General features: G+C 72.0%; 26 protein-coding genes (1 of these 26 cut by a window edge). 12 read left to right on the top strand and 14 right to left on the bottom strand.

All coding sequences use genetic code 11. The features are described 5' to 3' along the window. Positions 1–440 precede the first annotated feature (440 nt). The gene (locus tag ACWD6P_RS04585) at positions 441–2,219 is read left to right on the top strand and encodes a TlrC/CarA/OleB/SrmB family ABC-F type ribosomal protection protein (RefSeq protein WP_451442532.1); all 1,779 of its coding nucleotides are present in this window, start codon (positions 441–443) and stop codon (positions 2,217–2,219) included. A gap of 236 nt (positions 2,220–2,455) precedes the next feature. On the opposite strand, the gene ACWD6P_RS04580 is transcribed toward ACWD6P_RS04585, so the two are convergent. After that, entirely contained in the window at positions 2,456–2,941 is a 486-nt protein-coding gene (locus ACWD6P_RS04580) for a DUF402 domain-containing protein (RefSeq protein WP_451442531.1), read from the bottom strand. Between the two features lie 337 nt (positions 2,942–3,278). Continuing rightward, positions 3,279–3,467, bottom strand: a complete 189-nt coding sequence (locus ACWD6P_RS04575) for a hypothetical protein (protein ID WP_451442530.1) — start codon at positions 3,465–3,467, stop codon at positions 3,279–3,281. Positions 3,468–3,760: 293 nt separating this feature from the next. On the opposite strand from ACWD6P_RS04575, the gene ACWD6P_RS04570 reads away from it, so the two are divergent. Further along, on the top strand, positions 3,761–5,662 hold the full coding sequence (locus tag ACWD6P_RS04570; protein WP_451442529.1) for a hypothetical protein: 1,902 nt from the start codon (positions 3,761–3,763) through the stop codon (positions 5,660–5,662). A gap of 287 nt (positions 5,663–5,949) precedes the next feature. On the opposite strand, the gene ACWD6P_RS04565 is transcribed toward ACWD6P_RS04570, so the two are convergent. Continuing rightward, positions 5,950–6,837, bottom strand: coding sequence for a TauD/TfdA family dioxygenase (locus tag ACWD6P_RS04565; RefSeq protein ID WP_451442528.1), 888 nt, complete (start codon positions 6,835–6,837; stop codon positions 5,950–5,952). 167 nt (positions 6,838–7,004) lie between these two features. Here ACWD6P_RS04565 and ACWD6P_RS04560 point away from each other — a divergent pair, with 167 nt between their 5' ends. Continuing rightward, positions 7,005–7,982, top strand: a complete 978-nt coding sequence (locus ACWD6P_RS04560) for an aldo/keto reductase (protein ID WP_451442527.1) — start codon at positions 7,005–7,007, stop codon at positions 7,980–7,982. A 634-nt stretch (positions 7,983–8,616) separates the two neighbouring features. Here the strand turns inward: ACWD6P_RS04560 and ACWD6P_RS04555 are convergent. Both ACWD6P_RS04555 and ACWD6P_RS04550 read right to left on the bottom strand, forming a co-directional pair. Next, the gene (locus ACWD6P_RS04555) at positions 8,617–9,246 is read right to left on the bottom strand and encodes a hypothetical protein (RefSeq protein ID WP_451442526.1); all 630 of its coding nucleotides are present in this window, start codon (positions 9,244–9,246) and stop codon (positions 8,617–8,619) included. Positions 9,247–9,314: 68 nt separating this feature from the next. Beyond that, positions 9,315–11,057, bottom strand: a complete 1,743-nt coding sequence (locus ACWD6P_RS04550) for an HrpF/NolX family T3SS translocon protein (protein WP_451442525.1) — start codon at positions 11,055–11,057, stop codon at positions 9,315–9,317. Positions 11,058–11,715: 658 nt separating this feature from the next. Between ACWD6P_RS04550 and ACWD6P_RS04545 the strand changes: the two genes are divergently transcribed. From ACWD6P_RS04545 to ACWD6P_RS04525, 5 genes are all read left to right on the top strand, one after another. Beyond that, positions 11,716–13,230 carry a hypothetical protein gene (locus ACWD6P_RS04545; protein ID WP_451442524.1) on the top strand — a complete coding sequence of 505 codons (1,515 nt, stop codon included), beginning with the start codon at positions 11,716–11,718 and terminating at the stop codon, positions 13,228–13,230. 255 nt (positions 13,231–13,485) lie between these two features. Then, positions 13,486–14,103, top strand: coding sequence for a hypothetical protein (locus ACWD6P_RS04540; RefSeq protein ID WP_451442523.1), 618 nt, complete (start codon positions 13,486–13,488; stop codon positions 14,101–14,103). A gap of 30 nt (positions 14,104–14,133) precedes the next feature. Next, positions 14,134–15,477 (top strand): hypothetical protein, encoded by a 1,344-nt coding sequence (locus ACWD6P_RS04535; RefSeq protein WP_451442522.1) that lies wholly within the window; start codon positions 14,134–14,136, stop codon positions 15,475–15,477. 141 nt (positions 15,478–15,618) lie between these two features. Beyond that, positions 15,619–16,086, top strand: coding sequence for an I66 family serine proteinase inhibitor (locus tag ACWD6P_RS04530; RefSeq protein ID WP_451442521.1), 468 nt, complete (start codon positions 15,619–15,621; stop codon positions 16,084–16,086). A 590-nt stretch (positions 16,087–16,676) separates the two neighbouring features. Continuing rightward, positions 16,677–17,219 (top strand): GNAT family N-acetyltransferase, encoded by a 543-nt coding sequence (locus ACWD6P_RS04525; RefSeq protein ID WP_451442520.1) that lies wholly within the window; start codon positions 16,677–16,679, stop codon positions 17,217–17,219. Positions 17,220–17,333: 114 nt separating this feature from the next. On the opposite strand, the gene ACWD6P_RS04520 is transcribed toward ACWD6P_RS04525, so the two are convergent. Continuing rightward, a complete protein-coding gene (locus ACWD6P_RS04520; protein ID WP_451442519.1) occupies positions 17,334–17,990 on the bottom strand; it encodes a TetR/AcrR family transcriptional regulator in 657 nt (218 codons plus the stop codon). Between the two features lie 76 nt (positions 17,991–18,066). Here ACWD6P_RS04520 and ACWD6P_RS04515 point away from each other — a divergent pair, with 76 nt between their 5' ends. From ACWD6P_RS04515 to ACWD6P_RS04505, 3 genes are all read left to right on the top strand, one after another. Then, positions 18,067–18,759, top strand: a complete 693-nt coding sequence (locus tag ACWD6P_RS04515) for an NAD(P)-dependent oxidoreductase (protein WP_451442518.1) — start codon at positions 18,067–18,069, stop codon at positions 18,757–18,759. After that, positions 18,756–19,160, top strand: a complete 405-nt coding sequence (locus ACWD6P_RS04510; protein ID WP_451442517.1) for a pyridoxamine 5'-phosphate oxidase family protein — start codon at positions 18,756–18,758, stop codon at positions 19,158–19,160. Before ACWD6P_RS04515 ends, ACWD6P_RS04510 begins: the two co-directional genes overlap by 4 nt. 107 nt (positions 19,161–19,267) lie before the next feature. After that, positions 19,268–20,140 (top strand): haloalkane dehalogenase, encoded by an 873-nt coding sequence (locus ACWD6P_RS04505; protein WP_451442516.1) that lies wholly within the window; start codon positions 19,268–19,270, stop codon positions 20,138–20,140. Between the two features lie 77 nt (positions 20,141–20,217). Here the strand turns inward: ACWD6P_RS04505 and ACWD6P_RS04500 are convergent, their stop codons facing one another. Further along, entirely contained in the window at positions 20,218–20,883 is a 666-nt protein-coding gene (locus tag ACWD6P_RS04500) for a dihydrofolate reductase family protein (protein WP_451442550.1), read from the bottom strand. 330 nt (positions 20,884–21,213) lie between these two features. After that, complete coding sequence (locus ACWD6P_RS04495) at positions 21,214–21,981, bottom strand: DUF4232 domain-containing protein (protein ID WP_451442515.1); 768 nt, start codon at positions 21,979–21,981, stop codon at positions 21,214–21,216. A gap of 378 nt (positions 21,982–22,359) precedes the next feature. On the opposite strand from ACWD6P_RS04495, the gene ACWD6P_RS04490 reads away from it, so the two are divergent. Then, the gene (locus ACWD6P_RS04490) at positions 22,360–23,904 is read left to right on the top strand and encodes a helix-turn-helix domain-containing protein (RefSeq protein WP_451442514.1); all 1,545 of its coding nucleotides are present in this window, start codon (positions 22,360–22,362) and stop codon (positions 23,902–23,904) included. Positions 23,905–23,953: 49 nt separating this feature from the next. Here the strand turns inward: ACWD6P_RS04490 and ACWD6P_RS04485 are convergent, their stop codons facing one another. The 6 genes from ACWD6P_RS04485 to ACWD6P_RS04460 all read right to left on the bottom strand — a co-directional run. Further along, positions 23,954–25,165, bottom strand: coding sequence for a cytochrome P450 (locus ACWD6P_RS04485; protein ID WP_451442513.1), 1,212 nt, complete (start codon positions 25,163–25,165; stop codon positions 23,954–23,956). A 115-nt stretch (positions 25,166–25,280) separates the two neighbouring features. Continuing rightward, positions 25,281–26,168 carry an SAM-dependent methyltransferase gene (locus ACWD6P_RS04480; RefSeq protein ID WP_451442512.1) on the bottom strand — a complete coding sequence of 296 codons (888 nt, stop codon included), beginning with the start codon at positions 26,166–26,168 and terminating at the stop codon, positions 25,281–25,283. Between the two features lie 358 nt (positions 26,169–26,526). Next, the gene (locus tag ACWD6P_RS04475; RefSeq protein WP_451442549.1) at positions 26,527–27,546 is read right to left on the bottom strand and encodes an NADP-dependent oxidoreductase; all 1,020 of its coding nucleotides are present in this window, start codon (positions 27,544–27,546) and stop codon (positions 26,527–26,529) included. Between the two features lie 28 nt (positions 27,547–27,574). Further along, positions 27,575–29,872, bottom strand: coding sequence for an ACP S-malonyltransferase (fabD, locus tag ACWD6P_RS04470; RefSeq protein ID WP_451442511.1), 2,298 nt, complete (start codon positions 29,870–29,872; stop codon positions 27,575–27,577). 1 nt (position 29,873) lies between these two features. Then, entirely contained in the window at positions 29,874–35,774 is a 5,901-nt protein-coding gene (locus ACWD6P_RS04465) for an SDR family NAD(P)-dependent oxidoreductase (RefSeq protein WP_451442510.1), read from the bottom strand. Further along, on the bottom strand, positions 35,771–57,671 hold the 3' portion of the coding sequence (locus tag ACWD6P_RS04460) for an SDR family NAD(P)-dependent oxidoreductase (protein WP_451442509.1). The gene runs 2,303 nt beyond the window's last position; only the last 21,901 of its 24,204 coding nucleotides appear in the window; its start codon lies off the right edge, out of view — the gene reads right to left on this strand; the stop codon is at positions 35,771–35,773. Before ACWD6P_RS04460 ends, ACWD6P_RS04465 begins: the two co-directional genes overlap by 4 nt.

Raw genomic sequence — 57,671 nt, 5'->3', positions numbered from 1 at the left:
GCGGCGTGTATCTCTTGCAAGTCCTCTGTAAGTCCTCGCGTGTCTTGGGCGAGTTGTCGACCAGTTCTGCGAAGCGTGCCACGCCCCGGTCAGCTCTGAAGCAGCCGCCGCCACTTCACGTGGCGCGACCAGGCTGACGAGAGACGAGACGCGAGACGCGAGATGAAAGATAGAGAGACGAGACGATCCGTCTTGCCAAGATGATTCCCGGCGCGTAAGGTGCTGCGCATGGGTTCCCTGTTCCTGTGATCGCCAAGCGAGTGTCCGCGTCGAGCTGAGCTCCGCCGTCACCGCCACCCTTCCCGTGTGTGCCTCCGCCGCCCCATCGGCGCCCGACTCCGCTTGCCGGACGTCGCGCCGTACGGGCCCGCCCACACGCGGACGCCTCATCGACCTCATCCGACCCGCCCGGCTCAGCCGCCGAGAGCAGGAGCATCTCCATGCACACCCCTTCCTCCACATCGTCACCCGCATCCACCACCGCCACCTCCTCCGCCACCCGGACCGCGCAGCTGGCGTTCCACGACGTCGCCAGGCGCTACGCGGACCGTCTCGTCCTCGATGGGGTCTCCTTCTCCGTCAAGCCGGGCGAGAGGGTCGGCGTCGTCGGCGACAACGGGTCGGGGAAATCCACCCTTCTGAAGCTCATGTCGGGTCAACTTGACGCCGACAACGGCGAGTTGACCATCTACACCCCCGGCGGCACCGGCTACCTCGCGCAGACCCTGGAGCTGCCGCCCCACGCCACCGTCCAGGACGCCATCGATCTCGCCCTGGCCGACCTGCGGGACCTCGAAGCGCGGATGCGCCGGGCCGAGGCCGAGCTGAGCCACCGGACCGCGGGAGCCGAACTCGACGCCGCCTTGATGGCGTACGCGGAGCTGGTCGAGCGCTACGAGGTGCGCGGCGGATACGCGGCCGAGGCGCGGGTGGACAGTGCCCTGCACGGCCTCGGACTGCCGGACCTGGCGCGCGACAGACGGCTGGGCACCCTTTCCGGCGGCGAACGGTCCCGTCTGGCACTGGCCGCCACGCTCGCCTCGCAGCCGGAGCTGCTCCTGCTGGACGAGCCGACCAACGATCTGGATGACCAGGCCGTGAGCTGGCTGGAGGCGCACCTGCGCGCGCACCGCGGCACCGTGGTCGCAGTCACCCATGACCGTGTGTTCCTCGAAAGGCTCACCACCACCGTCCTGGAAGTCGCCTCCGGCACGGTCTCGCGGTACGGGGACGGCTACGACGGCTATCTCGCGGCCAAGGAAGCCGACCGCCGCCGCCGGCTGCAGGAGTACGAGGACTGGCGCGCCGAACTGGCCCGTAACCGGCGGCTGGTGGAATCCAACGCGTCGCGGCTGTACGACATGCCGCGCAAGCTGCCCTTCGCCGTCTTCGGCCATGGTGCCTTCCGGTCGCGCAGCCGCGGGCACGGCGCGATGAGCCGTATCCGCAACGCCAAGGCACGCCTTGAACGTCTGACCGGCGACCCTGTCACCCCGCCCGCCACCCCGCTCGTCTTCACCGCCCGCCTTGCCACCTCGGCCGGGCCCGAGAAGGCCCCGGGCGAAGCACGGGAAGGGCCGGCGGCGCGGGAGCAATCGCACCCGACGACGGCGGCGGAAGTCTGCAACCTGCGGGTGGGGAATCGACTGCACCTGCCGGCACTGCACCTGGGAGCCGCCCAACGGCTGCTGGTGACCGGCCCCAACGGAGCGGGCAAGAGCACACTGCTGCGGGTGCTGGCAGGGGAGCTCCGGCCGGATGCCGGTTCGGTACGCGTACCCGGCCGCGTCGGACACTTGCGGCAGGAGGGGACGCCCTGGGCCCCGGAACTGTCCGTGCTGCAGGCATTCGCCCAGGGACGCGTGGGCACGGAGGACGAACATGCGCAGGCGCTGCTCTCACTCGGCCTGTTCGGCCCCGCAGAGCTGCGGCTACGGGTGGGGAGCCTGTCGTACGGGCAGCGGCGCCGCATCGAACTGGCCCGGCTCGTCAGCGAGCCGACGGACCTGTTGTTGCTCGACGAGCCGACCAACCATCTCTCCCCCGCACTCGTCGAGGAACTGGAACAGGCCCTGGCGGACTACCAGGGCGCCCTGGTGGTCGTCACCCACGACCGCCGCATGCGTTCCCGGTTCACCGGCTCCCACCTCGCGCTGCGCGCTGGCCAGGTCGCCCATTTCCGGGCAGAGCCAAGTGAGTGCCACGTGAGTGCCAATTGAGCACCAAGCGAGCACCAAGTGAGTCTCCCTTGACGGAAGTCCCACAATGATCGATTGATCCATGCCCCGGTCTGCGGACAGGCGGCGGTCAGAAGGGATTCGGGGACGTGGCAGCGGAGCCTTCCGGATTGCGCAAAAGGGCGCCCGTGTACGCGAATACCGTTCCCCGCCACACCATTTCCCCACACGGAAAGCTCACCGAGCCGAACTCTTCGCCATAACCCGCCGGACAGGCCCTAGTCGACGAGGAGCGTGAGCAAGCCGCCCTCCTTCGCGCGCCGCTCCAGCTCATCAAGGGCGGCTACGGCCTGCCGGGCGGCCTCCGAATCTCTCTCGGTGAGACCGCTCGCCGCGAATTCATCCTCGTCCAGCCGCAGTATCTGGGCGCCGTCCGCGGAAACCCAGAGATCGAGGTCGAGGTCCTCGACGACGAGCTCAGCCGGGCCCGAGGACCTGTCGCGGACCGCCACGGGGCGGGTGATATCGCAGTACCAGCCCTTGAGTTCCCCCTCGCGGTCGCGGACCTCCTTGACTGCATACCAGCGGTCTCGCCAGTAATGCTCGGTGAACTCGTCGCCCGGCTCGAACCGGACGAAGCCGAAGTCCCGGACGTCAGGCGCCGCCCACGGCGCCGAAACCGAAATCCGGGCGCCGTCGTCCGCCAGCAGCCTGGCCTGGTAGCGGATCTTGACGCAACCGGCCTTGGTCAGCACCACGTCCATCAGTTGCCGCATCGTATTCCCCCGTTGCTTGAGCGAAGCGCATCTCGGTCGAACAAATAGCCTATCGAGGCAAGGTGTTGACGCGCGTCACAAGGCACCTTCGTGTCATCTCAGTGGAGGCGCCCTCGGGGTTGAACACTCGGCTTCACACCCGGCCGTGAAACCAGCGACGCATGCAAGCACGGGGACGGCCCTTGGACACCGGCCCGGAGTCCAGCCGATCGACAACTGCTTCACATGGCTGCCCTTACTTACCTGACGCGGAGATCTCGGCGCATTCGGCGCATTCGGCGCAGCCGTGACGGCGGCAGGGGCCGTGGGTGGCCTGCGGGCGGCCCTAGCGCCTAACCCCCTGCTTGGCTGAAGCGACGCCGCCTCCACCGCCTCCACCGCCCGCACCGATGACTTCCACGGTGAGCTCATGAACATCAGCCGGCACGATAAACAGTTGTACGCCCGGCTGGCTGAACGTCTCGATAACCGGTGCGGCCTTTGCTTGTCGAACGTCGAGGCGCAGCATCGACACTGCCAGACGCCAGGCAACTGCTCATGTGCGACGGGCCGCCGTCACTCGCCCCGGACGAGCCGGCCACGGAACTCGGACACTGACGCTTGACTGTCTGTAAAGAAGCTTTTGCTCTGGGCGAGAGCTCCTCAAGCATGGCGCCGCGCACCGTGGCGTATGCAGCCCCACGGTCGTCCTGGCCTCAGGAGGAGCCCGTGTCACCCGTTCTCCATTCCCGCAGTGAGCGTCTTGAGCGGCTTGAACGGCTGCGTGCGCAGTTGCAGGGCGGGCCCCTGTCCGGGTCTGGAGAGCGGATGGGGTCCTCGACGCGGGGGGTGTGGCTGCTGTACGGGGTGATGCTGCGCGGTGCGGCCCGGCTGGACGCGGGCCTGGAGCTGCCGGACCTGGAGGCGCGCCTGGTGCAGACGCTGCGGTCGAGGATGTCGGAGGAGGAGGTGCACGAGATCGGGCGAGTGTTTATCGAGGAGGCATCGGTGAGGAACGCGCCGCACCTGTTTCCGTACACGCTGACCTCCCGCGACCTCGCCGCGGGGTACTCGGTTGCAGACCTGTTCGCGGACCTGCCCGCCCTGCAGTCGGAGATCTTGGGGCAGCCCAACATCAGCCTCGTGGACCTTGATGCCCCCATCGGTGACCGTCGCGACAGCGAGGAGGTCGCTGCGGCCGTCGATGCCTACGGGTACGGGGCGACGATGGTGACCGCTTCCGGTCAGCAGCCCGAGACCACCGCGGCCCCGTCACGGCTACATGCCCGGGTGGCACTGTCGAGCTTCTCCTGCGCGAGGAAATCCAACAAGGAGGGCGACGGCGAGGTCTACTGGGCAGTGAGTGCGTCGGGGGGCGTCGGTGATACGGAGCGGGCGAGCTTCACGCGGGAGTACGGCGCCATGCGGGCGGGCCACGGGGCGGACTTCGACCCGGAAGACGTGTTGTTCGACGGCCCCGTCTCGCATGTGTTCACATCCCACATCGAGGTGTGGGAGGCCGACCACAGCAACTCGGCGTGGTGCGACGAGCTCATGCAGGACCTGTGGGAGATCGCCGGCTTCCTGTCGCAGGTGTCCGCCTACCTCGGGCTCCAACCGGACACCGCGTCTCAGACCACCTCCGAGGCCCTGGAGATCCTGGGGCTCATCTCCGCGCTCATCTCCGCGACGATGCACTTGTGGCGCAACGAGGACGACTTGGTCGTCAGGCGGACCATCGGCTTCGACCGCGGCGCAATCCGGCATCTGGCCGGCCAACCCGGTCGGGTCGACACCTGGTGGTTCGACGGCGGATCCCGCGGCACATACGAGCTGAGTCTGCAGTGGACCGGCCCCGGTGACACCCGCCTGCTGACCACCACCGCCATCGCCATCGCCGGCACCTGGAGCGCCAGCACACCGGTCCCCTCGGTCACCGCCCTGGGCACACCAGCCCTGGCCGCCTACGACGGCAAGCTCCACTGCATGGTCCGCACCCACAACATCCGCTTCGACTCCACCGCACGACCGAACCTGAAGTGGGCCGGCTTCGACGGCACCACCTGGAGCGACTTCACCGAGATCCCCGGAGCCTTAAGTCCCTCCAACCCGGCGATGGCGGTCTACGACGGGAAGCTCTACAGCACCCACCGCTCCCCCGACGGGGAGCTGCGCTGGAACCGCCTCAACGGCACTACCTGGAGCGCCTTCAGCACGGTCCCCTCGGGCGTGACCCTCAACGCGCCGGCCCTGGCCGCCTACAAGGGCAAGCTTTATTGCATGATCCGCAACCCCAGCGGCTTCAGCTCCAACGACGGCACCATCTCCTTGGCCACCTTCGACGGCACAACCTGGAGCAGCTTCACCACACTCGACGGGGCCAGTACCCCCTCCGCACCGGCGTTAGCGGTCTTCGACAGCAAGCTGTACGCGGTCTACCGCAGCGCCGACAGCTCGGTGAACTGGACGACCTTCGACGGCACTACCTGGACCCCAGCCCGCAAGTTCCCCTCAGGCTCCACCGCCGCCGCGCCCACCCTGGCAGCCCACGACGGCACACTGCATTGCCTGGTCCGCGGCGCCGGCTCCAACGAATCCCTGTTCTGGACAACCCTGAACGGCAGCACCTGGAACCCGTTCACCAAGCTCACCGCCACCAGCTGCGCGGCACCGGCCCTGGCCGCCTTCGACAACAAGCTGTACGGCATCCACCGCGGCGGCACCGCCTGACCGAGATCCCGCCGACATGACCAACGGCGGCAAGCCCGAACTCCTCTCCGGCAAGTACCAGATCCGCGAGCGGGCCCCGGCGGCGGTTTCAGGTTCCTCGGAAGCCAGGCACCCGGAGCTGGGTTTCGCGGACAGCTTCGATGAAGAGGACCTCCCACCTGGCCAATATCTCGATCGGCCTCGGCCTCGGCCCCCAAATCCCCTGCCACACCACGCGGCCCCCTCGGACGCGTGCACCGCCCGCCACCGCACCGCCAACGGACACGGCACCTCAACGGACACGGACCTCAGCCGCCGGCGTCCAAGCAGTCGGCGAGCATGACGCGGACCAGGCAGCGGCGAAGTGCGGCATGGGCGTGGTCCTCGTAGGCCGTGCGGCCGTGCAGTACCCGACGGTCGTCAGTGATCAGACAGTCCCCTTCCTCCAGGAGGATCGAGACCCTGAGCTCCGGCCGGCTGACCACTTCCTTCAGGACGTTGAGCGCCGCGCGCTTGCGGGGCGACAGTGCTTCCCCAGTCAGCTCGTCTGCGGTCTCGTTGCGTCTGACGTTGCACCGGACGTGTACGCGCCCCTCGCGTTCTTCGAAGACCGGTGCCCACACCACCGGCGGCGCACCCAGGGGCGCGACATGACGCCGGTCGAAGGGGAACGAGGTGTGGAGCACGTCCAGCTCACGAGGGAACTCCTGCTGGAGGATCTGATGGACCGTCCAGCCATTCACCAGGACAGAGTCACCACCGTGCCGCGCTCGTCGGTGTGCGAGCAGGGCGACATAGTCCGGCTCGTGGCCGAAGGGCTGCACGGCCCCGTCGTTGTGCAGGTGCAAGTAGCCGCGTGACTTGGACGTATAGGCGTTTTCGTGGAAGCGACGGTCGTCGGTGTACGCGGAGACACCCTCGTCCCGTACCAACCAGGCGCGCGCGGTGTCCGTACCGCGCCCTTGAGCGAGCGGCACCCCAAGGTGGCCGAGCATCGACTCGCTGAACCGCTGGAGGTCCGGGGTGGTCATCGACGTGACGGGGACGCCGGTCACCACAGCGAAGCCGGGGCCGTCGAGCAGCGCCTCGCGTGTTCGACGAGCGAGTTCCGCGTGATCGCCGACATACGGGAGCAGAAAGGCCGCCGGTGAGGCGAAGGAATGACGGTTCCAGCCGGTCACGGTGCCCCGCAGCACGATCTCCGCCTCCTCTCGCCAGGCATGACAGAGCCGGGCATGACAAGGGTAGAAACGACCCGGTCCGCGCGAGGAGGCGGAATTCAGCCCTCCATGCGCCATGCGCCATCCGGCCGGAACTAGGCTGCCACCCGGACACTCACCGGACACTCAAGGGGGAGGCGCTGGTGGAGCAGAGACGGCTGGGCCGTAGCGGGCCACTGGTGTCGTCGATCGGCCTCGGTTGCATGGGCATGTCCGAGTTCTACGGTCCCACCGATGAGGCCGAAGCCGTGGCGACCATCCAGCGAGCCCTTGATGCAGGGGTCACCTTCCTCGACACGGCCGACATGTACGGCCCCTACACCAACGAGGAGTTGGTGGGCAGGGCCGTTGCGGGGCGCCGCCGCCACGAAATCGTCCTCGCCACCAAGTTCGGCGTCGTACGCGGAACCGACCCGCGGACGCGAAGGGTCGACTCGACCCCGGAGTACGCCAAGCGGGCTTGCGAGGCTTCGCTGCGTCGCCTCGGCGTCGACCACATCGACCTGTACTACCTTCACCGCCGGAACCCGGACGTACCGATCGAGGAGACGGTCGGCGCGATGTCCGAACTCGCAGCGGAGGGCAAGATCCGGCACATCGGCCTGTCGGAGGTGAACGCCCGTACCCTGCGGCAGGCGTGCTCCGCAGGACCCATCGCGGCCCTACAGAGCGAGTACTCGCTGTGGACCCGTGGCGTGGAGCGGGACATCCTGCCGACGGCCCGCGAACTGGGCGTCGCCTTCATCCCGTACTCCCCGCTCGGCCGCGGGCTCCTCACCGGTGCCCTCACATCCGTCGACGAGCTGGCCGCCGACGACATCCGGCGCGGACAGCCCCGCTTCCAGGGGGACAACCTCGCGGCCAACCTGCACCTGGTCCAGCAGGTGCGGGCACTCGCGGCGGACATCGGCTGCACGCCGGCGCAACTGGCACTCGCCTGGGTGCTGGCGCAAGGAAACAGTGTGATCCCGATCCCCGGCATGCGCAGCCGCGCGCATCTCCACGAGAACGTCGGCGCGCTCGCAGTGAAACTCACCGAGGAACAGCTCCGGTCGATCACCACAGCCGTACCAGAAGCCTCAGGAGCCCGAGCACCCGACCTGTCCCGGCTGGAAAAGTAGAACCCCCACCGGGGTGCACGACGCCGCTGGGTTGCGTGAGCAATCCGGCCAAGCAGCGCCCGGGGCACCGGCTCCTCGCGCACCGGGATTCACGCCCACCGCCTCACGTCGCCCCACGTCGCCCCTCATCGCCACCGGCGTGCCCTGACCGTGCCCTCCAGGGCGGTGAACAGCTGTTAATACGGGGCCGTGAAACGCGGCAGCGCAGGGGCACAAGCCGTTATGCCGTTATTGGCTGTGTGAAGCTGCGTGAATTCGCACCCACAAGGCGGCGGCTGGCCTGACCAGTCCGCATGCGCAGGCCAGCGCGGGGCGTCCTGTCAGTTGTCGGGTGGTGGGGTGTCTCGCCGGCTGCGAGGTTCGCCGGTTTCGGTCGGTCCTTGCGGGCGGTGGGTGTCGTCGTTGGGGGCCGAGTGGCGGGTGTGCCGTGGCCGCCGGTGGAGGCCCGTGGCCACGGAGGTGGCCAGGAGGGCTGCCCCGACCCCGTAGAGCCAGGTCCTGGACCAGCTGGCCGCCAGAATGAGTGCCACCAAGCCGAGGCCGGCGAAAGCGGCTTTCAGTAGTGCCTGTCGTGCGGCCTTCCGGTCAGCGCGGGCCATCTCCGTTGTCCTCCTTGCCAGTCGTCGCCGAGCTGTCAGGCGGCTGCGGCGTCGGTGAACCGGATCGTCTTGCACACCGCTCCGATGAGTTCCAGGCAGTCATCCCACTCGTCGATGTTCTCGGTGGCGATGGAGAAGTCGGCCATGGCCAGGCGGCCGGGGACGGGCACGAAGATGTGCAGCTGCCGGACGGTGGTGGGCTTGGGGTCGTCCTCCAGGAGGTTGACCGGCTTGGGGACCTTGGTGTCCTGGGTGACGACGACGGCCGGCCCGCAGTCCAGCATCATGACGCCGACTTCGGCCTCGGGGTAGAGGGCGCCCATGGTGCGGGAGAGCCGGCGCACGGTGTGTTCGTTGGACAGCTCGCTGGGGCGGGCGGTGACGGAGAGCATCACCGAGCTGAGCCGCTTCTTCGGGTCGTCCTTGCTGGGGCCGGACAGCAGCACCCCGGCGTAGACGGCGCCGGCGGCGGCGAGCATCTCGTACATGGCCTGCTGGGTCAGGACGGCGTGGCCGATCTGCTCCGGGCTGGGCTTGGGGTCGAGGGATTCGAGGTTCTCGATCAGCCGGTTGGTGTTGACCTCGGCCGAGACCTGGAAGTCGATGTCGCGGAAGGCATCGGGGACGGAGAAGGTGAGCGGGAGTTCAGCGGTGGCGTCAGGCATGGCGCAGGGTCTCCTGTGGTCGGGGCTGTTGTGGCTGAGGGCGGTGGTGCGGCCGTGGCCGGTGCGGTTCAGCGGCGTCCGACGATCCTGCCGAGGAGGGAGAGGGTGACCGTGCCGCCCTTCTTCGCGGCGGAGCCGACCGCGCCCCAGCTTCCAACGGTCTGGACATAGTTGGCGGTGAGCGTGGCGCCGGTGGCGGCCTCCTTGGCGTCGCCCAGATCGCTTCCGGTGGCGAACTCGATGGCGAGGGGGACTTGGGTTGCGAGATTGACCGAGCCCTGCATCACCTTGCCTGCGATCTTGCCCGCGTTGGTACTGGCTCCCACTGCCTTGGCGCCGCGGGTGCCGATATAGCTGAAGACCTTCGTTGCCTCGGAGGCGCCCCTGCCGGCCACCTCTGCCAGGAAGGTCCGGCCCGCGGCCCGTGAGGCGACTTTGAGGCCGCCGACGGCACGCATCGACGTCGCGCCTGCCTTCAGCCCCTTCGCGGTAGCCCCGATACCGGGGATCAGCACGAGTGCGTCCGCTGCGAGACCGGCGAACGTGGCAGCATCCCAGTCGCCCTTGATCGCCGCATCGACCAGATGGGCCCCGAACGCACCCGTGGCGGTGGCCAGCGCGATGGGCCCGCAGATGGGGGTGAGGACGGGGATCATGGCCAGCACACCGGTGACGGCGGACACCATGCCCAGGACATCTCCCAGGAAGCCCCAGAAGCTCCCGCCCTGTTCCTTGGCGGCCTCAGCGGCAGCCTTGGCCTTGAGGTACTCGAACTGCTGGTTGCTGGCGTCGACGACCTTTGCCATCTCCCGGTTGGTCAAGAGCGCCTGGAGCTGGTACTCGGCCTGGACGGCCAGGCAATGGTCGACCAGGTCGCGCAGTTCGGGGTCGGCGATGCGCTGGGCGTCGTAGGCGACGTCCATCAGCCGCCACATCGTGTCGGTGAAGCCCATGCCGGCGCCCGCGATCGAGGGCGGGATCGGCCGGGCGACCACCGGGTCGGTGAAGTCGACCAGTGCGTCGGGGGTGCGCGCGCGGTGGAAACGGGAGGCGCCGTTGCCTAGGGCAGCGTTGAGGTGATTGGCGATCGCCTGGTCCTGCTTGGACGGTGTGTCCTCGCCGCGGCTTCCGCCGAGGAAGACGTCCAGGGCCCGGTCCACGTCCCGGGGGTCGAGGTTCCCACGGGCCGCCTCCCAACCGAGCGCGATGAACTCGGCGAGCTGGCTCCGCCGCTCAGCGTCGAACTGCGGCCCTTCCCCCACGTACTCGAAGCCTGACTCGAAGAAGTCCAGGTCCTCTGCGACGCCGGAGGGCCCGTCGAAGGACCAGTCGATGATCCGGCGGGCGGCGTTGACGTTGAGCGAGTGGACGAATTCGCCCACGCGTCCCGCGGGCCTCGCTTCCTCCGCCTCAAGACGCAGCAGCCTCTCCTGGTCCCCCTCCTCCGTCAGGGTGTCCAACCGCTCGTAGAACCCGTCGCCCTCCTCCGCGGACTCGGCCCGCTCCGCGGTGTCCTTCTCGATCAGGGCCCCTACGTCTCCGTCGAGCCTCCTCATCGCGCTGATGATCCGCTGCTCCATGGCCTGCCAGGAGTTGATGATCAGGTCGATCCGGTAACGCGCCTCCGGTGTTACGGAGTTACGGTCCCAGCTGTAGAACCGTTGCCCGGTACTCCCGGTCGGCTTGAGCCCGGTGTACTCCTTGAGGCTGGAGATGAGGGCGCCGACGATCCGGTCGCCGTTGCTGACGTCGTACCCGAGGTACGGCATCCAGTTGCTGCCGCCGCCCTCTGCCTCCGCGTACAGGACCATAAGAAACCCCTCTGCCCAGGTCGATGACGGCCCGTACCGGAGGAACCCCGGCGGGCCCCCAAATCCTGGAATCCACCGCCCATCCGGACAAGGATTACATTCTGCGCAGATGTGCGACTCTGGCTGAATCACCCATTCCCGTTACCAAGCCCTCCCTGAATGCCCGGCACTTGGGGAGTTCGGCCGCACGGAATCGATCGAAAGCGTTGCCACCCCACCGACCACCGGCCACCGCCCAAAGCCGAATGCCGAATGCCGAAAGCCCAAAGTCGAAAGCCCCGAGGCTGACGGATAGGACCTCTCCAGCTGATCACCGGCCTCGCGGTACTGCCGTGAAGGGATCTCCGATGAACGGCAAGTGGGGGACGATCGAGGCGATGGCGCGCGCAGGGGGCGTGCAAGGTGAATGAGTTGCTCCGGTCGCCCCCGGCCCGCGCCCTGCCCCGGTGGGTTGGCGCACGCCACTATGACCGTGTCCTCAGCCGGAGTCAGTTGGCAACGGCATGGGACGGTCCGCCGGCGCGTCAGGCAACGGACCTTTGGGTTCTCTGCATCTTTCTCTGCATCTTTCTCTGCATCTCATCGATCTCGCGAAGAGAACGAATTGGCATGGCGCAACCACCCGCCCATGGCAGGTCCGGCCAAGGAGGATTCACCCATGACTGAGCGCGTGCCCGCCGCCTCCCGGCAAGTGCAGTTCCCGATCGTCGAATCGTTCACCCAGGGCACCGTGACCAACCCGCACTGGAAACTCCTGGGCAGCGCGCGGCTGAACGGCGGCAGCCTGGAACTCACCCCCAACGCACGTTCCCAGGCCGGTACGGCCTTCCTCGACGAGCCGTTCTCCTCAACGCTCGGCGTCACCATCGACTTCGACTACTCCTGTGAGGGCGGCGCTCAGCTCGGCGACGGCTTCAGCGTCTACGTGATCGACGGCGCGCAGACGACGGAGCCCGGCGGCATCGGCGGGGCGCTCGGGTACTCCTTCACCAAGGACGGTTCGGGCAGCATCGTCACGCCGGGGGTCACAGCCGGGTACGTGGGTATCGGCTTCGACAACTTCGGGAACTTCGCCACGCAGTACGCCGGTACGGGAGGCCCCGGGCGTCGACCCCACGCCGTCGGGGTACGCGGCTCCGGCAGTCTGCGGGAGGGGTTCCGCTGGCTCACCGGCGTCCAGGTGCCCGGCGGATTCCGCGGGTCGTGGGAGAACGGCGCCCACATCCAGGTCTCCATCATCGACGGCCGGCTGACCGTACGGCACGCCGACAACGCCAACCCCAACGGCACCCTGCTGATCGACGACTTCGACCTCGCCGGTGCCGACGGACAGGCACACATGCCCGAGACGTTCAAACTGGGCTTCGCGGCGGGTACAGGCAGCGCCACCGCCTCCCACCGGCTCAAGAACCTCACGGTGGCCCTGCCGGTCAACATGCCGCTGGAGATGAGCGGCCCACGGACGGCGAAGGCGGGAGAACGCGTCTCCTACACCATCGGCGTGCAGAACCTCGGCCCCAACGACGCCCCCGACGCCGTGGTGGAGGCCACGGTCCCGGCGGAGCTGACCGACCTGGAGCTGACCTGCCAAGGCGAGAACGGAGCCGTCTGCGGCACCGGTTCGGTCCTGGACGGGCTGCACCTGCCGATCGACCTGCCCAGGGGCAGCAAGGCGATGATCAACCTGACCGGCACCATCGACCCGACGTTCGAGGGCCGACTCACCTGCACCAGCCAGGTCACGTCGCCCACGCGCGCCAACACGGCCGGGCAGTACTCCGACTCGGCCACCACCGAGGTCGAACTGCCTCCGGTCAGCGTCACCCCCGTGATCAACCTCCCCGGATGGCCCCAGACATGGCCCCCGGAAGCGGAGGGCTGGGTCATCAGTTACGAACTCACGCTGGCCGCCAACGAGCAGCGCGTGGTGCGGTGGGAGATCCTCTTCGACGTACCGGAGCGCACCCGCATCAACCCGCAACAGAGCCAGTGGTACGACGTGGTCAAGGACGGCACCGACGGATCCGTCGTCATCGCCACGCCGGACGACATCCACACCATCGAGCCCGGCGCACCGCTCACCGTGGCCGTGCAGCTGCTCTACCCGTCCCAGTACGACGCCGGTGACGGCACACTGCGCAACCTCCGCTCCACCGAGGTGACCCAACCGTAGAGCCCGCTGTCACAGCGCTCCCGCTCGAAGCGGGAAGGCAGCCGGGCAGACCTCCGCCGCCGCCACCTCCCGAACGGCAGTCCTGCCGTCGGCGGTGACCGGGCGATGCGGCGCACCCCGTGGCCTTCCCGCCTGCCGCCTGCCCTGTACGACTGGACGCTGCTGCCGGTTGCCCGGCCCGGCCCGCAACAGCACAGCCTGCGGGCCCCAGGGGCAGATCTGGTCGTATCCGTTTCTTGAGAGAGGAGTACCACCATGCCCGCTGCCACGATCGACCTGCCGCTGAGCTTCTCGGTCCCCGAGGACTTCCGGGACATCGACCTGACCATCTCCGCGGAGGCGAACACCAACAAGCTGATCGGAGAGCTCACCGGTCTGTCAGAGCGCCCCAGTGACGAGGAGATCGCCCACGCCGTCCTGGTGCAGCAGTCGATGTACGAGATGCTGACCGCCGCCGGCGCCGTCTACGCCGGGATCCTGCTGGCCGGGCCGTCCGAGGATGAACCCGACCAGCGGCTCACCTCACTCATGCTGACGGTCACGGCCCGGCCCAGCGAACTGTCCAACGACCAGACCGTGCACCGACTGGCCCGCACCATGGGCGCCATCTACCCCGAGGCGGAGGTCGGCGTGGTGCAGCTGCCGACCGGCCCCGCCGTCCTGCTCACCGAGGACAGCAAGGTCGAGCGGCCGGTGAACCTCCTGAGCGACGGCGGCGGCCCCACCGTCGTACGCCAACTGCACGTGTTCGTACCCGTTCCCGGCCGTCTGGCGATGGCGGACTTCTCCATCGCGACGGAGAACCTCGCCGAGTGGGACGACTACGTCGACATCCTCGGCCAGGTCTGCAACACCATCGAATTCACCGGCTGACCCGCCGCACGGAAGGAAGGGCTCAAGGCCATGGAGAAGCTCTACACCGTCATTGCCGGAAACGGCTATTTCCCCATGTCGAACCTCGGATACGAGGCTGGCGGTGACGACCGCATCGTGGCGGCCGTGCACGACAAACTCAACCGGTACACCAGCCCCGACGAGAGGCGCCCATGGCGCTGGTCCCGTGAAGTCCTGCGGGACGAGGACCGCTACCGCATCGAGCAACTGCTCCGCGCCTTCCTCTACCAGGAGGACCGGATCATCGCGGCCCTGCGGCGACTGGACGGTGAATTCCACACCATGCGGTGGTCCTCTGACGAGGCCCGCAAGCGGATCGGCAAATTCATCGACTCCCTCAAAAAGGCCGCTCAGGAACGCGCGCGCGAGGGCCTCGCGCTCGAGGACCACCAAACCCGGCAGTACGCGCAGAGTCAGTCCAGGTCGGTCATCGACTTGAGCGACCCGGAGATCGCCCGCTGGGTCAACGTCCCCTCTCTGGGGTTCGTCTGGCGGCTGAAGGACAACGGCTACGGGCCCGACCGCATCGAGGACCCGGCCCTGCGCGACCTGATCGACCTCGTCCTCGCCGTGCAGGCGGAGTACCAGCTGCAATGCCTGCTGCTGGACCGCGAGTTCGAGCGGATCGTCGAAACCCGCGGCCAGGAGTTCGAATACCTGAGGGCGGCCGCCGCCGCCAAGGCCGCCGCGGAAGCCGGGGGAAGCAGCTTCTGGGGCATCCTCGGGGACGTCCTCGGGGTCGTCTCCGCCGTGGCCGGAGTCCTGGCACTGGTCCCGGTACTGACCCCGCTGGCCGGGCCCATCGCCATCGCGACGGCTGCTGGCGCCCTGGCCGCGCACACCGCGGACGCGGTGATCCAGGGCGACTGGGACGCCGGAACGATCGCCGGTCTGGGCGCCGACGTACTCGGAGCCCTGCCCGTCGTCGGCGCGCTCGGCAAGGCCGCGCGGGCCGGCAACCTCGCCATGCGCTCGGTCGGCAGGGCGGGCGTGGCCGTCCGCAGCGGCGGGCGCGCCTTCCTCGCGGCGACCAGCGGCGCGGCCGCTGCCGAGGCCGGGGCCATCGCCAACTACCTCGGCACCAGCGGCGCCAAGTTCGTCGGCGCGAGCGCCCGCCAAGGCAAGGTCATCGGGAAAGTGATCCAGGGAACGGTCGATCTGGCCACCCAGATCCCCACCGTCGTCTCCCTGGCCGGCGGGGACGACACCGACACAGCGGAAGACGTCGCCACCGCTGTCGACTTCACCCAGGGCATGGCCGACAACGTCGGCGACTGGGCCGAAATGGGCTCCGGCGCAGCGAAGAAAGCCGGGAAGATCTCCCTCGCCCGCTTCGCCGCCGCCTTCGCCTAGGTCGTGTCCGATGGGTCGGCGCTGTCAGGCCAGGCACACCCACTGGGAAGTGGTGTTTGGGTGGTGTTTGGAGCGATATGCGCCGGTGAAGGTTCCGCTGAGTCCTCGGTCGTCGGACCGGGGCTGAGCGAGGGAGAGTCAATGATTTTCTGGGATCGCCCGGTAAGTCTGTGGATCGGTGGCCAGCCAGTGGTCGAGTACGACAATGCACTGGCCGTGAGCGGGGCTCCCGGCACCTCCCCGGCCCGCTGGCGCATCACGTATCGAGAGAACCACGATGCCTACACGGTGGAGACCGAGGACCGGTCCAGGGGACTGATGGTGCTGGTGATGCGCCAGCCGGCCATGCCCATCGCCGTGAACCCGCTCGACGCGTCGGGATCGGTCCCGCCGCAATTCAGGTGGAAGATCACCCCCGTCGCCGGGGGCGTAGTCGATCTCCCCGACAGCCTTCAAGGCAAGGGCGGTGCCTTCACGTTCACGTCCGCAGCTGACGGCACTAAGGGCCACCTCATCGCGGTCGACAAGCCCGCCCTCCTGGGCACCGAGCCGGCCGTCTTGCTGTCTGGCGGGACACAGTCTGGCCACGTGGTCATCGAACAGCACTGACGGAAGATCGAGGTCGACCCCGAGAACGGACTGCGCTCCCGGACCGTGTGCTTCACCATCGACGTCTTCGACACCATGCCGGTCGCCCTCGGCGATATCCGCGCGCTGCGCAGGCAGGGAATCGGCAGCCGGGCTGCCCAGGAACTGCTCCGCCTGCAGCCTGGTCCGTGGCCCATCTGCTTCCAAGAGGTGAACAAGGGTGCCGCCCGGTTCTGGCGGCGGGTCGCCCCTGCCGCTGTCGGACCGGCATGGCGGGAAGAGCAGCGACCGGTACCACCACCGTTTCCCGCGAATATGCCGCCGGACAGATGGGTCCTCCTTGATACGGCGAAGCCGCCATCGGGAAATCCGGCGTAAGCGCCTGCAATGGGCCTATGTCTGAGAACTTCCTCGGCGAGGCGACAGCCAACACATTGCTTGCTGGACGAAGCGGTGTCCCGGCAAGCCGAGTTCACCGCGGGCGCGGTGCGGGACCCCCGCACCGGTCTGCCGTCCCACGAGGGCCGTAACTCGCTGGGGCGTGTATCGAAAGTGCCTAGTGAGGATGGCGGAGAGCCCATTTGTGATCGAGTGTGATCCAGAATGGTTGGATGGTCACGCTTGAGACTCCCCGTTTGATCCTGCGTCGCTGGCGCGAGGAAGACGTTGCGCCCATGGCTGCCGTCAATGGCGACCCCGAGGTCATGCGGTGGATCCGTGACGGCAGCGTCCGTGACGAACAGCAGACTCGCGGCGGGATCCAGGCATGGGAGAGCGAGTGGGAGTCGCAGGGCTTCGGCCTGTTCGCCGTGGAGATCCGGTCCACTGGCGAGCTGGCCGGGTTCACCGGCCTTTCGGTGCCCGACTTCTTGCCGGAGGTACTGCCGGCGGTTGAGGTCGGCTGGCGGCTGGGACGTTCCCACTGGGGGCAGGGCTTGGCCACCGAGGCAGCTGCGGCCGCTGTACGGTTCGGGTTCGAAGAGCGAGGGCTGGAGCGGATCGTCAGCATTACTCAAGTGGGCAATGACGCCTCCGAACGGATCATGACCAAACTGGGGATGCATCCGGTCCGTGAGACCGTCAATCCCACCTGCGGTCGGCGAGTACGGGTGTTCGAGTTGTCGTCGGACCAGTACGTCACAACCACTCGTTGACGGCGGCAACGAGGACGGAGCCTCGTAGCGGACCGCGAGTGGTCGTCCGGCTCGCCGACGACACCGCCAGGCGGTTCCACTCTCCGCGCAACCGAACGGAGGCGCCGAGGCGGTTCAAGGGCGGACGGTGCCGCCGCCGGAGGGCGGTGAGCCGTGGCGGGCTGTTCGGATGGGGGGCGGGGTGCGTGGGCTCGGGGTCAGTGCCGTGCGCAGCGCTGGGGTGAGGATGCGGCGGGTCTCGGACGGGGTGAGGGCGGCGGGGGTGGGGAGGGGGTTGAGGTAGCGGGTGTAGATGAGGCCGCCGAGGATGGTCACTACGGCCGTGGCGCGGGCGGTCGCGTCCCGGCCGCCGAGAAATTCAACAAGCCGGGTCAGCAGCTCGCGTTCCAGATATTCGCGGAGCACCTCGGCGGCCTCCTCGCCCCGGGTGGTCAGCTGCCGGAAGTCCGCGTCCTCCCACAGGTCCGTCACCGCGTCGATCAGGCGGCCGGGGAGGGTGGCCGGATCTCCGCTGAGGACGGCGTCCACCGTCAGCACGTTGGCGCACTGGAACTGCATCACATCCGCGAACAGGCCCTTCTTCGAGCCGAAGTGGTACGAGATCAGCGCCGGGTCGACCCCGGCGGCCCCGGCCACCGCTCGCAGGGTGGTGCGCCGGTAGCCGTGCTCCAGGAACAGCGCACGGGCCGCGGAGATGATCGACTCACGGGTCGGCGGGTTGCCGCGGGGGCGGCCTCGGGGGCGGGCGGGTGCGGGGACGGCGTTATTCATCAGGGGTGAGCCTGCGCGGGGCGAACGGCACAGTCAAGGGCATTCCGGGAACCACGCGAAGGGATGCCCCGTCACCATGCGTATCGCCATCTTCGGCGCCAACGGACCGACCGGCCGCCGCCTCATCGACCAGGCCCTCGCCGCCGGCCACGAGGTCGTCGCCGTGACCCGCCGCCCCGGCTCCGTCCCCGCACGGCCCGGCCTCGCCGTAGCCGTCGCCGACGCCACCGACCCGGAGGCCGTCGACGCCGCGATCGGCGGCACGGACGCGGTCCTGTCCGCGCTGGGCGCGCGCTTCAGCAAGGAGACCATCAGCACGTACTCGGCGAGCGCCACGGCCATCACCGGGGCCATGGCCCGCCACGGCATCTCCCGGCTGCTCACCGTCAGCTCCAGCATCGCCGACCCGAACTGGCGCCCCTCCGGCGCCCACTTCTTCAACCATGTACTCGACCCGCTGGTGAACCGACGTCTCGGCCGCACGCTCCACGAGGACATGCGCCGCATGGAGGCCGTGATCCGTCGGACGGACCTCGACTGGACCCTCGTCCGCCCCTCGGGCCTCTTCGAACACCCCGTCGTCACGGCCTTCCACACCGCGGAGAACAGCGCCGACGGCGTCTTCACCGCCCGTGCCGACCTCGCCGCGAGCATGCTGCACGAGATGGCGGAGCGGCGCTATGTCCGTACGGCCATGGGCATCATCACCACGGCCGTGAAGCCGAACATCGCCAAGCTGATCTGGAACGAGGGCGTGAAGAAGGGGTGAGCCGCGAGCGCTCCGAACTCCCGCCCGCGGCAAGGGCATTCCTCGTCCGCCCGCACACGGCCACCCTCACCACCCTCCGCCCCGACGGCACCCCTCACGTCACCCCCGTCCGCTTCAGCTTCGACCCGGCCACGGGCCTGGCCCGGGTGACCACCCGGGCCGGGGCCCGCAAGGCCCGGAACGTGGCGTCCGGGGGCCCGGCGGCCCGGGCCGCGCTCTGCCAGGCGGACGGCTTCCGCTGGATCACCCTGGAGGGTTCGGCCGTGGTCAGCGACGACCCCGAGCGCCTGGCCGAAGCCGTCCGCCGCTACACCGCCCGCTACCGCGTGGCTCCGCCCGCCCCGCCGGACCTGGCCGTTCTCGAAATCACCGTCGAGCGCGTCCTGAGCCTCAATCTCTGAATCTCCCTAATGAATCTGAATCCCCGTAATGAATCTGAGTGCCCGTAATGAATCCGGGTCCCCATAACGAGTCCGAGTCCCCGTACCGAAAGCGATGTCACCCCGCGATGCCCACCACCCCGGTCCTCGACTCCACCATCCACCACCGCGAGTCCGGCGACCCCGACGGGCTGCCGTTCGTCTTCCTGCACGGCAACCCCACCTCCTCCCACCTGTGGCGGAACGTCCTGCCGGGCGTGGCCGCGCCCGGCCGCCGCCTGCTCGCCCCCGACCTGATCGGCATGGGCGACTCCGGCAAGCCCGATCTCGCCTATTCCTTCGACGACCACGCCCGTTACCTCGACGCCTGGTTCGACGCTCACGGTCTCGACGAGGCCGTTCTCGTCGGCCACGACTGGGGCGGCGCTCTCGCCTTCGACCGGGCCGCCCGCCTCCCGGGCCGCGTCCGCGGCCTCGCCTTCACCGAGACGATCATCAAGCCGCTCAACGGCGACGAATTCCCCGCCGCGGGCCGGGAGTTGTTCACCCGGCTGCGCACCCCCGGCATGGGTGAGGAGATGATCCTGGAGAAGTCGCTGTTCATCGAGGGACTTCCGGATACGGTCGCCACCCCGCTCGACCCTGCCGACCTGGAGGTCTACCGCCGCCCCTTCCCGACCCCCCGGAGCCGCCGCCCGGTGCTGGCGTGGACGCGCATGATGCCGCTCGACGGCGAGCCCGCCGACGTCGTGGCCCGCGTCGAGCACTACGGCGCCTGGCTGGCCGCCAGCCCCGAAGTCCCCAAGCTGCTCGCCGCGTTCGAGCCGGGCCCTGGTGCCATGACCGACCGGAGGACGGTGGCCTGGTGCGAGGAGAAGATCGCGGGCCTGGAGATCTCCCATCACGGCCTCGCCGGTCACCACACCCCGGAGGACCGCCCCGAGGAGCTGGCCGCGGCGATCCACACCTGGGCCGACCGCCATGGACTGGCGTATCGGTAGGGGGCCTCGATCATGGCGGTGGACGCGGCGTGTAGACGGTCTGGAGTCGGCATGCGCCCTGCCGCTCAATCAGGCCGCTATGCGCTCTCGTCGACGATCTTGAGCTCTCGCGCCTTCTCCGGGTAGTTCTCCAGGTCGAACGAACCGTAGGTGGGTCTGCCCACCCGCTCGTACGTGCAGTACACCACCCCGGAACTGGTCGGCCGGGCGTCCGTGAGCTGGAACGCGGTCGGCGTGGTCCCTTCGGCGAAGAGCCGCTTGCCGGTGCCGAGTGCCACCGGCTCGATCAGTAGCCGGTACTCGTCGACCAGGTCGTGCCGCTGCAGGGTCTCGATGAGATTGCTGCTGCCCTGGACGTTGATCTCGCCGCCGGAGCGCTGCTTGAGCTCGGCGACGGCCTCGGGGACGTCGCCCTGGAGCAAGTGCGAGTTGTGCCACTCCACCTTGTCCAGGGTGCGCGAGGCCACGTACTTGGGCATGGCGTTGAGCTTCGTGGCCACCGGGTCGTTCTCGTCGGTGATGTGCGGCCAGTGGGCGGCGAAGATCTCATACGTCCTGCGCCCCAGCAGCAGGGACTCCATCCCGGCGAACTGCTCGACCATGATGGGGCCCATGTCCTCGCCGAAATAGGGAACCGACCAGCCGCCGTGCTCGAAGCCACCCTCGCGGTCCTCGTCCGGTCCGCCGGGGGCCTGCATGACACCGTCCAGGGACACGAAGGTCGATACGACCAGTTTGCTCATCTTCTTCTCCTCTTCGCGGAGGTCGTGGAAGGCCGTGCACCTGGTCAGACTCGGCTGGCGCGGAAAACTCATCGCTTCCAGGTCAGCGTCTCACGGCGGATACGGCAGGGCATGCGCGCGGAGGAGCCGTCGGAGGCGGTGGTTCACACAGGGTGACGGGTGACTACGCCACCGCGGTGGCCGTTTCCTTCTCTGTCTCCCGCGGTGGCCGCTTTCTTCGCTGTCTCCGGGTTCCCTGTCTCCGGGCTCCCTCCACGGCCGGGCGGCCCGTACGGAAGATCCCGTACGGGCTGCTGCCGGTCGGGGCCGGGTCAGGGTCAGGGCTTCACCTCAGAACTGCAGGGCGTCGGACGGCGAGGTCTGCCAGTAGGAGACCGAGGCGTTGTCGTCCTTGTACGTACCGGCGGGCAGGCTGAGCGTCAGCGGTGCACCGGCCGAACCGGAACCGCTGCTCGGTGTGAGGTACACCGTCAGCTTCCGTGCGGTGCGGCCATGGGTGTCCCCGCCGGACTCGCCGCTGAGCAGCACCGACGCGTACGCGGACCGGCCCGGGGCGACGCTCACCACGGCCTGCGGCTTGCTGGCCTCGTTTACCTGCGTGGCCGCCTGGTCGTCGTCGAAGCGCAGGGACGGTGCAAAGAAGGCGTTGCAGGGGCGGGAACCCTTGTTGGTGACCGTCAGCAGCAGGTGGTTGAGGGGGCGCGGCACCTTGGTGATCGTGGCCGTCACGTTGTCCCCCGTACAGGCGTCGGACGAGCCGGATCCCTGGCCGGGGGCCTTTCCGCCGGACGAACCCTTCGAGGGGGAGGGGCGGCTCTTTCCGTCGCCGGGGCCAGCGCCGGGGCCCGAACCGTTGCCGTTGCTGCTGCCGTTGCCATTGCCATTGCCATTGCTGCTGCCGTTGCCCTTGCCGTTGCCGTTGCCGTTGCCAGTGGCGTCGGCGTTGCCCCCTGGGCTTGGGGTGGCGGCGTCGGTGGCGTTTCCCGGAGTGCGGGCATCGGATGACGAGGCGCCACAGGCGGTCAGGGATAACGCAGCCAGGGCGACGGCGGCCGCGGTGACGGCGCGGGGGCGGATGTGGATGCGGATGCGGAGCATGGTGGTCGGTGTTCCTTTCGTTGCACCCGTGCGGCTGCGGCGCCGGGTGTGGTTCTGGAGGTGACCGTGCTGGGGAACCGTGTGCGTGAGGGTGGCCGCCCTTACAGGCGAGGTCTCAGTAGCGGTTGAGCAGTGAGATGACGACCGCGACGCAGACGATCAGCACAGCGAGGGCGAGAACATCGCTGAGGCACGGGCGGGTTCGCATGGCGTCTCCCGTCTCGGTGGCACTGCGTCCAGCCTGCGGGGTCGGCGTCGCGGCGCCAACCGATCCGGGACAATGAGAGAAGCGGGAACGCCAACAAGGGGTTTGACCTGGGGAATTGACCCTTCCCTGGAACAGGGGCCTGGAACGGCGGAACGAACAGGGGGATCAGGGTGGCCACAGAGACAGCGGGCTTCGCGCATCTGCTGCGCCGGCTCAAGGAACGCTCCGGGCGCAGCTACGGCGTCCTCGCCGGGCAGTTGCACATGAGCGTGTCCACGCTGCACCGCTACTGCAACGGCGATGCCGTACCGGTGGACTTCGCCCCCGCCGAACGCTTCGCCAGGCTGTGCGGGGCGGACCGCGAGGAGATGCTGGAGCTGCACCGGCAGTGGATCGTCGCGGACGAGGGGCGCCGACGCGGGCGTTCGGCGTCGGCCACGGCGGCGGCAGCAGCGCCAGCGACGGCAGCGGCGGCAGCGGCGCCCACAGCGCCGTCTCGCGGGGCCGGGTCGGATGATGCGGCCGGTACGCGGGCACTCGTCGAAGCGTCGGCGACCGCTGCGGCCGAGCCGGACTCCGCGGGGTCGGACTCCGCGGAGTCGGACAGTTCGTCGGACGACGCCAACGGTGCGGAGGGGGCGGCCGCTTCCGCCTCCGATGGTCTCGGCTCCTCCCCCGGCGCAGCCGAGCCGGCAGCAGCCGCCGCGGCCACAAGTGCCCCCACGACGGGCGCCGGTCCCGCCACCCGGACTTCCCCGGCCTCCGCCACCTCCCCGGCCCGCAAACGCCTCCGGATCGCCCTTGCCGCCCTCGCGCTGGTCTCCCTCGCCGTGCCGGCGGCGCTGGCCCTGACCCTGGAAGGAGGCACGGTGGACGGCACCACCCGCAGTAACCCGCGCGGGGCCGCACACCCGCCGGCCGTCGGCGACCAACCGTCCGCTGCCTCCCGGCACAGCCCGGCTCCCGGGCCTTCCGCCACGAAGGGCTCCCCCGCCCGCGGCGGCAAGGGCAAGCCCGGGCCCTCCGCATCGGCCCGTTCGGCCCGTCCGGAAGCGTCGGACGCCAACCGCCCGCCCGCCGGGGAGGACGGGCCGGACGACCGCTCCGCGCCAGGCGTCGGCGTCACCTCGTACAACTGGGACGAGCCCTGCGGCGTCTACTACCTGATGCGGCAGGAGCCGCAGCACGTGCCGCCGCCGCCCGCGCCGCAGGACACCCGCGGCTGGGCGAGTGCCCTGGGCGGCATCGACGGCGGGCATCTGCGGCTCCAGCTCACGGTGACCGGCAGCACGGACGAGGCCGTCGTCCTCACCTCGCTGCACGTCCGGGTGGTGGGCAAGCGTGCCGGGCTCCCCTGGGCCGCGTACTCGATGGGCGACGGCTGCGGCGGCGGGATCACCCCGCAGAGCTTCGACATCGACCTGGACGCCGAGCGGCCGACGGCGAAGCCGGTGGCCGGCATGGACGGCGACATCGAGGTCCCCGCGAAGGACTTCCCCTTCAAGGTCTCCACCCACGATCCGCAGGTCCTCAACCTGGACCTGCACACCGAGGCCCACGACGTCAGCTGGTACCTGGAGCTCGGCTGGAGCAGCGGCGGCCGGCAGGGAACCCTGCGCGTCGACGACGGCGGGCGTCCCTTCCGCACCAGCGCCGTCGACGGCCGCGAACGGTTCACCTACTGGCACAACAAGCACAAGTGGCTGCCCGAGTAGCAGTACTGATCGCCCGTCAGGGCGGCGGCCCGGCGCGCGTGGCCTCCGCCTACCAGGTGACCGGGAGCTCGTGCAGACCGAAGATGGCCGCGTCGTTCTTCAGCGGCAGGTCTTCGACGGGGCCGGCCGGCCGGAGCCCGGGGAGGCGGCGGAGCAGGGTGTCGTAGACGATCTCCAGTTCCATGCGGGCGAGGCTCTGTCCGAGGCACTGGTGGGGTCCGTGACCGAAGGCGAGGTGCTGGCGTGCGCCGCGGTCGACGTCGAGTCTCCCGGGGTTCTCGTAGACGTCCGGGTCGTGGTTGGCCGAGCCGCCCAGCGCGAAGACGCCCTCACCGGTGCGGATGGTCTGCCCGCCGATCTCGACGTCCTCCTTGGCCACGCGGGTGGTGATGATGTCGGTGATGGTGAAGTAGCGCAGCAGTTCCTCGACGACCTGCGGAGTGCTGCCGGGCTCGCCGGTGATGCGCGCCCGCAGCCCGGGCGTCTCCATCAGGGCGAGCATGCCCAGCGAGATCATGTTCCCGGTCGTGTCGTGCCCGGCGGTCAGCAGCAGGAACGCCAGGTCGACGAGTGCGTCGTGGTCGTACGCGCTGTCCTTGCGGCCCTTGGCGATCTGCCGGCTGAGCAGGTCGTCCCCCGGGACCTTCTCCTTGGTCGTCACCAGCTCGTCCAAGTAGGTCTGCAGGTCGAAGAACGCCTGCTGACGGGTGAGCGGGGGGAGGGTCATGCTGAGCATCCGGGAGGTGCGGTCCTCGAAGAAGTCGCGGTCGGCGACGGACACGCCGAGCAGTTCGCAGATGACCAGGGACGGCACCGGGAAGGACATCGCCTTCACCAGGTCGGCCGGGTTGGGGCCGGCGAGCATCGCGTCCACGCACTCGTCGACGATCTCCTGGATGCGCGGCCGCAGGGCTTCCATCCGGCGGAAGGTGAACTCGCCGACCACGGCGCGCCGCGCCCGGGTGTGTTCCGGTGCGTCCATGCCCGCGAGGGACAGCGTGGAGTCCTTGTCGCTCCGGGCGATCTCGACCAGCATCGGGAAGTTCGGATCGGCCCGGTCGGAGCTCAGGCGCGGGTCGAGCAGCGCCTTGCGGACGTCGTCGTAGCGGGTCAGGATCCACGCCGGTTTGCCGGTCGGCAGGGTCACCTTCGACACGGGGCCGCTCTCGCGGAGGCCGTGGTACTCGGCGGGCAGCCGGTAGGGGCAGGTGCGGGGGAAGGGAAAGGCGGGCGGGAGGCCGCCGCCGGTCGGTTCGGTCACGGGATGTCGCTCCTCGTCGGTGGTGGGGTGCGCGGTGGCGCCGGAGGTGCGCCGCGCCGTCGCCCGGCGACCGGGCCGGCGCTCCCCCGGCGGCACCGCGTTTGAACGGCCCCGGTCAGAGGGGCTTCTGGGCGGTCAGCAGTACGGAGCCGAACTCGTCGACGTCGATCATGGAGGCGGGGCTGAACTTCTCCTCCGCCTCGTCGTCGAAGACGGTCTGCATCTCCTGGGAGCCCCGGCTCATCTGCTCGAAGGTCTGGCGCACGCTCTGCTCGGTGATGTCGAGGAGTTCGACGAAGCGCAGGCCCGCGTCGCGCAGCATGGGCACATAGTCCTCGGGCCGGGCCAGGGTCATGATGAAGTCGCGCAGCAGCCGGTCCACGGCGGGCTGCTTGTCGGCGGGGATGGGGCCGCGCTCGAAGAAGTCGGTGAGGACCAGGCGTCCGCCGGGGCGCAGCACGCGGCGGATCTCGCCGAGGACCCGTCCGCGGTCGGGCATGTGGAAGATCGACTCGATGGCGATGGCGGCGTCGAAGGAGTCGTCGGGGAAGGGCAGTTCCATGGCGTCGGCGTGCCGGAACCCGACCCGGTCGCTCAGGCCGGCGGCCTCGGCGAGGGCGGTGGCGCGGGCGATCTGGTCCTTGCTGATCGCGATGCCCGTGACATGGGCGCCGGTGCGCCGGGCGATCCGCATGGCGGGCTGGCCGACTCCGCAGCCGACGTCGAGGATCCGCTGGCCCTCGACGATCCGCAGGCGGTCGGTCATCGCGTCGGTGAGCCGGTCGGCGGCTTCCACGAGGGGGGTGTCGTGGTCGTCGACGTCCCAGTAGCCGAGGTGGAGGCTGCCGCCGACCGCTTCGGCGTCCAGTGCGGTGAGGCGGTCGTAGAGGCGCCCGACCTCTTCGGGGACGGGGACGGCAGTGGGCGTGGATGCGGAGGGGGACGTGGACGTAGACGTGGCCGTGGGCGTGGACGTGGACGTGGGCGTGGGCGTGCTGGACATGGGAATCCTCCGTTGTGTTTCGGTGTGTCGGTGTTTCGGTGTATCGAAAAGGGGCGGCATTTTTGCGGCGGGTGCCTGGTGCGGCGGTGCGCGCCGGATCTCCGCGGGCCGAATGCCCGGGGGAAGCAAGGAAGGTGGGGAAATCGATGCGCACGGCGTGAAGTGCGCCATCTGCGCGGCGCCTGCGCTTGGAGATCACCATACCGACCGGAAGGCGAAGGGGGAACAAGTCCACCGGAAATTCCGCGGAAAGGGGAAACTCCGGGGAGTTCGCGGGGAGTTCACCGATCTATTCCGCAGGACATGGCGTCGTTTTTCCGCAGGACATGGCGTCGTTATTCCGCAGGGCATGGCGTCGTCATTCGGCGATTCTCACGAGCATCTTTCCGGTGTTGGCGCCCCGCAGCATGCCGAGGAATGCGGCAGGGGCGTTCTCCAGTCCGGGGACGACGGTCTCCCGGTAGGAGATCTTGCCGTCGGCCAGCCAGCCGCGCATGCGGGCGGTGAACTCGTCGTCGAGGTCGGCGTGGCCCCCGACGAGGAAGCCGCGCAGGGTGAGGCCCTTGGCGATGGCCTGCGTCAGGTTCCGCGGGCCGGCCGGACCGTCCTTCTCGTTGACCTGCGAGACGCTGCCGCACAGGGCGAACCGCGCGCCCAGCCTGGCCAGGTCCAGGGCGGCGTCCAGATGGTCGCCGCCCACGTTGTCGAAGTAGACGTCGATGCCAGCCGGCGCGGCCTTCGCCAGCTGTTCGCGGACCGGCCCGGCCTTGTAGTCGAATGCCGCATCGAAGCCCAGCTCCCCGGTCAGATAGGCGACCTTCTCGGCGCTCCCCGCCGATCCGATCACGCGCTCGGCACCGCAGATCCGGGCGATCTGACCGACGAGGGAGCCCACCGCGCCCGCGGCCCCGGAGACGAACACGATGTCGCCCGGCCGGAATTCGGCGGCCTTGAGCAGCCCGGTGCAGGCGGCGTGGCCGGGCATGCCGAGCACACCGAGGTACGCACTGGGCGGCGCGAGCGCCGGGTCGACCCGGACCACGCCGGCGGCGCCCACGACGGCGTACTCCCGCCAGCCGAGGCCGTGCAGGACCAGGTCGCCGACGGCGAGGCGCGGTGACTTCGAGACGACGACCTCGCCGACCGCGCCCCCGTCCAGCGCCTTGCCGAGGGCGAACGGCGGAACGTAGGACCTGGTGTTGTTCATCCGCCCGCGCATGTACGGGTCGACGCTCATGACCAGGTTGCGGATCAGCACCTGGCCGGTCCTGACGGCGGGCAGTTCCGCCTGTACGACCGAGAAGTCCTCGACGGTCGGCCACCCGTCGGGGCGGGCGGCGAGCCGGACTTCGGTGCCTGTGGACGGAACGGTCATCACGTTCTCCTCGACTGCGGTGGGGTGTCCGTCACGCACGGGGCGCTCCGAGGGTGTCGCGCCAGTGGCGGCATGCGGTGGCGATGTGTTCGGCGGCGCCGTCGAGCAGCATCAGGCCGATCCGGTCGACGTGGCGGTGCCGCCATGAGGCGAGTTCGGTGCCCTCGACCCACTGGTTGAAGGCACCCAGCGCCGGCCCGGTCTGGACCTGGTAGTTCACTTTTCCGGAGCCTTCGCCGTTCATGGCGAGGCGCGTGGTGTGGAAGAAGTACCAGCGGAACACCAGCGCCATCTTCTGTTTGGGTTCGGCGTCGGCCCGGTCGATGTCGGCGTCGCGCCCCTGTGACCGGAGATAGGCGCGTACTTCGTCCCAGACCTCTTCGATGCGTTTTCCGAAGTAGGTTCTTTCCAGGAGGGAGCGCGTTTTCTCCGGGATGTCGTCGAGGCCTTCGTAATGGGAGTAGAGGGAGAACAGCTTGTTGGCCCGCGTGGGAAAGAACACGCCTTTGCGGAGCACCTGCACCTTGGCGCCGAATTCAAACATGTCGCCCGCGGGGGCGTAGGCGGTGTCGGCGATGCCGATGTCCTGCAGCATGTCCTTGACCTCGGTGCTCATACCGGATTCCACCGTGCACTGGTTGACGGATCCGGTGAGTACGTAGTCGGCGCCGAGCATGAAGGCCGCCGCGACCGCCGCGGGGGTGCCGAGGCCGCCGGCGAGGCCCAGGCAGATCGGCTCGTCGTAGCCGTACCGGTCCTGGGCGCGCTGCCGGAGCGTGAGCATGGCGGGCATCATGACCGTGGCGACGCCGCCGTCCGTGTGCCCGCCGGAGTCCGCCTCGATCGTGATGTCGTGGCTCATCGGCACCGTCCGGGCGAGCTCCGCCTGTTCGTCGGTGAGCGCGTTCTCCCGGCGGAGCCGGTCCAGGACCGGCCCGGGGGCGGGTGCCATGAACTGCTCGGCGACCTCCGGCCGGGAGACCTTGGCCACGATGCGGTGCTCGGCCACGGTCCGGCCGTCGGCGCCGCGGCGGAGTCCCCGGGCCCGGTAGAGGACGAGCGCGGGCGTCATCTGCAGGAAGGCCGACGCCTCGATGACGGGGACGCCGTGGCGCATCAGCAGTTCGACCAGGGCGCGCTCGGCCGCCGGGTCGTCGTGGTCGGCCAGTACGTTGACGCCGTAGGGCTGCCCGTCGGCCAGGCCGTGCTGGACCTCCTTCACCGCCTGCTCGATCTCCGGGAGCGGCAGGCCGCCGGTTCCCAGGAAGCCGAGCATGCGGTGCCGGCCGAGCCTGACGACCATCTCGGCCGAGGCGATGCCCCGGTACATGCCGCCCACGGCGTAGGCGTGGTGCACGCCCATGCGGCGGCGGAACAAGGGGCTGCCGAGCGCGGCGGCCGGTGTGCCGGGCAGCGCGGTCGGCGTGTCGGGCCGGGCGGCGGGAGCGTCGGGAAGGGCAGGGGGTGCTTCGGGCCGGGCGGCCGGGCGCGGGGCGGAGCGGATCTGGTCGATCAGCTTGCCGAGCACGGCGCCGCCGAGTTCGACGAAGTCGGTGACGCCCTGGTCGAGGAGGTGGTGCACGCTCTCGGTCCAGCGCACGGGCCGCACGATCTGGTCGACGAGCGTGTGCACGGTCCGGCCGGCGGCGTACGGCCGCGCCGTGGCGTTGGCGATCACCGGCGTCGCCGGGTCCCCGAGGGCGAACCCCTCGGCGAAGCGGGCGAAGTCCTGCTGCGCCTGCCGCATCAGGGGCGAGTGGAAGGCACCGGACACATTCAGTCGCACACAGCGGACGCGGCGCGCATCGAGGTGGGTCACCAGCGCGTCGACGGTCGCGGTGTCGCCGGAGACGACCTTCTGCTGCGGTGCGTTGTCATTGGCGACGGTCAGGCCCGAGAAGCCGCCCTCGTCGAGGAGTGCGCGCAGCCGTGCCGCGTCGATGCCGACCACGGCCGCCATGCCGCCGCCCCGTGCCCGGGCCATCAGTGCGCCGCGCCGCTGCACCAGGCGCAGTCCGGTCGCGAAGTCGAAGGCGCCGGCGGCGTGCAGGGCGCAGTACTCCCCCAGGCTGTGCCCGGCGAGGAAGGCCGGCTCGTCGCCGGTGCTCTCGCGCCACCGCCGGTGGGCGAGCGCTCCGACCACGAACAGCGCGGGCTGTGTGTACTCGGTGCGGCCCAGTTGCCGCTGCGGATCGTCCAGGCACAGCGTGCGGAGGGAGTAGCCGAGGATCTCGGAGGCCTCTTCGACGCGTTCGGGGTACGCGTCGAACAGCTCGCGTCCCATGCCGCGCCGCTGGGCGCCCTGGCCGGGAAAGACCACTGCCTTCATGTCAGCGGCCTCCTTGCGCGGAGCCCGCCGGGGCGGCGGCGTCCTCGGCGGCGTAGAGCCGGTCGCAGAGGCGCATCAGCTTGTCGAGCGACTGCGGGGCCGTCATGACCTCGGCATGCATCGAGGTGTCGACGTCGATGGTGAAGAAGTCGTCGATCTGGTCGGCCCACTGCTGCCAGTACGCGATGCCGTCCACGGTGGGCAGGCCGGGTTCCGGGAAGAGCACCATGTGCTCCTCGAAGGCGCCGAAGAACGCGCCGCCCCGGTTGCGCAGGTAGTAGCAGCGCAGTCCGTCGCGCCGCGGCAGCGGCTCCACCGTGTACGTCTCGCCCTGCGTGGCCGCGAAGTAGCGGGACAGCTGCCGGACGCGGGAGCGCAGCTGCGCCTCGGTCTTGCTGACGCCGCGGGCGAGCGCGGCGTCGATCAGGGAGTCGAGGAACGCCGCGGGCTCCAGCGAGGTGTCGACCTCGTCGCGGCGCAGGATCGGGCTGGCGCCGCCGTGCGAGTCGAAGCGGTTGTTGCCGAGGATGAGGTTGACGGCGCGGAAGTCGCTCACCTTGGTGACCACGTCGTCGTCGAAGTTCCCGCCGACGATGAGGGCGTTGGCCTTGTTGGTGGCTTCGGCGTCCAGCGTGTCCAGCATGACCAGCGTGCGCACGTCGGCGCCCCTCAGCTGGAGCTGGCGCACGGTCTCGTACGCGAACAGGCCGCCGAGGGAGAACCCGCCGATGTCGTACGGGCCCTCCGGCTGCACCGCGAGGATGAGGGACGCATAGTGCTCGGCCATGGCGTACTGGCCGGTGAGGATGTCGGTGGAGTCGATCCAGCCCTTCGGCTGGATGCCGTAGAAGGGGCGCGGGCAGCGTGCCGCGAGCGGGGCGTAGGACTCCACGCCGCCGTTGCCGTGGTGGACCCAGAACACGGGCCGGCCGGAGGTGACGCCGTTCATGCGGACCAGTTCGGGGAAGTCGTGCGGCGACGCGGGCTCGGCGCGCCGTGCCGGGACCGCCGCCGGGGCGACGGCCGCCGGGGCCTCCTCGGCCTCCGCGGCGGGCTCCGCGGCGGCCGTGCCGATGCCGGGGGCGGCCGTGCCGGTGATCGCGTCGACGACGTCCTGCAGGGTTTCGCATCCGGCGATGACGTCCAGGGTGAGGGACGCGTCGAGGTGGGTCTGCGCCTGGGTGAGGAACTGCATCATGAAGATGGAGTCGAAGCCGTAGTCGCCCAGGGGCTTGTCCCACCGCAGGGTCTCCGCGTCGACCTCCAGCAGCGTCGCCATGAGGTCCGCGACGACGGCGCCGACGTCCGACGGCTCGGCCGGCTCGGTCACCGGTGCGGCGACCGGCTCGGCGACCGGCTCGGCGGCTGGCGTCGTCGGGGCGGCCGCCGCGGGTCCGGCAGTGGGATCCGGGGCGGGGTGCGCGGGCAGGAAGCGGTCCCGCATCCGGGCGTGGTCGCCGTCGAGGGCGATGGCGCCGGTCAGGCCGGTCGTCCAGATGCGGTCGAGGGCGTCGACGCCCACGGACGCGCGCATCGGCCGCATGCCCACGGACTCCAGCAGGTGGACGGTCGACGGGTCGGCGCCCATGCCGCCCTTCTCCCACAGCGGCCAGTTCACCATCAGGGTGCGGCCCGACCTGCTGCCCCGGCCCACCAGGGAGGCGCGATGAGCGGCGTATCCGTCCATGAAGGCGTTGGCGGCGGCGTAGTCGGCCTGTCCGACGTTGCCGAAGGCGGCCATGGAGGAGAAGCCGATGAAGCAGTCGAGCGGGACGTCGGCGGTCGCCTCGTCGAGGTGGCACAGCCCGGCCACCTTGGGCGCGAACACCTGGTGGAGGTCGTCCGCGGTCTTCCTGGCGACGAAGCCGTCGCGCAGCACTCCGGCGGCGTGGACGATGCCGTGCAGCGCGCCGTACTCGGACTGGACGTCGCGTACGGCCCGGGTCACATCGGCGCGGTCGGCGACGTCGAGCACGCGGTATGCGGCACGGGCGCCCAGGGCGCGCAGGTCGGTGAGGAGTTCCCGCTGTGCCGGGCCGGCCGGGCTGCGACCGCACAGGACCAGGGCGGGCGTCTCGACGCGCCGGGCGATGTCCTTGGCGAACAGGGCGCCGAGCCCTCCGGCGCCGCCGGTCAGCAGGTAGACGCCGCCGTCGCGCCAGGGCGGTACGGGGGCGGCCGGTGCGACTTCGCGCCAGTGGGACACCTGCCGGAGGCCGCCGCGGTAGCGCACGGCCTCCTCGGTGGTGTCCGCGCCGTCGCGCCGCAGCCGTCCGGCCAGCTCGGCCGGGTCCACAGCCCCGACATCGTCCAGTTCGATCCACTGCGTCATGAGCTTGGGGTGCTCACCGCGTGCCGTGCGGAGCATTCCGCTCAGCCCGCCCAGCCAGGGCGCGTGCGCGGGGGTGACGACCTGGACCAGACGCGGCGGCCGGGCGGGCTGCCGCGCCGTGTCGCGCAGCAGCTCCAGCAGCCGCTCGGCGTACTCGGTGTAGCGGCCGGCGGTCTCGCCGCGGGCCTGCCAGGTCTCGCAGGTGGCACCGCCCAGCGCCGCGCCGAGCGCGGTGGCGTCCGCCTCCGGGAGTTCGCACAGGACGACATGCCGCTCGACGTCGTCGCCGTGGTGCTCGGGTGCCGCGCTCTCGCGCCAGTCCGGCTGGATCAGCAGTGCGGGCGGGGTGGCCGGCTCGGCGGTGCGCGGCGCCGGGCCCGGCTTCATGCGGGTGCAGAAGCCCAGCAGGCGCACGCAGACGTTGCCCCGCGTGTCGCACAGGTCGATGTCCAGGCGGCGTACACCGGTGTCGCGGCGGTCGTCCGCGGCGCGGCGCACCAGCGCCCAGCCCTCGGCCGGGGTGGGAGCCAGGACCTGTACCTCGCGCACGGTGAACGGCAGCGCGGTCCCCTCCGGGGCGTCGCCCGTCTCGCCGGGCGCCAGTCCCAGGGTCGCCTGCAGGGCGGCGTCGAGCATGCCCGGGTTGAGCGTCAGCGGGGCTGCCGCCGCGTCGGGGAGGAGCAGCCGCGCAAGGGCGGTGTCCGCACCGTGGTACAGCTCCTGCACGCCACGGAACGCGGGGCCGTACCCCATGCCGATGCGCGCGAACTGCGCGTAGCACTCGTCGCCGAAACGCCGGAACGGGAGGCTCGCGCGCAGTGCGCCGATGTCGTGGGTGTGGTCGGAGGCGAGGAGTGCGGGGTCGGCCTGTGCGGTGCCCTTCGCATGCAGGACGCGGTCGCCGTCGCCGTCGGCGTACACCTCGAACGTCCCACCGGCCGCGGCCAGTTCGACGGTGAGGGTGCGCGGTGCACTCACCTCCAGGGGACGCAGCCAGGTGACGTCGCGCAGGCGCACGCCGGTGTCGGTGGCCCCGGGCGTGGCCCGGACGAGCGCGTCGCGCACGAACTCCAGGTAGGCGGCCCCGGGCAGGACGGGGGTGTCTCCCACGCGGTGGTCGCGCACATAGAACTCGTGCCCGGTCAGATCGCGGCGGTAGGGCGGCGACGGTGGTGCGCTCGGCGCCGCGGCCGCCGGTGCCGGTGCCCGGGTCGTGCCCTTCGCGTCGGCGATCCAGTAGCGCTGCAGCTTGAACGGGTAGACGGGCAGCGGGATGCGCCGCGCCGGCCGGCCGGCGTACAGGCGCCGCCAGTCCACGTCGAAGCCGGTGACCCAGAGCTTGAGCAGGCGTCCGAGCTTGCCCTTGGCTATCCAGCTGTCGATGGCGAGGGCGATGTCGTCGTCGGCGGCGAGCTCGTTCCACGGTCCCTGGCGCTGTGCCCGCCCGGTGTGCAGGCCCTGCGCGGTGCCGCCGTCGAGGAAGGCGCCCAGCCGCTCGCGCAGGTCGGTGAGCGAGGGGGTCAGGAAGGCGAGGCGCTCGTCCATCGCGACGCGGCCCACCTGCAGCGTGTGGGCGAGGTCCGGCAGGTCGGCCTCGCCGAGCCGGCCCGCGTCGATCCAGTCGGCCAGCTGCCGGGCCCGGGCGCGCAGCATGTCGGGCTCCGGGGCGGACAGGACGACGGCCACGGGGTCCTGTGTGCCCACCTGCGGTACGGAGGGCGGTACGTACTCTTCGAGGACGACATGGGCGTTGACGCCGCCGAACCCGAAGGAGCTCACTCCCGCCCGGCGCGGGAGTTCACGGCCCTGAGCGTCGCGCGGCGCCGGCCAGGGCTGCTGTTCGCGCACGAGGTGGAAGGGGCTGCCGTCGAGGTCGATGTACGGATTGACGGTGTCGCAGTGCAGGCTCTCGACCAGTGTGCGGTGCCGCATCTGCAACAGCACCTTGATCACACCGGCCACACCCGCCGCGAGTTCGAGGTGGCCGATGTTCGTCTTCACCGACCCGATACCGCAGTGCGCCCCCTCGACCACCGCGCCCTGCTCCTCGTACAGCTCACGGAAAGCGGACTTGAGCCCGTTGATCTCCACCGGGTCACCGAGCTTGGTACCGGTGCCGTGCGCCTCGATGTAGCCCACGGTCCGGGGGTCGATGCCCGCGGTGCGGTAGGCGCGCCGGATCAGTGCGGCCTGGGCCTTCGGGTTGGGCGCGGTCAGGGAGTTGGAGCGGCCGCCGTGGTTCTCGGCCGTCGAACGGATCAGGCCGTAGACGTGGTCGCCGTCGCGCTCGGCCGCCGACAGCCGCTTGAGCACCAGCATGCCCACACCCTCACCGCGGGCGTAGCCGTCGGCGCGGTCGGAGAAGGTCCGGCAGCGTCCCTCGACGCTGAGCATCCCGGACTTGCTGAAGCTGACATGGCCGTCGGGGATCACCATGGTGTTGATGCCGCCGACGACGGCCGCCTCGCACTCGCCGCGTTCGATCGCGGCGACACCGCGGTGAACGGCCACCAGGGAACTCGAACAGGCGGTCTCGATCGGCTCGCTCGGCCCGTGCACGTCCAGGAAGTAGCTCATCCGGTTCGGGCCGACGGAGGGGACGCTACCCGTGGGGGTGACGCTGTCGCCCCTGCCGCTGCTGCGGTCGGTGAGCAGGCTGTAGCCGGTGTCGCTGGTGCCGACGAACAGGCCGAGGCTGCTCCCGGCCAGGGCGTCGGCGGCGTGGCCGGCGTCCTCCAGCGCCTTCCACACGTACAGCATCAGCAGGCGCTGCTGCGGGTCCATGTGGACGGCGTCCTTCGGGGCGATGCCGAAGAACAGCGGATCGAAGTCGGCGACGCCGTCCATGAAGCCGCCCCACTTCACATTGGTGCGGCCCGGTTCCTGCAAGGGGTCGCCGAACAGGGCGCGCCAGTCCCACCGGTCGGCGGGGACTTCGGCGATGCAGTCGCGGCCGTCGCGCAGGTTCCGCCAGAACGCGTCGAGGTCCTCGGCCTGGGGGAACCGGCCGCTCATGCCGACCACCGCGATGGGGTCGTCCCGCCGCTCGGCGGGCGCGGGGGCGGCCGCGACCGGGACCGGCGTGCCGACGGGCTCGGCGGTACGGGGCTGCGCGGGACGGGACTCCGCGGCGGCGGGCGAGGTCAGCCCCAGGCGGGCGGCCAGCGCGGGGCCGTACTCGTCCGTCAGGTGGGCGCCGAAGGACTGGATCGTCGCGTGCTCGAACAGCACGGTGGGCGCGAGCTCCAGCCCCAGGGCGTCGTTGACCATGTTCACCAGCTGGGTGATGACGAGGGAGTCGAGCCCGTACTCGCTGAGGTCGACATGGACGTCCAGGTCGTCCGGGGTGACCTTCAGCAGCTCGCAGACCTTCTCCACCACGACGGCGCAGACCCGCTCCGTCAGGGCGTCGGTGCCGGCGGCGTCGGCCGGCCGAGCGGACTGTGCGGGTGTGTGCGCCGGCGTCTGCTTCCAGTCGCGGAGCAGGCGGAGCGCCTCGTCCTGCCCCACCTGTCCCTCGCGGATGAGCCGGTGCAGGTCGTCCAGGGATGTGATGCGGGTGGTGCTCATGCCAGGCTCCTCTTGAATTCGTCCGCGCTCATCTCGCGCCGGCCAATGGCTTCGATCAGGTCCAGCAGGTAGGCGTCGTCGGGCCCGGACGGCGGCTCGGGGGCCCGTTCGGCGGGCCGGGCGGGCTCGCCGTCAGCGGTGGGCTCGCCGCCGCCGAGCGTGCGGACGCTGAAGCCCCGGAGGCGTACGCACACCTCGCCGTCGTCGTCACAGAGGTCCAGGTCGAGCCGGCGCACCGCGCCCACGTGGTCGTCCTCGGCGAAGCGGACGACCGCCCAACCGGTGTCCGGGACCGCCCGCAGCACCTCCAACTCGCCCAGGGCGAACGGCAGTGCCGTGCGCGGTGTGCCGGGTGCGTCGGCGAAGAGGCCGACCGTGGCCTGCAGGGCGGCGTCGAGCATGCCCGGGTTGAGTACGTAGCCGCGCTCGCGGGACGCGGCGGCGGGCAGCCTCAGCCGCGCCACCGCCTGCCGCGAGCCGGTGTGCAGACGCTCGATGCCGCGCAGGGCCGGGCCGTAGGCCATGCCGATGCCGGTGAAGCGTGTGTAGCAGGCCTCGGCGTCGAAGACGGGGCCGTCGCACTGCGCGCGCAGGGCCGCGAGGTCGAGCCGTTCGGCGGGGGCGGGGGCTGTCCGCCGCAGCTGGCCGCGGCCGAAGACGACCCGTGCGCCGTCCTCGTCCACCGCGTACACCTCGTAGCTGAGGCCGCCGCTGGCCCGGGTGGTCAGCGCGGTGTGCACGTCGGTCGGCTGCTCGACGGTGAGCGGGCGCAGCCAGGACGCCAGCTTCAGCGACCAGGCCTGTGCGTCGCCGCCGGCCGCCATGGCCGCGGCGGCGCGCGCCATCTCCAGGTAGGCCACCGCCGGCAGCACGGGCACGGCGTGCGCGGGGCTGTCGGGGGCCGTGGGCGGGCGGCCGGGCCGCCAGCCGGAGACCGTCTCCATCACCTGGGCGCGTACGCGGTGGTCGGTGAGGAAGAACTCGCGGCCGGTGAAGTGCGCGGTGTAGCGGTGCTCGTCCAGGTCCGAGGTGTTCGTGTGCACCAGAGGGTGCAGTGCCGCCGGCCGGGCGCCGTTCGCGGGGCGCGTGGTGTCGACCCAGTAGCGCCGGAGACGGAAGGGGTAGGTCGGCAGGGCGATCCGGCGCGGGCGGCGCCCGGTGTGGAGGCGGTCCCAGTCGAAGGGGGCGCCGTTCACCCATGCCTGGAGCAGGCGCGCCCAGTCGTTGCGGTCCGCGCCGCCGGGGTCGTCGTGCGGGCCGAACCCGGCCGGTGCGTCCGGCAGTTCCACGCCGCGCGGGACCGTGCCGCGGAAGACGCCGCTCGCGGGCTCGCCGCGCAGCCAGGACTCCAGTGCCTCCCGCAGTTCGCCGGCCGTGCGGACCAGGCAGGCGAGGCGCTCGGTCAGGGGCGTGCGTCCGGTCTGCGTGGTGTAGGCGATCGACGCCAGGTCGGTGTCGTCGTAGTCGCCGCGGCGCAGGACGTGCACCCAGCGCTCGGCGAGTTCGCACAGCACCTCGGGGTGGCTCGCCGACAGGACGACGGGGACCGGTGCGGTGGGCGCCCGGTCCGGTTCGGGGGCGGTGCGCGGTACGTACTCCTCCAGGACGACATGGGCGTTGACACCGCCGAACCCGAAGGAGCTGACACCGGCCCGGCGCGGGAGTTCACGGCCCTGCGCGTCGCGCGGCGCCGGCCAGGGCTGCTGTTCGCGCACGAGGTGGAAGGGGCTGCCGTCGAGGTCGATGTACGGATTGACGGTGTCGCAGTGCAGGCTCTCGACCAGCGTGCGGTGCCGCATCTGCAACAGCACCTTGATCACACCGGCCACCCCCGCCGCGAGTTCGAGGTGGCCGATGTTCGTCTTCACCGACCCGATACCGCAGTGCGCCCCCTCCACCACCGCACCGTGGTCCTCGTACAGCTCACGGAAAGCGGACTTGAGCCCGTTGATCTCCACCGGGTCGCCGAGCTTGGTACCGGTGCCGTGCGCCTCGATGTAGCCCACGGTCCGGGGGTCGATGCCGGCCTTCCCGTAGGCCTCCCGCAGGAGGGCGGCCTGGGCCTTGGGGTTGGGCGCGGTCAGGGAGCTGCCGCGGCCGCCGTGGTTCTCGGCCGTCGAACGGATCAGGCCGTAGACGTGATCGCCGTCCCGCTCAGCCGCCGACAGCCGCTTGAGCACCAGCATGCCCACACCCTCACCGCGGGCGTAGCCGTCGGCACGGTCGGAGAAGGTCTTGCAGCGGCCTTCGGGGCTGAGCATGCCCGCCTTGGAGATGCTGATGTGCCCGTCGACGCTGACCATCGTGTTGACGCCGCCGGCGATGGCCATGTCCGACTGGCCGTCGCGGAGGGCCTGGACGGCCCGGTGCACGGCGACGAGCGCGCTCGAACAGGCCGTGTCGACGGGCTCGCTGGGACCGCGCAGGTCAAGGAAGTAGCTCATCCGGTTCGGGCCCATGGAGGGGGCCGCGCCGGTGATGTCGTACCCCTCGATCACCGGCGAGTAGCGGGTGACGAGGGTGCTGTAGCCGGTGCTGGTGGTGCCGGCGATGAGGGCCGTGTTCGTGCCGGCGACGGCACCCGCCGCGTACCCGGCGTCCTCCAGTGCCTTCCACACGTACAGCATCAGGAGCCGCTGCTGCGGGTCCATCAGCTCCGCTTCCTTGGGGGAGATGTCGAAGAACAGCGGGTCGAAGTCGCCGACGCCGTCCATGAAGCCGCCGGACGTGACGTGGGAGGTGTTGGGCTCCTTGACGGGGTCGCCGTAGTGGGCGCGCCAGTCCCAGCGGTCCGCCGGGACCTCGCGGGTGCAGTCGCGGCCTGCGCTGAGGTTCTCCCAGAACGCGTCGAGGTCGTCGGCCATCGGGAAGCGGCCGCTGATGCCGATGACGGCGATCGGCTCGTTCCCGGGCGCGTCCGCGGGGGGCGTGGTGGTGACGGCGGTGGCGGGCTCCTCGGTGGCGGGTGCCGCCGCGGGCGGTGCCGGTTGCGGTGCCGCGTCGGCGGCGACGCGGTCGGCGTGGTGGTCGAGGAGGTGCTCGACGACCCCGTCCAGGGTGGGGTTCTCGAAGAACAGGGTCGGCGCCAGGGACAGCCCGAACTCGGCGTTGAGCTCGTTGGCGAAGCCGATGAACGAGAGGGAGTCGAAGCCGTAGCGGGTCATCTCGGCCGCGCCGGTGATCCGCTCGGCGGGCACGTCCAGCAGGACGGACACACGGGCGGTCAGCCTCTTCAGCAGCGCCTTGTGCCGCTGCTCCCGGCCGGCGGGCGCGACGGGCGCGGCGGCGGGCGCGGGAGCCGGCGGTGCCGTCCCGAAGCGTTCGGGGTGGGTGTCGAGCAGGTGGTCCACGACCTCTCCCAGGGTCAGATGTTCGGGGAACGGCTTGGGCACGGGCGGGAGCCCGAACTCGGTGGTGAGGCGGGCGGCGAGCGCGGTGAGCGCGACCGGGTCGAAGCCGTACTCGCCCAGCTCCACCGCGCCGTCGAGCTCCTCGGCCGGTACGGCGAGTACCGCGGCGGCGTGGCCGAGGGCGCGGCCGAGGACCAACGCGCGCAGGGCGGCGCGGTCGGGTGCGGTCACGGCCGGTGCGGCGCCGGTGGCCTCGGGGGCGGCCAGGAGGGTGGCGTCGATGCGGGCGCGGTCGCCGAAGACGGCCAGGACGTGCGGGTCATGGGTGCCGTAGGCGCCCAGCAGCGCCGCCACGCCGTGCGGGGCGCGCATCGGCACCATGCCGACGCTGTCGTGCAGGCGGCGTTCGGTGGCGGCGTCGACCTTCATACCGCCGTCGGCCCACAGGGGCCAGCCGACGACCAGTGTGCGGCCGCGGCGCTCGCCGCCGGCCACCCGCTCGTGGCGGAGGGCGGCGTAGGCGTCCATGAAGGCGTTGGCCGCCGCGTAGTCGCCCTGGCCCTGGTTGCCGTACGCCGACAGCGAGGAGAACCCGATGAAGCAGTCCAGGTCGAGCGCGGCGGTGGCTTCGTCGAGGTGGACGAAGCCGGCGACCTTCGCGGCGAGGACCTCCCGCAGCTCTTCGGCGCTCTTGCGGGCGAGGTAGCCGTCGCGCACCACACCGGCGGTGTGGAGGACGCCGTCGAGGCGGCCGTGCGCGGCGACGACGGCGCGCACGCAGTCGGTCACGGCGTCGCGCCGGGCGACGTCCAGCTCCCGGTAGGCGGCACGCGCTCCCAAGGCGTCCAGTTCTCGCAGGAGTTCACGCTGGGCGGGGCCTTCCGGCGAGCGCCCGCAGAGGACGAGCGCGGCGCCGGGTGCCTGCCGGGCGATCTCGCGGGCGAACAGCGCGCCGAGCCCGCCGGCTCCCCCGGTGAGGAGGTAGACGCCACCGGCCTTCCACGGGCGGGCCGGCGGGGCGTCCTCGACGGCGGTCCACTGCGGCACCCGGCGCTGCCCGCCGGAGTACCGCACGGCCGGGTCGTCGGGGCTCGCCGCGTCCTGGCGCAGGCGCTCGCACAGCGTCGCCGCGTCGACGGGCGCCTGCACCTCGACGAGCTGGGTCAGCAGCCTGGGGTGCTCCATGCGGGCCGTGCGCAGCAGGCCTCCGAGGCCCGCCAGGACCCGGTTCTCGCCGTCGGCGGGCACGACCACCTGGAGCAGGACCTCGCCGTCGCGGGTGGCCGGGACGAGCTGCTGGAGGCGGGCCAGCACCGTCTCGGCCTGGCGGGTGAAGCGCTGGGCCAGGTCGCCGTCGGCGGGCAGCGCCGTGCAGGGCACGCCGAGCCCGTCCCGGACCGCCGCGGGGTCGGTCTGGGCGAGTCCGGCGAGCAGCACCTCGTGCCGCGCCAGCGGACGCGGTGCCCGGGCGGGCCCGGCCGGGCGCCAGCCGGCCCGCATGAGGGTGAGCGTCGCGTCCCCGGTGTGCTGCCCGTCCGCTTGGCCGTCACCGGCGGTCAGGAGGCGCGCGGTGAACCCGAGCAGGCGGACGCACACCTCGCCGTCGTCGTCGCACAGTTCGATGTCGATGCGGCGGACGGCTCCACCGCGGTCGCCGGCCGCGGGCCGCGCCACCGCCCACCCGGAGGCCGGGCTCGGCGCGAGCAGCTGCACCTCGTCCAGGACGAAGGGCAGTGCCGCCACCACGGTGTCGGTGTCCTCGGCCAGTGACAGGCCCAGGGTGGCCTGTACGGCGGCGTCGAGCACGGCCGGGTGCAGGTCCCAGTCGGCGCCGTCCCGGGCGGCCTGCGGCAGGCTCAGGCGGGCGACGGCGAGCCCGGCGCCGACGTGGATCCGCCGGATGCCCCGCATGGCCGGGCCGTAGCCGATGCCCATGCGGTCGAAGAGCCGGTAGCAGTCGTCGTGTTCCACGGTGCGCCTGTCGCACCGGGCGCGCAGTGCGGCGATGTCCAGGCGGGCGGGGGACGGCGTCGCGCACGGTTCGATGCGTCCTTGCCCGTGGGCCGCGGCCTGTTCGCCGCCGGCCGCCGCGGTGATCTCGTAGTGGAGGGCGTCGTCCGCGCCGGGCCGCAGTGCGACCGCGACCGTGGTCGGCCCGGTGACCTGTGCGGGGCGCGACCAGACGACGTTGCGCAGGCGGACGTCGGCGGGTTCGAGGCCCTCGGCGCGGGCCGCCGCGTACGCCATCTCCAGGTAGGCCACACCGGGCAGCACCGGCACGTCGCGCACCCGGTGGTCGTCGAGGAAGAACTCACGGCCGGTCAGTTCGACGGCGAAGGACGCGGAGCCGGGATCTCCGGTCAGCCGGCGGCCGGCCAGCGGCGACGGGGCCGGAGCGGGGGCCGGAGCGGGGGCCGCGGCCGCGGCGGGGACCGCCGGACGTGAGCCGACCCAGTAGCGCTTGCCCGCGAACGGGTAGGCCGGGAGGGACACGATGCGGAAGCCGCCGTCGCCGAAGAGCGGGGCGAAGCGCAGGTCCTGCCCCTGGGCGAAGAGCCCGGCCAGTTCGGTGAGGTCGTCGTGACCGCCGGGCCCGGCCATCAGGCGGGCGGCGCGGGCGCGGGCGGCGGGGTCCTGGCGGCGGAGCCCCTCGGGCGCCTCGCCGGTGACCACGTCCTCGGCCCGGCCGTCGCGCAGCCAGGTCCGCAGGACGGCGACGAGCCGCTCGCGGTCCGTGGCCACGGCCGCCCAGCGGTGGCTGCAGTGGCGGCGTCCGGTGGCCAGGGTGTAGGCCACGTCGCCCAGGTCCAGGTCCTCGTGGGCGAGGGCGTGGTCCAGCAGGCGCTCGGCCTGGGCACGGCGGCCGGCGTCGTCCTGTGCCGACAGGACGATCAGCCAGGCCGGCCGGGGGCCGTGCCCGGCGGTGCGCACGGCGGGGGCCTGTTCGATCAGTGCGTGCGCGTTGGTGCCCGCGGCGCCGAACGAGCTGACGCCGGCGCGGCGCGGCCCGTCGGCGGGCGCGGGCCACGGGCGCAGTTCCGTGTTGATGTAGAAGGGGCTGCCCTCCAGCGTGATCGCCGGGTTGGCGCGGCGGAAGTGCAGCGACGGGGGCAGCTGCTCGTTCCTGAGCGCCAGCAGCACCTTGATGACGCCGGCCACGCCCGCGGCGAACTGGGTGTGCCCCAGGTTGGTCTTGACGGACCCCAGGGCGCAGCCGCCCTCGGGCGCGTCGCCGAACGCGGCGCGCAGCGCCTCGAACTCGATGGGGTCGCCCAGCGGCGTGCCGGTCCCGTGCGCCTCGATCAGCTGGATGCCGGCGGGGTCGACGCCGGCGCGCTCGTGGACGCCGCGCAGCAGGCGTTCCTGCGATCCGGCGCTGGGCGCGGTGAGCCCGTTGGTGGTGCCGTCCTGGTTCATGCCGGAGCCGCGGATCACGCCGTAGATCTGGTCGCCGTCGCGCAGCGCGTCGGTGAGCCGCTTGAGCACGACCACGCCGGCGCCCTCCCCCGGTACGAAGCCGTCGGCGCGCTCGTCGAAGGTGTGGCAGCGCCCGCGGGCGGACAGCATGTTCGCCCGCACGGCGGACCGGTAGAAGACCGGGGTGGACTGGACGAAGACGCCTCCCGCCAGCGCCATGGACGTGTTGCCCAGGCGGAGGTCCTGGCAGGCCTGGTGAACGGCCACCAGCGAACTGGAGCAGGCGGTGTCGACCGACAGCGCGGCCCCCTGCAGGTCGAGGAAGTAGGAGATCCGCGAGGCGATGACCGAGGAGATGTTGCCCCACAGGGTCTGCGGTGGCGCGTCGTCGCCGGTCAGCTGCTGGTAGTCGCTGGGCGAGCCGCCGACGTAGACGCCGCACCCGCGGCCGTCGAGCCGCTCACCGGCGTAGCCCGCGTCCTCCAGGGCGTGCCAGCACTCCTCCAGGAAGATCCGCTGCTGCGGATCGGTGTAGGTGGCCTCCTTGCCGGACATGCGGAAGAACCAGGCGTCGAAGCGCTCGATGTCGTCGACGAAGCTTCCGTACTGGCGCGGGGCGCCCACGCCCAGCTCCTTGTCCAGGTCCCAGCGGGTGACCTCGCCGACCAGGTCGTCGCCCGCGGCGAGGTGTGCCCACAGGGCCGCGGCGTCGGGCGACTGCGCGAACCGGGCGGCGATGCCCACCACGGCGATGCCGTCGTCGGCCGGGACGCCGGCCGGGTCGTCCTGCTCGGGGGCCGCTCCGGCCTTGGCTGCCGGTGTGCGCGGCGCCGACGTCGACGCAGGCTCAGGCGCACCGGTGGGCCGCAGCTGCGCCCCGTACCGGGTGACCAGGTGGTCCGTCAGCCGGTCGAGCGAGCTGTGCTCGAACAGTGCGGTGCTCGGCAGGTCGACGTCGAGGGCGTTGTTCACCGCCGCGACGAGCCTGACGCTGAGGATCGAGTCCACGCCGTAGTCGGAGAAGGACGCCTGCGGGTCGATCTCGTCGGGCTCCATCATGAGTACGCGGGCGAGCTCGGCCAGGAGGAGTTCGCCGACTTGGTACCGCACAGTCGCTTCGTCGGTGTCCGGCGTCGGGTACGCGGGCGCCGGTTGCGCACGCTCGGGCGACGGGGCGATGGGGCCGTGCGCGCCCTCCGGCACCCGGCGGCGCCGGCTCGGTGCGTCGGCCGCCGGCCAGTAGCTCTTGCGCTGGAACGGGTAGGTGGGCAGCGGCGTACGGCGTACGTCGAGCCCGGCGAAGAGCGGCGCGAAGTCGACCTGTTCGCCGTTCAGGTACCGGGTCCGGGCGCGCTCCGGCGCGCTGTCCCCGCGTGGTGCCGGGGTGTCGCTCCGCCCGTCGGCCAGCCAGGCCTCCAGCCGGTGTGTGAGCGCCTCGCGGTCGGCGGCGACGAAGGCCGCGCGGTGGGTGAAGTGGTCCCGGCCGGTCGCCAGTGTGTAGCTGACGTCGGCCAGTGCGGCGTCGGGGGTGCGGCGCAGGTACGCCAGGAGGTCCTCGGCGCGGCGGTGCAGCGCCTCGGGCTGCTGGGCGGACAGGACGAACAGCAGCTCGCCCGGCGCGTGTTGGCGCTCGTCACGGTCCGGGGCGTTCTCCACGACCATATGGCCGTTGGTGCCGCTGAAGCCGAACGCGCTCAGGGCAGCGACGCGCTTGCCCTGTCCGTTGGGCTGCCACGGCCGCAGCGTGGTGTTCACGTGGAAGGGGCTTTCGGTGAGTCGGATCGCGGGATTGGTCTCGTAGTGGTGGAGGGACGGCGGGATCTGGCCGTGGCGCAGCGCGAGCACGACCTTGAGCAGGCTCGCCACGCCCGCGGCGGAGGTGGTGTGACCGAGGTTCGTCTTGATCGAGCCGAGTGCGCAGGTGTCGCGGCCGCCGGCCGTGCCGAACGCGCCGACCAGGGCCTGGCATTCGATGGGGTCGCCGAGCTGGGTGCCGGTGCCGTGCGCCTCGACCATGCCGATCTCGGCCGGGTCGATGCCGAACTCGGCGTGCACCTGGCGGATGAGGCGCTCCTGGGACAGGGCGCTGGGTGCGGTGATGCCGTTGGTCGCCCCGTCCTGGTTGACGGCGGAGCCGCGGATCACGGCGTGGATGTGGTCGCCGTCGGCCAGTGCGTCGGACAGGCGGCGGAGCACCACCACGCCCACGCCTTCGCCGGGGACGAATCCGTCGGCGGCGGCGTCGAAGGTGTGGCACTTGCCGGTGGGCGAGAGCATCCCGCCGCGGCCGGCCGCCAGGTAGGTGTCCGGGGTGGTCTGGACGCTGACGCCGCCCGCGAGCGCCATGTCGGTCTCGCCGCTCCACAGGCCCTGGCAGGCGAGGTGGATGGCGACCAGTGAGCTGGAGCAGGCCGTGTCGACCGCGATGGCCGGGCCCTGGAGGTTCAGGTGGTAGGCGATGCGTGCCGGGACGACCGAGGGCGCGGTGCCCCATGCCGCCTGGGCGGGCGGCGCGTCCTCGAACCACTGGGGGTAGTCGCCGCCGGTGCAGCCGACGTACACGCCGCAGCGCCGGCCGTCCAGCGAGGAGCCCGCGTAGCCGGCGTCCTCGATGGCCGTCCACGCCTGTTCGAGGAACAGCCGCTGCTGGGGGTCGGTGTAGGTGGCTTCGAGGCCGGTCAGGTGGAAGAAGCGGGCGTCGAACCGGTCGATGCCGTCGAGGAAGCTGCCCGCGCGGCAGGGCAGTTCGTCCTGGCTGTAGCCGGAGAGGTCCCACCGTTCGACCGGGCCGACGAGGTCGCGGCCGGCGGCGAGGTGCTGCCAGAGGGCGTCGGTGTCGTCCGACTGCGCGAAGCGGCCGCTGATCCCCACGATGGCGAGAGGCTCGCGTCCTCCGGGGCTGTGCGGGGCTCCGGCGGCGTGCGGTGCTCCGGCGGTGTGCGGTGCGCGCACCGGTGACGGAGCGACGGGTGCCGGAGCGGCGGGTGCCGGTACGGCGGGTGCCGGTGCGGCGGGGGTGGTGGTGAGCTGTGGCCGGTGGCTCTCGGCGATATGGGCGGCGAGCTGCGCCACGCTGTGGTGGTCGAAGATGACCGTGGTCAGCAGGTCGGTCCCCAGCTCCTCGTTGAGGCGCCGGACGAACCGGGCGCCGACGATGGAGTCCAGGCCGTAGTCGGCGAACGCCTGGTCCGGGCTGATCCGGTCGGCGGGCATCCGCAGCGCGTCGGCGAGCTCGGCCAGGACCACGTCCGTGACGGTCCGGGCCGGGGCGGGGGCCGGGGCCGTGGGCTGCGTCGGCGGCTGGGCCGGCGGGCCGCTCGCCTCGGGCGCCGGGGAGAGCGGGCGCGGGCTGCGGGCGAGACCGTCGCTGTGGGCCACGACGACCTGCTGCCCGAGCGCCAGGGCGTCCCCCGCGGGATGGCGGATGCCGGTGAAGCCTTCCTGCTCCAGTACGAGCTGCCAGGCCTCCGGTGACAGCGCGGGGCTGCCGGGCACCCGCAGTTCGGCGTCGTCGTAGAGCCACCAGCCGTCGAGCAGGCCGAAGGTGAGGTGGTTGACGAGGTAGAAACCGCTGATCTCGTTGAGGGCCAGCAGGCCGTTGCCGCGCAGCAACGCCTTGGCGTGCCGCAGGGCCGGGCGGATGTTGTCGGTGGCGTGCAGCACGTTGGCCGCGATGACGACGTCGAAGGCGCCGGTGTCCAGCCCCTGCGCGTGCGGGGGCCGGGCCGCGTCGAAGACACGGAACGTGAGGTGGTCGCGGCCCGGCCCGAACGTGTCCTGGGCGCTGTGCAGGAAGGCCTGGGACAGGTCAGTGAAGCAGTACTCGGCCAGGTCGAGCCCTTCGCGGGCGAGGCGGTCGAGGACGGGCCCGGTGGTTCCGCCGGTGCCCGCGCCGATCTCCAGCACGCGCAGGCGGGCGCCCGGATCGGCGTCCCGGCGGGCGCGCAGGAAGGCCGCCACGTGTTCGGCGAGGACGGCGTTGAAGTGCGCGGCCACGCGGTTGTCGCGGTAGACGCCCTCGACGAGGGCGAACGACCCCTCGGGGAACAGGACGTCGGTGGCGCGCACCCGGCCGCACAGGATGTCGGTGAGCGCGGGCAGGGTCTGGTCCAGCAGGTGCAGCGGTGCGCGCAGATCGGGGTTGGCGGCGGTCCAACGGGGCGTCTGTGCGGCCCAGTCGGTGCGGCAGTCGTCGGCGTCCCCGGCGGCCGGGCCGCCCGTGGTCCAGCGGCCCCGGTCGTCGATCATCCCGTGCCCGGCGAGCGCGCGCAGGGTGGCGGCGAGCCAGCCGTCGAACCGTGCGTCGACGCCCTGCCGCTCCTTCCACTCGGCGAGGCCGCGGCGGGGTTCCTCCAGACCCGCCCGGCGCAGTTCGGCGGCGAGGCGGCGCAGCAGGAGCGCGTCGATCTCGTCGGGGACCGGGCCCGCGTGGTGCTCGGCCAGGCCGGTGGGCAGCGCGAGTGCCGCGGCGCCGTCGCGGGCCGCCGCGCCGGGTGCCTGCGGGGTCAGCGTCTCCGCGGTGAGCACCCCTTCGACGGGCAGCGGGCGGCCCAGGCGCATAAAGCCGATCTGGTCGAGCGGGCCCGCCAGCAGGCGTTCCAGTGCGCCCATCGCCGTGGCCGGGTCGATCGGGGCCAGTCCCATGGACGTCACCTGGCGCAGCAGCTCGTCGGGGACGTTGCCCCAGTAGCCCCAGTTGACGACCTTGACCCGGCAGTCCAGCGCCTCGCGCAGGGCGTCGGCGCGCGCGTCCTCGAAGGCGCAGGCCGCCGAGTAGTGCGCCTGGTGGGAGTTGCGGATGAAGCTCACCAGCGAGGAGATCAGCAGGAGGAAGTCCAGGCCGTGGCCGGCGAAGACGTCGGCGAAGTGCACGCACGGGTCGACCTTGGCCGCGAGGGTGGCCTCCAGCTCGTGCTCGGTCATCCGGGCGAGCGGCGTGTGGCTGAACACCATCGCCAGGTGCACCACGCCGTCGATGCGGCCGTGGCGGCGGACGACCTCGTCCCGCATACGGGCGAGCGCGCCGGGGTCGGCGGCGTCGGCGGACAGGTAGACGGGCGTCCGCCCGCCGGCCGCGGCCCGCGCCGCCCTGGCCCGGATGTCCTCGTCCTCGGCGCGGCGGCCGACCCAGATGACGTGTGCGTCGTGCTGCCGTATGAGGTACTCGCTGAGCAGCACGCCGAGGTCGCCCGCGCCGCCGATGAGTACGTAGACGCCGTCGCGGCGCAGTACGGGGGCGGCGGGCGGCTCGGTGGTGTCCACTGGCAGGAGCTGGCGGCGCAGCCACTGGCCGCCGCGTCGGGCGAGCGGGTGGGCGCGGCGGTCGGCGGGCAGCGCGAAGACCTCGTCGGCGACGAACGGTTCGCCGTCGGCCAGGTCGACCGCGCGGATGCGCCAGTGCGGCTGCTCCTTGGCCAGGCCGCCGATCAGACCGTGCAGGCTCGCCTGCACCGGGTCGGCGGGCCGGGAGCCGCCGGCGTCGAACGCGCCGCAGGTCACGAGGGTGAGTCCGAGCCGCTGCTCGTCCCGGGTGAGGGCCAGTGCCTTCAGGACGCGGAACATCCGGCGGACCACCGCGCGCTGCGCGTCGATCTGCGCCTGAGCGCCGTGGTCGACGGCCTGGGTCGGGAACTGCAGGACGACGTGGTCGAAGTCGCCCAGGGCGGCGAGTGCGTCACGGACCTCTTCGGCGGATGACGCGCCGGTGTCCAGCACCACGGTCTGCGGGCGGCGGGCGGTCAGCTCCGCGAGGACGTCCGGTGCGAGGCCGACCGCCACCACGCGGGAGGCCGCGGACGGGTAGGGGCTGCCGCGCAGCAGCCGGGCGGGCTCCCAGACGGGGTGCAGGGTGAGGTCACCGGCGGGGAGCTCGTAGGAGGTGGCCGGCTGCGCGGGCGGAGCGGGCACGGGGGGCGTGGTGACGGGCGTGGTCGCGGGCGTGGTCGCGGGCGCGGCCGCCACGGCGGGGCGCGGGGCGGCGGGCCGCGGGGCGGCGTCCGCGGACGCGGCGCGGGTGTCCCCGGACGCGGCGCGGGTGTCCCCGGACGCGGCGCGGGTGTCCGCGGGTTCCGGCAGGTCGTCGGTGTACCAGTAGCGTTCCCGGGCGAACGGGTAGCCGGGCAGTGCGACCTTGCGCGGCTTCGGTCCCTCGGTGTGCAGACGGTCCCACTGGACGGCCAGACCGCTGGTCCAGGCCTCGGCCAGCGGCGCCAGCTTCCCGCGCCGCGCCCAGCGCACGACCGTCTCCTGGAAGTCCTCGTCGGTGAGGAAGTCCCGGACCGCGCCGCCCCGTTCGCCGCCGAGGTTCAGGTACGCGCCCGCGGGCAGCCTGCCGCCGAGCGCGCAGGCGTCCAGCGCCTCGATCAGGTCCGGCAGCGTGCCGGTGACCACGGCGAACCGTGCGGTCATCGCCTCGCGGCCGACCTGCAGCGTGTACGCGATGCCGGGCAGGTCCGCGCCGCTCCACCGCTTCGTCCGCAGCGCGTCGCGCAGCCGGCCGGCCGACTCGCGCAGCCGCTCCTCGTCGAAGGCGGACAGCACCACGACGACGGGTTCGCCGCGCTGCGCGGGCGCCTCGGGCACCAGGCCCCTCCCGGCAGTCCCCTCGGTGTACTCCTCGGCGTAATCCTCGACGTACTCCTCGACCACGACATGGGCGTTGGAGCCGCCCGCGCCGAACGAGGAGAGGCCACCGAGGCGCGGACGCCCGCCGGTCCTCGGCCAGGGCGCGGCCTCGCGCTGGAGGACGAAGGGGCTGTCGGCGAAGTCGATTTCGGGGTTGACGCGCTCGGCATGCAGGGACGGTACGAGCGTGCCGTGCCGCATCTGCAGCAGGAGCTTGGCCAGGCCCGCGATGCCCGCCGCGGACTCCAGGTGGCCGATGTTCGACTTCGCCGAGCCGATGGCACAGAAGTTGCGTGCGTCGGTGAACTCGGCGAAGGCCGCGTTCAGTCCGGCGATCTCGATCGGGTCGCCCAGCGAGGTTCCGGTGCCGTGCGCCTCGATGCAGCCGAGGTCCCGGGGGTCGATTCCGGCCCGGCGCCAGGCGCTGCGGACGACCGCCGCCTGCGCGAGCGGGTTCGGCACGGTGAATCCGTGGGTGTGGCCGCCGTGGTTCACGGCGGTGCCGCGGATCACGCCGAGGATGCGGTCGCCGTCGGCGACGGCGTCGGCGAGCGGGCGCAGCAGCACCGCGCCGACGCCCTCGCCGGGCACATAGCCGTCGCCGCCCTCCCCGAAGCTGCGGCAGCGGCCGTCGCTGGAGGCGAACTGGCCCTCCCCGATCATCAGGTACTTACCGGGGTGCACCGACAGATTGACCCCACCCGCCAGCGCGGCACCGCACTCCCCACGCTGGAGGGCGGCGCAGGCGAGGTGGATCGCGGACAGCGCCGAGGCGCACATGGTGTCGACGGTGGCGCTGGGGCCGCTCGCGTCGAGGAAGTACGAGACGCGGTTGGCGATCGACGCCAGGCTCCCCGGCACCACGACCGGCTCGCCGCGCACGCTGTACTCGGCGCCGTAGAGCTGGTACTCGGAGTACATCGCGCCGACGAACACCCCGATGTCGCCGGCGTCCTCGGCCACCCGGGCACGGGCGGCGGCGCGCAGGGCGTCACGCGTGTAGCCGGCGTCCTCCAGCGTGGTGTGGGCGCACTGCAGGAACAGCCGCTCCTGCGGGTCCATCATGGACGCCGCCTTCGGCGAGATGCCGAAGAACAGCGGGTCGAACTCGTCGATCCCGTCGAGGAAGCCGCCCCACTTGCTGTACGTCCTGCCGGGCACACCGCGCCGCGGGTCGTAGTAGCGGCCGTGGTCCCAGCGCCCGGCCGGGATCTCGGTGACGCTGTCCCGGCCGGCGAGCAGGTTCTCCCAGTAGGTGTCCAGGTCGGGTGCGCCGGGGTAGCGGCCCGCCATGCCGACGATCGCGATGGCCATGCCCTGCTCGGCGCGGGGCGGTCCGGCAGGCTCCGGCACGGCGGCAGGCTCCGGCACGGCGGCGGGCTCCGGCGCACGGGCCGTCCGCGAGGGGCCTGCGGGCGCCAACTCCCGCCCTCCGGACGGGAGTTGTTCGTCAGCGGGCGCTTCCGTACCGCTCAGGCCGACCAGCGCCGCGAGCGCGTCGGGCTGGGTGCGCAGGAAGTGCCGGACGAGGCCGTCGACCGTCCGTACCTCGAAGAACAGCGTGCTGCCGACGTTGTCGAGACCCTTGCGGACCGCCTCCGTCAGCTGGACGACCAGGATCGAGTCGATGCCGTAGCGGTCGAAGGACACATCGGCACGGATGTCGGCGACCGGCAGCCGCAGGGTGTCCGCGACCAGGCCGCGGAAGTGGTCGCGGGCCAGGTCCGCCAGGAGCTCCTCGCGGTCACCGGCGGCGGCCGGCGCCGCGGCCGGTTGCGGCGCGGCGGGCTCGGCCGGTTCCGCGGCCCGCGGCCGGGCCGCCGGGAGGGTGCCGCGGAAGGCGGACTCCCCGTCCGGGCGCGGCTGGCGGATCGCGCCGTCGCTCTCGGCGACGATGACCTGCTGGCCGAGGTCGTCGGCGCCCTCGGCGGCGACGAACGCCGCGCGGAAGCCGACCTCGCCCAGGACCCGCCGCCAGCTCTCCGGGGCCAGGCCGGGAGAACCGGGGATCCGCGGCGCCGGGTCGTCGTAGAGCCACCAGCCGTCCAGGAGGCCGAAGGTGAGGTGGCTGAAGAGGATGTTGTCGCTGAGCTCGTTGAGCAGCAGCAGGGCGTGGGGGCGCGCGGCGGCCTTGGCGTTGCGCAGCGTCCTGCGGATGTTGCGGGTCGCGTGCAGCACGTTGGTGGCGATCACCACGTCGTACTCGCCGGGGGCCACGTCCTGGCCCGCCAGCGGCCGCTCGGCGTGGAAGAGCCGGGCGTCCAGGTACGGGGCGAGCTCGCCGTACTCCCGCTGCGCGTGCAGCAGGAACGCCTTGGAGATGTCGGTGTAGCTGTACTTCTCGATGTGCCCGGCCCACGGCCGCAGCCGGCGGAAGAGCGTGGCGCTGGTACCGCCGGTGCCGGCGCCGATCTCCAGGATGCGCAGGCGCGCGGACGGGTCGTCGGCCAGCCGCCGTTCCAGGTAGGCGACGAGGGTGTCGGCGAGCACGTCGTTGAAGTAGTCGGCGACGGGGTTGTTCTTGTAGACGCCCTCGACGAGTTCGAGCGAGGCGTTGGGGAACATCACGTCGGTGGCCGGGCGGCGGCCGGTGAGGATGCCGGTCAGGGCGCGCAGCGTCGTGTCGACGAGGATCGCCTGGGGGCGTTTGGCGTCGTCGGCCAGCCACGGCTGCCGCGCCCGGTCCCAGTCGGCCCAGGCGTCGTCGAGGGAGCCGGTACGGGTGTCGAGGGCCGCGTACCCGTCCTCGCCCTCGCGGCGCAGGCGGCCGGCGTCGGCGAGTACGGCGAGGGTGTGCTCGGTCCAGCGCTGGTAGCGGTCCTCGATGCCGCCGGCGGCGCGCCACTGGGCGGCGGTGGCCGCCCGGCCGTCGCGGAACAGGCCCAGGGACTGCAGCAGCGCCCAGGTGATGCCGATGAGCGCGTCCTGCATGGCCGCGGCGTGCCCGCCGGCCCGCTCGCGCAGCCGCGCGATCTCCGCGCGGCGGTCGGGGCGGTCCTCGCGCAGTGCGCCGATCAGGGACGGGACGGTGACGGCCGGGTGGGTGAGGGCGTCGTCGTCGTGCAGGCCGTCGATGCTGCGGGTGTCGGTGGCCTTGAGGAGGGCGAGCTGCGGGTACGGGGAGGCCAGCAGGGCGTCGAAGGCGGCCATGCCCTCGTCCGGTTCGATCGAGCCCAGGCCCAGCTGTGCCATGCGCTGCCGGTAGCCGTCGGCGGTGACGACTCCGACACCCGCCCAGTAGCCCCAGTTCATGACCTTGACCGGGCAGTCGAGGCGGGTGGCCAGGTGCTCGGCGTAGGCGTCGGCGAAGGTGCAGCCCGCCGCGTAGTTGGCCTGGCCGGGGGCCTTGAAGAAGGCCTGCATGGAGGAGAAGAACGCGACGAAGTCCAGCGGCTGGCCGGCGAAGGCGTCGGCGAGGTTCACAGCGATGTCGGCCTTGGCGGCATAGGTCGCGCGGAACCGGTCCTCGTCCATCCGGGCGAGGGTCTGGTCGCCGAGGACGATCGCGGTGTGCAGCACACCGCGCACGGGGCCGTGCCGCCGCACGATCTCGTCGCAGGCGCGGCGCAGGGCGTCGCGGTCGGTCGCGTCGGCCTGTACGTAGTCCGGCTTGGGGCCGTGGGCCGCCAGGGCGTCCTGCCGTTCGGCGATGGCGGCGTCCAGCGGCCGGCGGCCGATCCAGACGACCCGGGCACCGTGACGGCGCATCATGTGCTCGGTCCACACGGTGCCGATGCCGCCGGCGCCGCCGATGGCCACGAGCACACCGCCGGGCTCGGGCGGGGCGGCCGCGGTGCCGGGGTCGCGGGTCTCCAGCAGGCGCAGGCGGTACCACTCGCCGCGCCGGTGGGCCAGGGTCTCGCCGCGGGGGTCGGCGGGCAGGGACAGCAGCGCCGGCCAGGGCACGGGGGCGTCCGCCTCGATGTCGGCGACGCGGATCCGCCAGTGCGGGTACTCCTTGGCCAGGGTGCCGGCGAGGCCGTGCACACCGGCGTGGGCGGGGTCGGAGCCGGTGTCGCCGGGCAGTCGGCGCGTCTGCCGGGTGACCAGGGTCAGGCCCAGTTCGCGGGCGTCCGCGCCGTCGGCCAGGAGGGCCTTGACCAGGCGGAAGACGGCGAGGGTGGCGTCGTGGCGGGCGGCGGCGGGGTCGTCGGCGGGGCCGGGCGGGGCGAGCCAGAAGACATGCTCGGCGCCGGCGGGCAGCCGCGCGGCCAGCCGGTCGGCAGGTAGGTCCTCGGCGCGGGCGTCCAGGACGGTGGCGTCCGGGTAGCGGCGGCGGAGCCCGTCCTGTTCCCCGGCGGTGCCGCCCAGCAGCACGACGCGGGTCCGCGGGTGGGGCCACGGCTCGGCGGGCGCGTCGGGCAGGGCGTCCCAGACCGGTGCCAGCAGCGTCGCCGGCGAGGCTTCGCCGGGTGCGGCCGCGCCGGGCGGGGCGGTCATGCGGCGGAACGCGTAGCCGCGCAGGCTCGCGCAGAGCCGCCCGTTGTCGTCGTACACGTCGATGTCCACTTTCGTCACGGCCCGGTCGGCCGAGGGGGCGTAGCCCTCGGTGTGGCGCAGGTGGGCCCACATGCGCTCGGTGGTGGGGGCGAAGAGGTCGGCGGCGTCCAGCGCGAAGGGCAGCGCGGGCGCGCCGGGTTGTTCGTCGAGCGTGCCGGTGGCGTCGCCGTAGAGGCCGACGACGGCCTGGACGGCGCTGTCGAGCATCGCGGGGTGCAGCGCGAACGTGCCGTCGCGGGCGCCGTCGGGCAGTACGAGCCGGGCCAGCACCTCGCCGTCGCCGACGGCCAGGGTGTCGATGGCGCGCAGGCGGTCTCCGTGGCGGATGCCGACGGCGTCGAGGGCCGCACGGCACTGGCTGCGCGACAGGACGCGGCGGTCGCAGCGGGCCCGCAGGGCGTCCAGCGACGCGGGGACGGGCGGGCCGGGCGCGGCGATCCGGCCCCGGGCGTGCACGGCGGAGCCGTCGCGCAGGACGCGGAAGTCCTCGCCGTCCCGGTCGACCCGCAGCTCGCCGCCGCCGTCCCCGACGGGGAACGGCTCCGGCCACACGACGTCGCGCAGCCCGACCGGCGCGAAGGAAGTGCCGGTCACGGCGCGGCGTGCGACCTCCAGCGACAGCACGCCGGGCAGCACGGCCCGGCCGCCCACGTGGTGGTCGGCCAGGAAGAACTCCTCGCCGCCGAGCCGGAGTCGGTACGCGACGCCGTCCGTGTCCGCGGGCCCGCGCCCCTCCCGCTGGTCGGTGGTGTCGCTGGTGTCGGTCCAGTAGCGCTGCCGCTCGAACGGGTAGGTCGGCAGCGGCACCTGGCGGCGCGAGGCGGGCGCGAAGCTGTCGGCGAACCGGTCGGCCTCGCCCCGTACGTACGCCGCGGCCAGCGCGGCCGGGGCCAGGGCGCCTGCCGCTCCCAGGGGATGGGGGTCCGCGGCGGTCTCCCCCTGCAGCACCGTGTCACCGGCGGTGCCGGACAGCCAGGAGCGCAGGTGTGCCGCCAGGTCGGGCAGGCCGGCGGCGACGACGGCCAGCCGGTGCGCGAAGTGGCTGCGCCCCGCGGCCAGGCTGTAGGCGACGGCGTCGGCGGGCAGGCCGGGTTCGCGGTCGAGGTGGGCGAGCAGTCGTTCGGCGACGGCTCGGAGGGCGGCCGGGGTGCGGGCCGACAGCAGGAAGGCGTGTTCCCCCTGCGCGCCGGCCGTCCGGGGGGCCGGGTGCTCCTCCAGTACGACGTGCGCGTTGGTGCCGCTGGCCCCGAAGGAGCTGACGGCCGCCCGGCGCGGGCCGCGGGCAGGCGCCGTCCAGGGCTGCGGGGCGGTGGCGACGGTGAACGGGCTGTGGTCGAGCACGACGGCCCGGTTGGCCTCGTGGAAGTGGAGCGACGGCGGGATCTGCTGGTGCTGCAGGGCCAGCAGCGCCTTGATGACGCCCGCGATGCCGGCGGCGAACTGCGTGTGCCCGATGTTGGTCTTGATCGATCCCAGGACGGCGCTGCCGGCCGGGGCGCCCTCGAACGCGCGGGTGAGCGCGCGGAATTCGATCGGGTCGCCGAGCTGGGTGCCCGTGCCGTGCGCCTCGACGAGCTGGATGCCGCCCGGCTCGATGCCGCTGCGGGCGTACACATCGCGCAGGAGCTGTTCCTGCGAGGCGGCGCTGGGGGCGGTGATGCCGTTGGTGGTGCCGTCCTGGTTGATGCCCGAGCCGCGGACGACGCCGTAGATGTGGTCGCCGTCGCGCCGGGCGTCGGCGAGCCGTTTGAGGACGACCGCGCCCGCGCCCTCGCCCGGGACGAAGCCGTCGGCACGGGCGTCGAAGCTGTGGCAGCGGCCGCTGGGCGAGAGCATGCCCGCGCGCGTCGCCGACTCGTACAGCCGCGGCGTCGTCTGGAGGAACACCCCGCCCGCGATCGCCATGTCGGCGTCGCCGGAGAGCAGGTCGCGGCAGGCCAGGTGCAGGGCGACCAGTGAGCTGGAGCAGGAGGTGTCGGTGGTGAGGGCAGGGCCCTTGAGGTCGAGGTGGTAGGCGATCCGGGAGGCGACGACCGAGCCCATGGTGCCCCACAGGGCCTGTGCCGGCGGCCGGGCGTCCAGCTGGTCGTGGTAGTCGCCGGCGTAGCAGCCGACGTAGACACCGCAGTTGCGGTGGGTGAGGCGTTCGCCGGTGTAGCCGGCGTCCTCCAGGGCGTTCCAGCACTGTTCGAGGAAGACGCGCTGCTGGGGGTCCATGGTGGCGGCCTCGACGCCGGAGATCGCGAAGAACACCGGGTCGAACTGGTCGATGCCGCGGACGAAGCTGCCGAAGCGGCAGGTCACGTCCTCGCCGAGCGGCCAGCGGGTCACCGGTTCGACGAGGTCGTGGCCGGCCGTCAGGTGGTCCCACAGGGCGCGCGGGTCCTCGGCGTCGGCGTAGCGGGCGGCCATCCCGACGACGGCGACGGCGTCGTCGTCCGGCGACGGGGCGGCTGCCGGGGAGGCCGGTGCGTGCAGCGCGTCGCCGTAGGTACCGGCGATGAACGCGTGCAGGCGCTCGACGGTGCCGTGGTCGAACAGGTCGGTGGTCTCCAGCGCGGTGCCGAGGGCCGTGTTGAGCGTGTGGACCAGGTGCACGCCGAGGATGGAGTCCAGGCCGTAGTCGGCGAACGGCCGGCGGCGCTCGATCTCGGCGACCGGCATCTGGAGCGCCTGGGCCAGTGCGTCGAGCAGGACGCGCTCGATGTCGGCGGCACCCGCCGCCGTACGGGACGGGGCGGCCGCGGGCAGCGGCGCCGGGCGCTCGCTGCCGGCCGGGCCGAACCAGAACCGCCGTCCGGCGAAGGGGTAGGCGGGCAGGTGGACGCGTACGGGCGTGTCCGTGCCGGAGTACAGGCGGGTCCAGTCGAGGGGCATTCCCTTGGCCCAGAAGGCGGCCAGGTCGTGCCAGTCGCCGCGGCTGGTCCAGCGGGCGACGAGTTCGCGCAGTTCGTCCTTCTCCGCCAGGGCCGCCAGGGTCTCGCGGGTGGCCCTGACGCGGCCGCGGGCCCACGGGACGCCGGCTTCGGCCTCCGGACCGGCCTCGGCGAGGAAGGCGTCGAGCTGGTGGCGCCACTCTCCGGGGGTGCGCGCGACGAAGCACACCCGCTCGTCCATCTCCTCGCGGCCGGTCTGCAGGGTGGCGGCGACGGCGGGCAGGTCCACGGGGGCGCCGGAGCGCAGCAGGACGGACAGTTGACGGGCCCGGGCGTGCAGGTCCTCGGCGGTGCGGGCGGACAGCGGCAGCAGCACCGGCCGTGCCGTCGGGGCAGGCGCGGCGGGTGCCGTCTTCGCGCCCCGGTACTCGGCGACGATGACATGGGCGTTGGCGCCGCCCGCGCCGAACGAGGAGATACCGGCGATCCGCGGACCGCCGTCCGCGGGCCGCGGCCAGGGCGCCCCGCCGGTCTGCAGGGTGAACGGGGTGGCGGCGAAGTCGATGTCGGGGTTGGTCCGTCCGGCGTGCAGGGTGGGCACGAACTCGCCGTGCCGCAGCTGCAGTACGGCCTTGGTCAGGCCCGCGATGCCCGCGGCGGCCTCCAGGTGGCCGATGTTCGACTTGACCGAGCCGAGGGCGCAGGCGCCGTTCGGGCCGGCGTCGGGAGCGAAGGCCTGGGTCAGGCCGTCGATCTCGACGGGGTCGCCGAGCCGGGTGCCGGTGCCGTGCGCCTCGACGTAGCCGATGCCGGCCGCGGGCACCCCGGCGCGGTCCAGCGCGTCGCGGATCAGCGCGGCCTGTGCGCGCGGGTTGGGCACGGTGTAGCCGTTGGTGCGCCCGCCGTGGTTGACGGCGGAGCCGACGATCACCGCGTGGATGGGGTCGCCGTCGGCCTCGGCCGCGGACAGCGGCTTCAGCAGTACCGCGCCGACGCCCTCGCCGGGCAGGAACCCGTCGCCGCCCGCGCCGAAGCTGCGGCAGTGCCCGTCGGTGGCGAGCATCCGGGAGCGGCACAGCTCGACGTACGAGGAAGGGTGCAGATAGAGGTTGACGCCGCCGGCGATGGCC

Source organism: Streptomyces sp. NPDC002446 (assembly GCF_053595675.1).
The sequence above is the reverse complement of the archived record's forward strand: the minus strand, read 5'-3'. Positions and strand labels throughout refer to the sequence as shown.

What these genes read in the sequence shown, in the direction of transcription:
- ACWD6P_RS04500 (WP_451442550.1), bottom strand. Translation starts at nt 20,883, where the DNA reads ATGAGCAAACTGGTCGTATCGACCTTCGTGTCCCTGGACGGTGTCATG.
- ACWD6P_RS04555 (WP_451442526.1), bottom strand. Translation starts at nt 9,246, where the DNA reads ATGCCTGACGCCACCGCTGAACTCCCGCTCACCTTCTCCGTCCCCGAT.
- ACWD6P_RS04545 (WP_451442524.1), top strand. Translation starts at nt 11,716, where the DNA reads ATGACTGAGCGCGTGCCCGCCGCCTCCCGGCAAGTGCAGTTCCCGATC.
- ACWD6P_RS04515 (WP_451442518.1), top strand. Translation starts at nt 18,067, where the DNA reads ATGCGTATCGCCATCTTCGGCGCCAACGGACCGACCGGCCGCCGCCTC.
- ACWD6P_RS04530 (WP_451442521.1), top strand. Translation starts at nt 15,619, where the DNA reads ATGATTTTCTGGGATCGCCCGGTAAGTCTGTGGATCGGTGGCCAGCCA.
- ACWD6P_RS04465 (WP_451442510.1), bottom strand. Translation starts at nt 35,774, where the DNA reads ATGAGCACCACCCGCATCACATCCCTGGACGACCTGCACCGGCTCATC.
- ACWD6P_RS04520 (WP_451442519.1), bottom strand. Translation starts at nt 17,990, where the DNA reads ATGAATAACGCCGTCCCCGCACCCGCCCGCCCCCGAGGCCGCCCCCGC.
- ACWD6P_RS04525 (WP_451442520.1), top strand. Translation starts at nt 16,677, where the DNA reads ATGGTCACGCTTGAGACTCCCCGTTTGATCCTGCGTCGCTGGCGCGAG.
- ACWD6P_RS04535 (WP_451442522.1), top strand. Translation starts at nt 14,134, where the DNA reads ATGGAGAAGCTCTACACCGTCATTGCCGGAAACGGCTATTTCCCCATG.
- ACWD6P_RS04580 (WP_451442531.1), bottom strand. Translation starts at nt 2,941, where the DNA reads ATGGACGTGGTGCTGACCAAGGCCGGTTGCGTCAAGATCCGCTACCAG.
- ACWD6P_RS04550 (WP_451442525.1), bottom strand. Translation starts at nt 11,057, where the DNA reads ATGGTCCTGTACGCGGAGGCAGAGGGCGGCGGCAGCAACTGGATGCCG.
- ACWD6P_RS04570 (WP_451442529.1), top strand. Translation starts at nt 3,761, where the DNA reads ATGGGGTCCTCGACGCGGGGGGTGTGGCTGCTGTACGGGGTGATGCTG.
- fabD (WP_451442511.1), bottom strand. Translation starts at nt 29,872, where the DNA reads ATGAAGGCAGTGGTCTTTCCCGGCCAGGGCGCCCAGCGGCGCGGCATG.
- ACWD6P_RS04585 (WP_451442532.1), top strand. Translation starts at nt 441, where the DNA reads ATGCACACCCCTTCCTCCACATCGTCACCCGCATCCACCACCGCCACC.
- ACWD6P_RS04505 (WP_451442516.1), top strand. Translation starts at nt 19,268, where the DNA reads ATGCCCACCACCCCGGTCCTCGACTCCACCATCCACCACCGCGAGTCC.
- ACWD6P_RS04540 (WP_451442523.1), top strand. Translation starts at nt 13,486, where the DNA reads ATGCCCGCTGCCACGATCGACCTGCCGCTGAGCTTCTCGGTCCCCGAG.
- ACWD6P_RS04495 (WP_451442515.1), bottom strand. Translation starts at nt 21,981, where the DNA reads ATGCTCCGCATCCGCATCCACATCCGCCCCCGCGCCGTCACCGCGGCC.
- ACWD6P_RS04480 (WP_451442512.1), bottom strand. Translation starts at nt 26,168, where the DNA reads ATGTCCAGCACGCCCACGCCCACGTCCACGTCCACGCCCACGGCCACG.